This window comes from Treponema zioleckii (assembly GCF_014737315.1).
In the GTDB taxonomy this organism is placed as follows: Bacteria; Spirochaetota; Spirochaetia; order Treponematales; family Treponemataceae; genus Treponema_D; species Treponema_D zioleckii.
The window spans coordinates 1-56,050 of record NZ_JPUF01000011.1; the positions used below are offsets into that span (position 1 = coordinate 1).

The window sequence follows — 56,050 nt, forward strand, 5'->3', positions numbered from 1 at the left end:
GCTCAGCCTCAGTTGTGAAGATTTCCCCAAGGAAGAAAAAATGAAAGTAAAAAAAATACTGGATAATTATTTTAAGTCTGTACATAATTTTTTCATTAAGAATTAAAGTGATGGAAAATGATGATGTTTATTTAAGAATAGTGCCCGCTGAAAAAATAAAATATTTGTTCATTCCGTCAAAGTTAAAAAGTGAATACAACGATTTTGTTCAAAATGAAGGCTTTTGCAAAAAATTAGCTTTTTCCAATAAAAGAATTTTGTTTTCTAAAAACGGGATTCTTTATGAAACGATTCTGAATGAAGATAAAGCAGAAACTAAAATTTTTATTCCAGAGTATTCTTATACCGTCACTGACGATTTTAATCTTGAGTTAAGTAAAGATGACTCAAAATTTTATCAAATGGTTTGTTTTAGCATTACGGAAAATGACGAAGAATTATTCGCTGCGTATTTTACTGTTTGTAATACTCATGGAATTGTATTTAAAGAATATACCCAGAAAAAGATTTATGAACTATTATGCAGTCATAAAGATGCTGTATTTAAAATAACAGAATGCCGTGAGTAAAATCCAATAGCATATAATGAATGTGCTGTCGGTTTTGACACAGATGAACACGGATAAACAGTGATGGGACACAGATAAACGGAAACGCTTCAAGTTGGCTTTGAGAATTTAAATTTATTTGTGCGTTTATGGAAACGCTGCAAGTTGGATTTGATAATTTAACTTTATTTGTGCGTTTCCCGCAAGTTTTCTAGCGAAAACTCGCGCTTTGGTTGGCGGGATTGCGGTGGTTGAGCGTAGTCGAAAACACAACCACTATAAGGCGAAGCTCAAAGTGACTCTTGCCGTTCCACCGTCATTGCGAGCAACGCGAAGCAATCGACACTACCGGGTGCCACAAGTAAGTTCTAAAACTGGCAGCCCCGTTCTTTGCCCCACAACCAACAGTACCTGAAAAATCGTTAGATTTTTCGAATCCGTGTGGCAATTTAAAAATCCCCAGCTGAAAGACCTGCGTAAATCCGCAAAGATTTCAGCCGGGGCGTGTAAGAACTATTCAGATTTCACTGAAATTACTTCACTTACAGTTTCAAGCGTAGTTTTACGACTCGTACCTTTTCCAAGATAACTTGTGCGTAGAACAATCTTGTATTTTTCTTCTGTAAGGAAATCCGGAACAAAGAAGTTCAGCTCGGTCGGCTTGTTGCGGAACAGGTTTGATTCATTCACCTTTGTCCACTGGCTTTCGTCAGGATTCATTTTTCCGTCCGAATCGACAGGAGCAAAGTAGATTCCCCAGGTCTCTCCTCCAAGCTTTAAGCGGCTTCCTGAGATTCTGCACGGTTTTCCTTTTGTGATGGAGCCATTTGCTTCTGCATTTGACAAGTCTGCAATTGTGGTGATTTCAGGGCTTCCGTCGGCATAGACGATTTTATCCACGCTTAAAGAAGATATCGCCTCATTTGTAAGATTTGTTGGCGTGAACTTGATGTAGAAATTGCCGCTTTCTGAAACATCGCTTTTTCCTTTGGCATTGCACTTCATTGCGATGTACATTGTTCCGAGGTCAAGGACGTTTACGGCTTTTCCCTGCTCAAGCATCTTGAGGATTTTCTTTTGAATCAGGATTGCGGCGAACTGGAGCATGAAAGGATCCATGCCTTTGTTGTCCTCTGCAATCTCGGAAAGGATGTTTTTGAATGTGGCTGTATTACGGCTGACCGTGGCGTAATAAGTTCCGTCTTTTGTGAAGTTGTTTTCGTGCAAAGTCACGCTTAAAATCGAAGAGCTGTTTTTCAGCGTTGAAATATTTTCCATAATAATATCCTACTGTCTTTTTTGCGGGCGACAGTCCCCCAAGCGATTTTTAGAATTTCCATACGAAATCTGTAATTTTTCCTGGCGGTCATTTCGGCATGCTCAATAACCGCGAATATTGACAAAAAATTGTCGTTTTGCGTATGCGGCAGTTGCAAAAAATCACAATAGGAAGTAGGATAAATCTTATGAACGTGAGCAGATTTTCCTGCTTTCTACTGTTAGATGGCTTAAAACTATTGGCGTAGTTTAAGCCATTTTTTTTGCTGCCGCCAAAACAATCATACGGCACATCTTTCTTCCTCCTAAAAAGTCGCTTCGTAATGTAATGAGAAGCGGCATAAAATATAAAAGTTTGCAACGCAAACTTTGGAAGACAAAAACTGACGATGTTTTAGGCAGTTTTTGTCTCTTCCTCCTTCTGCGTAAAATATTTCGTGTCATTAAGAGCCTCAATCAGGCTTTTTCCGGCCTGCTTGATAAATCCAAAAATAAGCTGGATTAGCGGCGAAATAAAATACTTTTGTAAAATCTCTTCGTCGGTTTTGCCTTCAATAAGTCTGTTCGGACTTAATACAAGGGCTGTGATTTTGTCAGTCTGAAGTTCATGCTGCCGCATTTCTGAAGAATCCGTGCCGCACAAGGCGGTCTTGAATTCAACGCACTGCATGGCATACAAAAGTCGCAAGATAATTGACTGAATGCAATGCACAACCTCATGTGCGATAGTAATTACATCCAGCACACTGCCAGCAATGGCTCGTTCGTAAACATCGCTGCGGATTACGATTTTGTTTGCCTCAGGAGTGTAATAGGCCTGAAGAAACTTGCCTTTCTTCCATGCATTCGCTTCAACAATCTCGTAGTTGAACGATTTGTCAAAAAGCGGAATTATGTTCTCCATCACATAGATTGGTTCAAATCTTCCGTTTGTGCCGCAACCACATAAGAGCCGCGTCCAGAATGCCGCAAGGTGCATCCCGTCATCTGTAAGAACGAGAGCTTCTGCCTTTTGTTCTTTTATAGCTGTCTCAATCTGCGCTTCATTCTGACACACTTCCATTCTGTTATACCCCCGAACTTTCAAATTGCTTCAAAAGTTCTTTAAGCTGGCTTACCTGTTCGGCTGTGAGCCGTGAAAAATCTTTTGCAAACATTACTGCGGTTTCCACATAGTTTGCATCTGTTTTTTGCTCCGTAAAATCTACGTTTACGGCTCCCTTAACCTTTGCCTTGGCTTCTGCAAGCTCGTTTTTCTGAGCTTCGCTCAAACCGTATTCTGCAACAATTCTTTCGATAAAATCTTCCGGTATTTCTCGTCCGCCGTTCTCAATGGAAGAAAGGTATGCGGGGCTAACCTTAAGCCGCTTTGCCATTGCTCCCAAAACCTCCGAACAGTCAATCCTCATCTTCCTTAAGATTTTTCCGAATGCTGTAACTTCTGCCATAGTAATTCCATCCTTAACTCCCTATTTGTTCGTAGAAAACCTGACAGGTTTTCGTCTAATGCCTGATGGCTTTTTTAGCATCTGAATATAATATAATTTCAGTTAGTAAAATTGTCAATAGATATTGAATATAATTATTCACAAAATTGTAAAAAAATAATTCATAGAGTTGTATGAAATTTTTCGTGTACTTACTTGTGATGAATCGTGTAATGACAGTACACGATTTGTGGAGTGTCGTCTGACGATTCGTGTACCGTCATCTGATGAATCGTGGAGTAATAGTACATGATTCATCAGATGACATAAAACGTTTTGTGGGGTAATAGGAAACGGAACATGGAGTGTACAGAGAAGTGGTTAAGAAAAATATTTTGTGAAAGCGTGATTTTTTTCCCCCTTAAAATCTGAGCTCATAGTATAATCTTCCATACTATGCAGGTTGATTACAGTAAACTTTGGGCTCGTTATAAAGGAATGGGGCACAAGAATAAAACAGACCTTATCGAGATGGCTGGAATTTCAACAAATATCCTGGCCAAACTGAATAAAGGTGAATATGTTTCCATGGACAGTCTTGCTAAAATTTGCAGGGCTCTCAATTGTGATATTGGGGATATTTGCGTAATAAATCCTGCGGAACAAAAATAATTTTCACAGTGTCGTTTTCTGGCACTATAATATGATAGTATAAAAGTCTGGAGTAACTGGACTGCTTGTAAATTTTGGCGAGAGTTCATTGAAATGGGAAAGACTAACCTTATTGAAAAATAAGGAAAAATAACAAACGGATTTGCTCGCATCTAACGATGCTCTCATTAAAAAGTGAAGGTCGTTAGACCTGAACAAATCCGGTTGTTGATAAAAAGAGGTTTGAAGTGGAAAAGAATCCATACGAAATAGATTTTGAAGAATACATCCGCCATACAGATGCAAGCAAAAAAGACAAAACTTTTGCTTGGTCTACCGCCATTGGTTTGCAGCAGGTTGATGGTCTTAAGCCTTCTTCATATCTATATGAAACCGCTAAAAAGAATATAGAAGGTGAGCTTTCTTTTGATGAAGCAAAAAATCTGATTGATTCATATTATGAAAGCCGCACAGCCCGAAATCAGGATGATGAAAGAACCGAAGAAGCCGATAAAGTTTCCAGCCGTATCGCACAGATTCTTAGTGAGCCATCTTTTAATTTTAGTCCTTCTCATCTGATTGCAATTCACAAAAGACTTTTTGAAGGCATCTTTAAGTTTGCTGGTAAAATCCGCGACTACGATATTACAAAAAAAGAATGGGTATTAAATGGCGATACAGTAATGTACGGAGCTTCGTTTGAACTTAAGGCCGCTCTTGATTACGATTTTGAAATGGAACGTAATTTTAAGTACAAAGGCCTTTCTACAGATGAAATCATAAAGCATATTACTTTCTTTGTTTCAAGGCTCTGGCAGATTCACGCATTCGGAGAAGGAAACACCAGAACAACTGCCGTTTTTACAATCAAGTATCTTCGTTCAATGGGCTACAAAGTATATAATGATATTTTTGCCCAGAACAGCTGGTATTTTAGAAATGCCCTTGTACGTGCCAATTACAAAAATATAAAAGCAGGAATAGAAGAAAATCCTGTCTATCTGGAACGCTTCTTCCGAAACCTTATTTTAGGTAAAAACAACGAGCTTAAAAACCGCTACACTCATGTTGATTATGATGAATACATCAAAAAGTTCGGAGAAAACGATAAAAGTTCGGAGAAAAATCAGTCAATAAACGATACTGCAAAGATTACTCAAAAGATAACTGTAAAGATTACTGTAAATCAACAGAAAATAATTGATGTGATTAAAGAAAATCCATTTATTACACAAGAAGAATTATCAAGTATTGTTGGAATTGCACGTCTTAACATAAATAAAAACATGAAAAAATTGCAGGAGCAAGGAATCATCAAACGAGTTGGTGCAGACAAAAACGGCCATTGGGAGGTGATTGAATGACAGAAAATACCCAGAAAAAACTGTTTGAGAAAGAATTCCCAAATATAAAAGTAACTCGCATTGAAATACAAAAAGGAGGAAATAAATGAACTTTATAAGTGATTTAATAACAAAACTTGAGCAGAAAGATATTTGTATGAACAGTTGTACAGAAGTCCAATTATCTAAATTAAATTCTATCATAAAAACAGGAAAACTTCCAAAGGCATATCTTGAGTTTATGTCAGCTATTGGAAATGGTACCGAAGGATGCTATATGGGTGGAGATTCTTGTTTTATGGATGAAATATATGACTTGAGACAAGGTGCAGTTGAGCTTTTGAATGAAAATGAATCAGAAAATAAATTAACTGACAATGATTTTGTGTTCTGGATGAGTCAAGGTTGTATGTTTTGTTTCTTTAAGTTGTCCGAAGGTGATAATCCTCCTGTGTATTTTTATAATGAAAGCGGTGAAGATAGGTTTATAAAGATAGCAAATTCCCTTGTTGATTTTCTGATAAATCGACTAGAAATGAACAAAGAACTTTTCAAAGAAAAAGTTTAAAAATAACTCAGATTATTTCCTGCACTATTCGGGAAAGGCGGTCTTTGACGAGATAGTCGGGAATCCGTTCGGGTTCGCCCTATCCGTGATAATCGGAATCCTTGTGGCGAAAGCTGGCGCCGTGGCCGCAGCTATAGCCGCTCTGACAGGAGCCGGGTTCTCCGCCGTGAACCTGCTGCAGGGATGGGAAATGATGCAGAAAGCCCGGAGCTTGAGAAAATTATCGCGCCCAAATTCCATAAGGCCGTGAACCAGCTGATAGTCGATTTCAAGACACTCGGAGACAAGGCAATATTCGAAAAATACAACCTTGTTCAGATTTGGGGAGACTTTGAGTCTTACGAAGAATATGACAAAGAGAATGTGCTCGGCTTTTTAATCCTGAATATCCTTGTCAGGGAGCAATATGTCATGCAGCTTGACTGGAAGGAAAACATAAGGGATTTCAAGCAGTACATGAAGTCATACTGGGGAAAGACAAAAACAAAGCTCGTTTCGTTCAAAGTGGACAACGACCAGCAGTATTTTGCTTTCGTCCCAAAAGACTGCGATGTCAAGAATCTCTATGAGATTGAGATAAAATAATCGGCAAAGCCGAAACCACCACACATAGTGTTGTTTGCTATAAAGTTTTATTTTTCCACATGGCACACTTCTGTGATTAAGCATAAAGTTGACAAAAGCCATAACGCAATGTATATTAAAACAAACGGGGACGCAATGCAGACTAGCGACCGCCTCCGTTAGCTATTATTACAAGCCCGCTGGAGTTGGTTACTTACAGGCGGGCTTTTTCTATGCTCTAAGTCCTATTTAAGTAGGAAGGTGAGCAGGTCTATAACTAAAGCAATAATTGCAATGACAAGCATCGCGATTTCATACCCTGTCACAGACGGCCTCCTTCATTCGTGAGAAATCGGAGGCAAGCCGCCGCAATCCGTAAAACGTCCCCTGTAAGACGTATAGTACAGCAAAATCACAAAAACAGCAATCAGATTCTCAGAAGCACTCCGCGTAACGGTGTAAAGCCTGCTTTTAAGTTTTGCATCCTGCAAAACTTAAAAGCGCCCAAAAGCAATAAAAAAAAGTTAGAAATACAACTATTCATTCCCAAAATTACAAACAAGAAATTCGGGACTACAAAACAAGCGTAAATGCCAGCGGATCCAATGCGGCAATCATATCAATCTCCTACAAGGGATTTGGAGAAACCTACATACTGCCGCGCATCATAGAGCCGAAGGTAAGCGTGGACTTCGGGAATACCGGAGAATACTATAAATGCGGACAGGACTATGATCCCGGGAAAATCCAGCGACCGGCAAGTACGAGGAAGCCGTCTCTACGATGGACGAAGTGCGCTCTCTTGTGGATTTTGACACATGGGACAGAAGCTTCCATGTTGAAGAGCAGGGGCGGTACAAGGTAACGGCGACAATCTTCAGCCACTCGCTCGGTACGGGCACGCGGCCTGACATAGTGGATGTGAGCGAGCTTTATTTTGAGGCAAGGGACGACAGCGATGCAGAAATCGTGAAGCTCAGTACATTTGAAAAATGCGCTATGGCAATTTCCTATGCAGATTTTAGAGAGGCATTCAAAAACCTGGGGCTGGACATTGCGACAGTGGCGGTGACAGTTGTCGCACTCGTGGGAATCGGAGTGATACTCAAAAAGATTCCTGCGGGAAGAGTGAAGCCGCTCCTGATGAAGCTTGCAAGGAAGCTGAAACTGTCCAAACTCCTTACATTCTTGGGAACGGCTGGAGATGCATTTGACGTAGTAGCCCTGATAGAATCCATTTGCAGCTTCTACGAGCAGGCATCGAACGCGCGAAACAGAGAACACCTCAAGGCTGCCGGAAAGACATTCGAAAGAATAGTTAAAGCTCTCGGCCTCTTTGCCGTGTTTGATTTCATGACCTCCGTCGGCACTGGAATGAAAAAGGCAGATGTCGAGAATGAAATAAAAGCCCTTGATGACGTGCCGAAAAAGAATGTTGAATCTTCCGTGGAAGATGCAAGAGCTCATTCGTACTACCAGGACAAGGAAGGAAGATGGCACAGGCCGAATGACGGTTCCAAAGGCAAAGGATTTGCATCCTATGACGAGCTGGAAGAGTTCGGGTTGCCTGTTCCGAAAACAAATAAAAAAGTGTATACTAAAACAGATTATGCAGCCGGTACTCCGGAGCACAAGGCTGTTCGCTGGAAAGATTATCAGGAAAACGGAGGAGAGCTGAGCTATGAAAAGTGGAGCGAGAAATACGAAACTGCCATAAAGAACCAAAAGGCAGGAGCAAAATTTGAGAAAGACAGTTTTGAAAAGTTCTGTGAGAAATACCATGATGCTCAGACACAGGTAGAAGTTGAGTTTACGCTTGAAAGTGGCAAAAAAGTAACTCTAAAGCTTGATGCCGTCGGGCTAGATGACAGTGGGAATATCGTTATTCAGGAATATAAATCATCATTGTCTGCTGGATTTACGGAAAATCAAACTGCTATATATGATGGGTACGATGAAAACCCTAAATTGTTATTTGATGGAGTAATAACAAATGTAAAAGGAAAATGGGGAACTAAAATAAAAAAAATACCCAAAGGAACTAAAGTAAATGTTATACGGCCGGGAGATGAAATATGACAAGAGAAGAAAAGCAGCAGATTAAAGCAAAAGAAAAGGAATGTAAAGAATTAATTAAAAAGGTGGGGAGAAAATATGGGATGAAAAATAAGCTGTGTGTTTTATTTTTTACTCATGAAAATTGTTTCATTTCTATTATTTACGACCTTAATCCGTTAAATAATTTGTTAATGTATAGGGTTGGAATAAAATCTCTTGATTATGATGATATCTATTGGGATGTTATAGATATGCCTGAAATAAAAAAACAGCCGCTATCATTCAGAGCACTAGGTGTAACTGCTATTGCTAGCATTCCTGTGATAGAAAACACAGTAAGACCTTTGGGTAATAATCCTGAAGAAACTATAAATAGTATATTGGATGAAATTACAGAGAAAGTAAAAAAAATTACCAAAGATATAGATTTAAAATTTCTTGAATATATTGGTGATAATAAAATGGAGAATGTAAAAAGACTTTTTACTGTGTATATTCATATGCAAAGGTATGACGAAGCTAGAAAACTAATTGAAGAATGTATGAAAGATGGATATGAAGATCATTTTAGAAGTCATGGAAAAACAATCTTAGAACTTGCCTTAGACTACCTTAACAAAAACAATCTGTAGAAGGAGCAGAAAATGTCTGTAGAAAATACAAAAACAATAGACGGTCTCGCGTATGATGAAGAAAACAAAAGAATCTGCCTCATGTTGGCAGACAATCTTGACTGGAGCAATGAGTATGGACATTTAAAATTGTTGCAGGACAAACTTAATACCTATGCATATTACATCCAGAGCGGGCAGTATAAAAAGCAGTATTCTGACAAAGAAATAACATCTGCATTAATAGAAATTTATTTCAAATATGACATTTCTAAAACCGTAGAAAAATTCCTGCAGACCGCTCAGGACAGCTTTGGTCAAGCCGGAATCCTGATAGAATGCCATATTGAAGGCTAGGTAGGCTAGATTTTTTTCGCTGATAAAAAAATTTCTCATCTCAATTACGCGCAAAGGATTGTAGCCGCGCGACAGCGTTCCGAAACGAAGTGCAGGAATGGAGCGCGGTTAGCGCGTAACGGCGTAAAGCCTGGTTTTAAGTTTTGCATCCTGCAAAACTTAAAATGCGCCCAGAATAAAAAAACAAAATTAAAAAATCATTAATTCACGAAAAAAAACAGGGCCTCCCCCAAAAAATGAACCGGGTTTGACGGAGTGGCAGGACATGGAGCCTTCCGCAGACAGGGGCTGGGGTAGCGACAGGATGCACCAGCTCGACAGCGTAACCATCGGCGAGTTCAACAGGAAAAATGACGCAGACCTGGAAAGGGTAAGGATAATCTACGGCCCTGGCGCGAATGAGTACACAAGAAGCCTTCACGCACTGGCCGTTGCGGCTGCGGACACAATCTTCTTCCGTAGCGGGGCCTACAGCCCTGAGACCGAGGAAGGGCAGAAAATCCTTGCACATGAGCTGACGCATGTCGCACAGAACAAAAAACGCCATGAGCTCGTCAATGCAACACGGGACGAGCTTGAGGCAGAAGCCGAAGAAAACGAGAAGAATGTAGACAGTAAGGGAGATGCCACCATGACAGTTAGATACCGCGGAAAATACGTAACTTTGAAAAAATCCCAGGCGGCAAAATTCGCAGACGGAATTGCCCGGGAAATCCTTGTGGAGGTAAGCGGCAGAAAGACGTGGATGGCGGAAAGCGACTACCTCAAGTACCTTATGGACTTCTATTCAAGGGTAAACGGCGGGGAGGCATCATGGCTCAGCTAGGAAGGAGGGATGCCGAGAAGCTTATTGCGCAAGTCCTCACGGAGTATGCGAAAAAAATAATGAGGGCAAAGAAGAAAGACTATGCCGCAGAGGTGCAGCCGCTTTTTACGGCAGACACGGTTGCATTGACACAAGTTAATCTTGCAGTAAAAAATTCACTCGTAGTGCTTTAACTTCGCGAGTTTTCCCCAGAAAACTTGCGGGGAGCACACAAGTGGAATCTTACATAAAAAAATTCACTTGTAGTGCTCCCTTTTATTCATTATTATTATCATGTGTTATTTCGCTATTCTAGAGACAAACGAGGTAAGCCTGTCCGTAAGGCTATAGTTTATACAAAAGATGAACATAAAATTCCACGGGAGAAAATAGACAGGGACGCTTTTTATATCGTTGAACATTTGCGTAACTGTGGTTGTGATGCTTACATTGTAGGCGGAGCTGTAAGGGATCTTATAGTTGGAAAAAGTCCAAAAGATTTTGATATTGTTACAGACGCAACGCCTTCAAGAATCAAAAAACTCTTCCGTAATTCAAGAATAATTGGAAAAAGATTCCGCTTGGTTCATGTTTTTTTTGGAGAAAAAATTTTTGAGGTTTCTACATTCCGTTCAATCTGTGAAGGTTCTGTAGGAAATTCGTTCGGAACGATGGACGAGGACGTTCAGCGAAGGGATTTTACGCTCAACGCGCTCTATTACGATCCTATCAAAGAATACGTAATTGATTACGTTGGCGGCGTGGAGGACATCCGTAAAAAAGTCGTAAAGCCAGTTATTCCGCTGGACAGGATTTTTGTTGATGACCCGGTTCGTATGCTTCGTGCAGTAAAATTCGCTTCGACTCTCGGATTCAAAATGCCTCACGCATTAAAACACAAAATCCGAAAGTGCAGCCCGTTGCTTTCGCCAATTTCGCCATCGCGGCTAACAGAAGAAATGCTCAAAATCATAAACAGCGGTCACTCTTACGAGATTATCGCTGAGGCAATGGAAATGGACTTGTACATGTATTTGCAGCCTATTGCCAGCCAAATGATTTTTGACGACAAAAAATTCGAAGCAAGCTACATGGAGCATCTCAAGGAACTTGATGCCTTGGTTCGGGAACATAAAGATGCCCGGCTCGGAAAGAAACTTGCTTTTTTGATTTATGATTTTATTACGACTCTTACTGACTGGAAACAGGAAGTTCTTACAAAAAGTGCCGCAGGTGAGCTTTACACAAAGACTTGGAGCGAATGCAGGCATTTTGTACTTCCAATAAATCCTCAGCGCACGGAACTTGAATATGCAATAAAGGACGTGCTTCTAAAACTTGGGGTTGGAGTTCGTATTCCAAAAAAAATTACTAAAAACGCTGTTGCAACTAAGCCAGGATTCAATAAAAATCCACAAAAAGCTGCGCAGTAAGATTGAAGGGCAGCCACTTCTGATTTTTCGGGACTGGCTGTTTTTTTATGCCGGCTTTGAAGACGGACTGTTTGTTGGTGACGGCGGAAGGATTTTATCGATGACAATAAAAATGTCTTCGATGAGAATTCCCGATTCTTTTTCTACCATTTTTATTTCGTAATCTTTTATTTTTTGCGTAATTTCAGCAAGATTGCTTCCGAACGGAAGGTCAATCGTCATCGTAAAGCTGTATCCTGCGTTCCCGGTTTTTATCGAAAGTTTTTTGATTCTGATTTCTTTATTGAATTCTGCCATGTACGTTACGGACAAGTTTGCGAGAATCGCATGAGAAATATTTTTCCGTGCAGGAATTGCAAATGCCGGACGAACAACCGACTTTTCGAACAGCTTTGAGTTTGCTGTTGGGGCTGCTGGGGAGTCATTCTTGTTATTTTTGTTAAAAAATTTGGAAAACCATTTTCGTCTAGCAAGCGCAACACGAATCGTATTTACGAAAATCTTGGAATAATTTTTGTCCTTCATTTCGTAAGCTCGAACAGGAATAACATGTTTTCCTTCAATCTGGCGGCTTCTTCTGGCTTCTTCCATTTGTTCCGGAGTCGCCACATCCTCAATGCGAATATATTTTTCTGGCAGCGGAAGCTGAAGGCGCAATGCAATCTTGTTCACCATTTTTTCTGACGTGCCAAGAATCAGGATTTTTTTTATTCTGTGCCGAAGGATAGCTTTTGCAACGTCGTCACGATGGGCCTTGTCGTCAAAAAGTGCAACGCGGACAGCACCCATGTAGCTGTTTTCAAGTTTTGCAGAACGGCCAGCAAGAATTTGATCATCCTGAATTAAAAGTCCGTCGTCGATTATGACTTTTATTCCTTGCTTTTGCGCGATGAGCTTTGCTCTGAAACTTTTTCCAGTTCCGCTTGGACCGAAAAAAGCGAAAACAGACATTTTCTTTTCTTCAAATCCAAATAAACTTAAAAACTTTGTAAAAATCATATTTTAAAATATAAGACGCTCAGGTGCGTTTATCAAGCAAGCCCCCAAAAAATCACAAAATTTTTTTGGAAGGGGAGCCTCAATTTTTTCCGGGATTTCCAGCGGATTGTCGCTCGGAAAAACAAGTTTTACGGCATGAAGATAAAAATCGTGTCCGACAGATTTTAAGATTTTCTCACCGCCATACGCAGTGTCTCCCAAAAGCGGAAAACCGTGCGCCTGAGACTGGGAACGGATTTGATGAGTTCGCCCCGTGCCAATTTCAAACTTTACCAAAGTGATTTTTTTGTTGTTGTACTCGCCGTAAGCAAGCGGAGTTGCCGTAGTTTCGGCATTTTTTGCGTCCTCAAAAATCTCTTCGCCAGCCACCCCGCCAGATTTTGAGACCAAAACTGTATGAAAGGCAGTTTTTTCGGAAGATTCCTCACGCTTTATTTTATCAGTCCAGATTTGCTTTTCTGGTAAAAAACCGCACGCAATCCCAACGTATATTTTTTTTACAAGATGATTTTTTATCACATCCGAAAACCACTGAGCGCCCTTCAAGCTTTGCGAAATCACAAGCGCGCCAGTAGTTTTTCTGTCGAGCCTGTGGAGCGGGGCAGGCTTAAACGAAAGCGAAGATGAAGCTGATTTTTTGAATTCCGCCAATACCATCTCGCTTATTGACTCTCCTTTTTTGGAGTTTGCGTTTGGCTGAACAGGAATGTCATACGGCTTATTTAAAATAAGCAAATGCTGATTCCGGAACAAAATATCTTCATCTTTGATTTTTATGCAGCAGCAATCTTCTGTGGCTGGTTTTTCAGCATTCAAGAGAAAGTCGGCAATCAAAATTTCATCATTCTCGCTGACTTTAAAATTTCCGTCCTGTTTTTTTCCGTTGACTTTTATGAGTCCTTTTCGTAATGATTTGTAAAGGGAAGAAAGATTTTCTTCCGGCAAGAGTTTTTTTAGGATTCTGTCGAGTCTTCTTCCGTCATCATCTAGGCTTGCGGTAAAATGAATAAAATTCATAAGCCATTATAAAAAGAAAAATATTTTTTATCTATCGGATTTTATTCTTTTCCACTAGACAAAAACTTTCAGACTGTTAAAATATTTTTTATGTTAGCTGATGTAGGTGTTCAATTCCATTCATTATTAATTAGCCCCACTTTTTTAGCCTGCATTTTCAGCTGGTTTAGTGCTCAATTTATAAAGACTATAATTAAGCTTTTTGCAGGCCAGATTCACAGTTTTACGGAACTTGTGGAGCTTCTTTTTTGGCGGACGGGCAGTATGCCGTCTTCGCATTCAGCAATTGTTGCTTGTATAACAACTTCGGTTGGAATTAATTCAGGTCTCGGCTCTGATATTTTTATACTTTCATTGTGTTTTTATCTCGTAACAGTTCGGGATGCGCTCGGCGTTCGGCGGGCAAACGGGCTTCAGGCAAAAAAACTCAATGAGGTTGGAAAAATGCTTGAGAAAAAAGGTCTGTACAATGAATTTAAAAAAATAAAGGAAGTAAATGGGCATACGCCAATGGAAGTCGTCGTTGGAAGTCTCTTGGGACTTTTTAATGGCATTGCATTTGCCGTCCTTTAAAAATAGAATTGAAAAAATGAAGATACGCATTAAAATCTTGTTTCCTGCAATAATATGTTTTCTCACTTTTTTCCTGCTCACTTCGTTTAGGGAGCTTCCCGTGAGTCGTATTTGGAACGGCTATCAGGTTCTTTATGTAATGTCTCAGGAACTTGACGAGCATTCAATTCTCGCGCTTCTCGAAAAAAACAATTGCAAAAATGTAATCAGTCGCGGAAACCAGCGTATTCCTCTTCTAAAAACTGATTTTGAGCTTCTTCCGCCTCAATCACGGGATTCATATATTTTTACCCGGAATGCTTTTTTTTCTGATGAAAGCAAAACCGCTTATGTTTTTTATATTCCTGACGGTCAGGACAAGAATCTTGAATATTCTATAAAAGAACTTTCGGCGTTTCAAAATACGTCGGCGGGAACGGATGGTTCTTCATCTTTTCCGTGGATTGCTTTGATTATCACTTGTTTTTTCTGTCTCGTAACGATTTTATTCACGAAACAAAAAAAGATTTTTACGGCATCAGCATTCTTTTTGCTTCTTTTGGCTTATTCGAGGCCGCTGTACACAGTCGCTGCGGCAAGTTGTCTTTGCCAGCTCGGAATCTTTTTGCTGATACGGCTTTTGAACCGTCGGGACTATTTTAAAACAATGGCTTCGTCGGTTTATATAATCGCATTGATAACTTTTCCAGTTCTCGTGCTTTTTATAGCATCTCCGCTGAACGCATTCTTTTATGTAATGTCTGTTCTCTCGGCTCTTTCGATGGTTTATATTTTGAATTCATGTGAGAATTTAAAATATTCTCGTTACGTGTTCAACCCTGTTTACATTCGCGGGGCCAAAACAATTTCTATTATGGAACGACGCGGTTTTAGGTTGCTTTGCATTCTTACGGTCGTCGTTGCTGTTATTGGAATTTGTCTTTTCTTTTCCAACAGACTCAGCCGATTTGAGTCGTCGTCCACTCGGCCGGCTTTGCCAGCTCCTATAACAGAGGGTGAGAAAACTCTTCCGAATCTTGACGATTATATTCACTGGAATTGGAATGTGCTCACTTTCCCGTTCAAAAAGCTTGATTCTTCGAAACTTGTTACAGAACCAATTGAAAACGAAGTCGTTTCCGTGACAGACTATAAAGATGTTGATGGAAAAATCGTTCCGACAGAAACTCCGGTTTATATTTTCAACAACGATTTTAAGCAAATTTCTTACGATTCTATTGAAAAACTAAAATACCCTGCGCTGGAAAAAATGCTTCTGCAACAGGGAAAAAATACTAACTATGGATTTACAAAAAGCATTGGTGTCACAATCGAAAGATTTGGTGTCATTAGTCTTTTGATTTTTATATTAATACCAACGGTCTTGGCCGGATATTATATTTTGGGAAGAAAAAAATATGGTCTCAGTGTCTGAGTTTATTTCAGAAGAAAAATATTTGTTTGACTCTGTTGCGAATGGATATATGTCCAAGTACTTTTTTGTACCCGTCGGTTCCGAAAAAGATGGCTTAAAAGAGCTTTTGGTTCAGAAAGGGGACGAAGTAAAAGAGGGGCAGGTTATTGCAAAAGGTCGTTTTGAAAACGTCCACTCGCCGGTTCCGGGAATTGTTTCTGACATTTTTGTCGGTGATTACGGAGACGGCAAGCAAGGATTGATTATAAAAATCATGCTTTCTGGGGCCTTTTCAATTACTGGCAAAAAGCACGATAAGATTGACTGGAAAATCTATGATTCGTCCTCATTAGCTTTTATGCTTCGTGATGCAGGAATTGAGAACACCTTTAAAAAGGCAGAGCCAATTTATAAGCAGATAAAAGAAATCTCAGAAAAAGAAAGTAAAGTTCTCGTTATCCGTTTGTTTGACGAAGATCCTGAGCGATGTACAGACAGTTTTGTTACGAGAAAATTTTCTCAGAAGATTTACGGCGGAGCTGCGATTCTTGCAAGGGCAATCGAAGCGACTGCAGTTGTTTTTGCGTATGAAAAATCTTTTAAGCCCGACGAATCTGTTTTAGGCGAATATTTTGACTCTGACGCGAAACTTTTCTTTGTTCCAATTGATGTAAAAAAATATCCGTTCGGAACGATGCATGATTTGGTTTCTTCTATAAAAAAGCATAAATCTTGCAGAAACCCAATTTTTGAGAAACTCGGTGCAAAAGACTTTTTTGTTGATTCTGTAACACTTGCATCTATCTACGATGCTATTGTTTTTGAAAAACCGCTGATTGACCGATATATTCATGTAAATGGAGCTTCCCTCAACGTTACAGGAATCCTAAATTTAAAAATCGGCACGCTGATTAGCTCTGTAGTCGAACAGTTTGGCGGATTCAAAGAACCGCCTGCAAGAATCATTATAAACGGAATTGTTACGGGACTTGCCGCAACCGGGCTTAACGTTCCGATTTCAAAGAATGTAAAGTCCATAACATTCCTTCCACAGGAACAAGTCGCTCCTCAGCATACTGAGATTTGTATTCGTTGTGGTCGGTGTAGAAAAATCTGTCCTGTTAATTTGTGGCCAGGAAATATTTATAGGGCAGCTCATTCCGAAAACGAGGAACCTGATGTTTTAAAGATTTCGCTTTTATGCAGCGAATGCGGATTGTGCAATGCCGTCTGTCCGTCAAGAATTCCTTTGTGTCAGACAATTGCATTGGTAAAGGAAAAAATAAAAGAGTAGGTTGATTGATACAAATGAAAAACAATGAGAATTTACTAAAATCGGTTAGTTTAAAACCATTCAAATACTTAACGCCATCTGTCAGAACTGAGGCATATTGCATACTGGCACTTCTTTTGCCTCATGTTTTGATGTTGCTACTGACAAAAAGTTTTGCATCAATTGCAATCATCATTTCTTCGTTGCTTGCTTCTTTGTTTGTTGACATTACTGATCATGCGGCAAACCGAAAAGATGCTTTTATGATAACGGTTTCTATTATCCGTGGTCTCGCGATAGGATTGATGATTCCGTCAGCTTTTTCTCCGTTTACAGTTTTTTTCATAACACTTTCGGTTCTTTTACTTAATCGCTATGTTCTTGGCGGATTCGCAAATTCCTGGGTTAATCCTGTGGCGGTAACTGTTGCAATTTGTTGGATTATCGGTATGCAGTTTTTTCCGCAACTTTCAATTTCGCTTTCGGATTTGCAAGTTCGAAATCCAGCTCTTACTCTGATTCAGAATGGCTCAATACCAGTTTTATCGGTTGACCCGAAAATAACCGGATTTTTGAATGAAAAACTTTTCTCCATGTTTGGAGTTGCAATTCCAGACGGATATATTTCATTCCTTTGGGATACACATTCGATAATCCCAGCATTCAGATTCAATTTGCTCACGCTGGTTTCTTCGATTTATCTTTTTGCGTTTAATCTTTTAAGCCCGATAATTCCTTGTGTGTTCCTTATAACATACGGGGGGCTTGTCCGTCTTGTGGCACCATTCTTATACAACGGTCCACTTTTTAACGGTGACGTAATTCTTGCGTTTCTGAGCAGCGGTGTTCTTTTTTCCACGATTTTTCTTCTGCAGTGGCATGGAACTACGCCACTCACAAACCGTGGAAAATTTTTCTATGGACTTTTTGCAGGAATTCTCGCGTTCTTGATTATTGGCGTTGGCATGTCATCTTCGGGATATGTGTTCACAATCCTCATAATAAATGTTATTTCGCCTTTGATTCAGTCAATCGAAAATCATTATCTCAAAAAAGATATAAGTACTTCTCTTGTTGAGAAGGCAATTTCTGTATCGGAGGGCGAACATGCTTGACCCGAAAACAAAAAAAACTTTAGTGACATATTCTAGTTTTTTTGCAATCTTGGTGTTCATGACATCAATTTTGGTATTAGTTGTCATAAAAGCCCAGGATTCTTGGAAAGAAGAACTTGGGAAAGAAATGCAGGCTGTATTGGATAAATATCCGTCAGAATCATATATTGTTGATAAATATATTCCATTGAATTCAACGATTTCCACAAGCGCTGCTGCGTATTCGCTTTTGAAAGTGGGCGCGGCGCCAAATGAAAAATATTACGGCGTGATTGTTCGCATTCCGTCATTGATTGGGCCTGTTCCGGCTGTTTTTTTATGTCACGGAAAAAATTGCGAAAAAGTTGATTTTGCAGGATTCGCCGTAGACCTTGGAAAAGCAGTTTCTCCTGCTGATTCAAAAATTTCTGCAGGAAGCATAAACTATTGGAAGCAGAACGTAACTAATATCATAAAAAAGACTCGAAAAGTTAACAAAGCCCCCTTAAAAGGAATTGATGATGAGTAATAACAACAAGACTTATTTTTATATTGCCGCAAATCTTGCAATGTTCGTTCCGGTACCAGGACGAATGGCATACGGAATTATATTGATTCTACTTTTTAATATTCAGATGCTTTTTGTGACGTTGCTCCTGCATGCACTTAGGCACATGAATCTTACGAATCTCAGAAACACGTTAGTTGCTGTCGAGATTATTGCATTCACAATTTTGTACAAGCAGCTTTTGATTATATTTTGTCCAGTAATTGCCCTTACATTGGGATTTGCAATTTATTTGCCGACTCTTTCATCGCTTGCTTTTGAATTCTTTTTCTTAAAAGAATTTGGTCACTTAAAAGCGCATTTTATTGAAATTTTAAAAATGTGCGGAATCATAACTTTAAACACACTCGTTTACTTTTTGCTAAGAGACTTGATTGGTTTTGGCACTTTGACTTTGCCCGCATGGAAGCGAATGCTCGTATTAAATTTGCCATACAGTCTTGAAACTACATCTGCTGGTGTATTCTTTGCAACTGTACCTGGAAGTTTGTGTTTGGTTTCAATTTTGCTTGTTTTCCTTGCTTACATACGGACAAAATTCTCTATTTTAAAAAACTTGCCTAAAACGTTTCGGTCTGGAAATAAAAGTTTGAGTGACGCTTCTGAAGAAAGCGACGCATTTTGGAACGAGGAGGAACAAAAATGATAATGCTGCACACAATTCTCTATTACATATTGGCATCCTCGGCCGTGCTTTTTTATGGAATTGGAATTCATCGTATTGCATCAATAAAAGGCAACGATTCAGAAATCGTGCTTTCCGCAGTAAAAGCTCTCTCAACTACAGCCTCAACTACTTCCCTAAGCTATCTTTTAGTTGACTGGCTTTTAATTCCAGCACAGCTTACAGAACTTTTTCCGCTCGTAACTATTCTGGTCTTTCTTGTGATTTCGCTTATAATCGAAATTTTTTTGGGTGTAGGTTTGCAAAAATCACCGCTTGAATTTTCTGTACCATTTTTGAGCACGCTTTTAGGTATGGGAGAAGGAATCTCATTGGCTCATGCGGTCGTAATTTCATGCTCATGCATTCTTTCATTCTATCTTTTGATAATTATTTTCCACTCCGTAAAAGAGCGAGTAAGTTTTTACGCGCCTAAAACTGGTTTAAAATCTTATAGCGTAATTTTACTCAGCCTTGCGGTTGTTATTCTTGCAGTTTGCGGATGGAATACTTCTTGGTTTAATTTTGTATTTGCGGGAGGCTCAAATTGATTTTTTCATTAGTCTTTCTTTTCCTTTTTATATTTTTGATTTCAGGAATACTTTACTTCTTTTTTTACTCATTTATTCCTGCCCTAAAAATCAGATATGAAGGAATTAACGAGCTTCTTTCATCGGAAGAATTTTCTAACGATGATGAAACGCTCGTAAAGCATTTAGCAAACCCAAATGTTCGTGCATTCGTAGACGATTCAGAAGATAAAAGTAAACTCGAAAAACGCTTGAATTACCTTGGCGAAAAAAACTGTCTCTTATTCGCATCAGAGTATGGTTCTGCATACAGAAATAGCAAATGCTGCATTGGATATGGCGACTGTCTTAAAAAATGTCCCCAGCAGGCAATTATAATCAAAAAAAATGTTGCCGTTGTAACTGATGTTTGTAACGGATGTGGACTTTGCCTAGACGCCTGTCCAATCAATCTTATTTCTATGATTCCAATTTCTGACGAACGACCTGTAGAAAAACGTAAAGGCTTTGATTTTTGGTTTGAATGCTATAAAATATTTTGCAGGAATCGTTAAAAATTACTAAAAAATGGAAAAATTAAATCTCTGCCTCTTTTTATCATTAGATCAAGTTCATCTCAATGCGCCTGACGAACTGGCTCAGAAATATCAGGGTGTCTACAAGAATATTTTGTCTTTTTATTTTAAGAATCCTGACAGCAAGTTGAGCCTTTTTCTTTCCGGTCCGATACTTTCATGGATTTCAAAATATCATCCTGAAGCGACGACTCTTATCTCAAAACTTTTAAAGACTCAAATTGAAATTGTCGGCGGGGGATATTACAATCCTGCTTTTCCGCTGATTTTTCCTGCTGACAGAACTGGTCAAATTGAATTTCTAACGACGGACCTACGCCAAGAATTTGGTAAACGCCCGCGCGGAATCACACTTTTTAAGTCGATTTGGGACAGTTCTCTTATAACAAGTTTTCAGTCCTGCGGAATGGAATACGTTTTCCTTGACAGTGACGTAGCTTCGGAATACAAAAATTATTATCTTCCGTTGGTGATGAGCGAGCAAGGCAAAGCCTTAAAATCACTTTTGTATTATGACGATTTTGTTCCAGATGCAAATGTTTCTCCAAAAGATTTTTTGAACAATCTTTACGAAACTGTAAAATCGCGAACAGAAAACGACGAATTCTCTGACAAAACATCTGCTGAATGTGACGAAAGATTTTTGGCAATCAAATTAGATGATAAAACATTTTCTTCTCTTTTTAGCTCAGGCTGGTTGGAAAACTTTTATGCGACCGTAAAAAATGATTTTTCTGACAAAATCGCTTTGACGTTGCCTTTGGAATTTTTGCGAAAATCGCCAGATTTTTATTCAGCTTATGTTCATTCTGGAATAAAATCCGCAAAAAAATATACGACTATCCAAGACTTTCTTATAAAAAACCCAAAGAACAAGCAACTCTACGAACGAATGCTCTACATAGAAATTCTTCTTTCGCAATGCAAAGGCGACAAAGCCCGACAAAAATATGGCAAAAGAACTCTTATGGGCTGCACAAAACGGGGAATCATATTTTTATGATGATGAAAATCACTTCTTTAACAGTGAAGTGCGGCATTTTGCATATAAATATTTGGCAGAAGCTGAAAAAGTTATTCGTGGCGTAGGAGATTTTGACGAAGCTGTGACCACTTTTGACTATGACAATGACGGTCACAACGAGTATATTTGTGCAATGTCCAGCTACAATGCGTGCATCTCTCTTGCTTCTGGACAAATTACGCATTTGGACGTTATTCATAATTGTTCGAACTATGCGGTAGCATCGCGCTTGCCTGAAGATAAATACAATCGAGGTTTTTTTGTTGATCACCTTCTTTCAGATGAAGAATTTGAGCAGTACATGCTGACAGGTTCCGTTTATACGGGCGTGTTCTCCACAAAAAAATTCAGGCAAATTGATTTTTCAAGTGCGAAGCATGAAATAAAATTGAGGTGCGATGCCGAGTATTCAACAATGAATCTTCCAGTTTCACTTCGGAAAAATTATATTGCGAATTCTGACGGCTTTACAGTTCAGCTTATCCTAAAAAATGAAAGTCCGATTGCGTTAAAGGCAAACTTGATTATTGAGTCAAATTTCGCCCAGATGAATTTTAAAAATCCTCGTTTGAATTCTTATAATCTTGAAGTGGTTAGCAATGAGGAAAAGAAATTTTTTGAGCGACCTCGGCAGTGTGTTTGTCTCGAAAATATTTCAGGCTTGCAAATTACGGACTCAACGAACGACATTTCGTTTATCTATGGTCCGAATGAAGATTGCAATATCATCGCAATGCCTGTTTTTAGTGACAAAGGTACGGTTTTTATCACTTCTCTTTATTGGAAAATTGACCTTGCCGCAAACAGGGAAATTGAAAAATTCATAACTTTTTCGATTGCTCCGCCAAAGAAAAAACGACACTCCTGAAAAGTGATGTCTGACTGCAAGCGGTGTATGAATCCATAAAACTGCGAACAGTCAGAATCATTTTTCCCCGCTGAATCAGATAAATTTTCAGTCAATTTTTCATAGCGCAGAATTTCTGACACATTTTGTTTTTTTATGCCCCCCTGTAAAAACCGTGATATAATAGTATAAAAAATGGGAAATAAAAAAATGAAAAAAATAATTCTCTCACTTTTATCTTTTTTTGCACTTTCTTCCATTTTATTTGCTGACGAAATCAAGAAAATTTCGCTTCCAAAAGGTGTCATTACGATTCAACACAAAGTTTTTGACACAGCTCGCTTTTTTTGCAACAGGATTTGCCCAAGAGAGAAGGGTGGGCAGGTCTTTATTTTCCGGAAAAAGGAAAAAAAGTGAATGCAATCTACATGAAAGATTTATTTAGGTAACAACATTTTTTTGCCTCTTGGCAGAAGATGTAAAAATAAAAGGAGTGACTATGACATTCAAAGACTTAAAAGTTGCCGTTTATGCTGACGGCGCAGACATTGAAGGCATGAAGGCGATGTATGCCTCAGGTTATGTAAAGGGCTTTACCACAAACCCAAGCCTTATGAAAAAAGCCGGCGTAAAAGATTATGTTTCTTTTGCAAAAGACGTTGTTAAGGCAATTCCAGACTTGCCGCTTTCGTTCGAAGTTTTTAGCGACGACTTTGACACGATGGAAAAAGAGGCGAAAGTGATTGCAGCTCTCGGAAAGAACGTTTTCGTAAAAATCCCGATTATGCTCACTGACATGACAAGCACAGCTCCGCTCATCAAAAAACTTTCTGCGCAGGGCATCCAGCTTAACGTAACTGCAATCTTTACGTCTGAACAGGTTCAGGAAGCTGTTGACGCATTTGCACCGGGAACAAAAAATATCGTTTCTGTATTTGCCGGACGACTCGCCGACACAGGAAACGACCCGATTCCAGTAATCAAAGACACTGTTAGAATCTGCAAATCAAAACCCGGAACAATGAGTTTGTGGGCAAGTACCCGCGAAGTTTACAACGTAATGCAGGCTGACGAACTCGGCTGTGACATTATCACAACACCGAACAGTGTTATCGAAAAACTCGGCGGAATGGGAAAGTCTCCGATTCAGGGAAGCCAGGACACGGTTCTTACATTCGCAAAAGATATTAAATCTCTCGGATTCTCTATTCTCTCGTAGACAAACTGCTTTCTCATTATGAGCAAGAGGAGTAAAAATCTGTTAGCCGGCAAAAAAGGCAACGTTTCGCAAATGCCAAAAAATGCTTCTGAGCGGTGAGACAAAAATGAAACGCTAGTTTTTCTAAAACTGGCGGGGGCACACAAGTTTACTCTTGTGACAGAATTCGCTTATTGTGCTCCCTTGGTCAGCCATCATTTTTTTTGAAACGCTGCACCGGACGACCAACAGATTTTTACCATTACAAGTTTATACTGCGGAAGTCCTATTCGCATAACGTAATTGAGCAAACCTTTCAAAACATCTATAATTCTTTTTTATGAAGAATATAAAGACTAAAAGATTAATTACATCAGCTTTGCCTTATGTAAACAATATTCCGCATCTTGGAAATCTTATCCAGATGCTCAGTGCGGACGTTTTTGCCCGCTTCTGCCGTTCTCGCGGATATGAAACAATGTATGTCTGCGGAACCGACGAATACGGAACTGCCACGGAAACAAAGGCCTTGCAAGAAAACAAAACGCCTAGAGAACTTTGCGACTATTACTACGCAATTCACAAGGATATCTACGAGTGGTTCGACATCGCCTTTGATAAATTCGGTCGCACCTCAAACGAAGAGTGTACCGAAATCACACAGTTCATTTTTAATGAGCTTGACAAAAACGGATTCATAAAAGAGCACTCGTCAAAACAGCTCTTCTGTACAAAATGCAACATGTTCCTTGCCGACCGATATGTAGACGGAACTTGCCCAAAATGCGGAGCTACGGATGCACGCGGTGACCAGTGTGACTCATGCGGAACTCTTCTTGATCCGACTCAGCTTCTTGAACCACGTTGCCACACCTGTGGTTCAACACCGGAAGTTCGGGAAACAAAACATCTTTACATTGACCTTCCTTCAATCGCTCCAAAACTTGAAGATTGGATGGGAAAAACCAGCAAAGAAGGAAAATGGGCTGCAAACGCAATCCAGATGACAAAAGCATGGATTCGTGACGGTTTGAACGAACGCGCAATTACCCGCGACCTAAAGTGGGGAATCCCGGTTCCAAAGGCAGGATACGAAAACAAAGTTTTCTACGTTTGGTTCAATGCGCCAATCGGCTACATGTCGATTACAAAACAGCTTGCAGATGAAATGGCAGCGAACGGAAAACAGACTTTTGACTGGCGCAAGTGGTGGCTTCCATCTGAAAGCACAGAAAAATTCGAAGACGATGCAGATTTAAAACTCTTCCAGTTCATCGGAAAAGACAATATTCCGTTCCATACGGTAGTTTTCCCGTGTTCAGAAATCGGAACAGGAAAAGATTGGACAAAACTTTTCCACATGTCTTCCACAGAATTCTTGAATTACGAAGACGGAAAATTCTCAAAATCAAAGGGAATCGGAGTATTCGGTTCTGACGCAAAAGAATCTGGAATTCCTAGCGACGCATGGCGATTCTACATTTATTTTAACCGCCCGGAAAAACAGGATTACCAGTTCACATGGAAGGATTTTCAGGAAAAATACAATAAAGAGCTTATCGGAAACCTCGGAAATCTTGTTAACCGCGCGTTGACGTTCACAAACAAAAACTACGGCGGAAAGATTCCTGCTGGAAAGAAAGACGAAGCTCTTTGGGCGCAGATTATCGAAAAAGAAAAGAAAGTAACAGAACTTCTTGAGTGGGCCGAGTTAAAAGACGCTCTCCACGAGATTTTCGAAATTTCTGACATTTGTAACAAGGCTTTCCAGGACGCAGCTCCTTGGAAGGCAATCAAAGAAAACAAAGAAGTTGCCGACAATATTCTCTACAATCTTGCCTATGCAATCAAAGATTTGATGATTATGATTCAGCCGTATCTTCCAAAATACTCGCAGACAGTTGCAAGCTACTTTGGAAAATCAATCTACACAAGCACTTACGGAAATCCTGGCAAGGAAGACGCTTTAACCTGGGATGACCTTGGAAAACTTGAAGGATTGGATTCAATTTCGGCTACAGAAATTTACTTTAGGCCGATTGACGACAAGCAGACCGCCGAGTATCGCGCACGCTATGCCGGAAAGCAGGACGCACGAACCGAGAACGCGGAATCTGCCGACAAGAAAAAGAAAGAAAAGAAAGCCAAAAAAGAGAAAAAAGAACCTGTGGTTCTTCCTGTTGAAGAGCAGGCAGATTTCTTTAATTCCAACATCGAACTTTTGGTCGCAAAAATCGTTGACGTAAAACCAAATCCGGAGGGTGAAAAACTTTACATTGAAACTCTCGATGACGGAAGCGGAACTCCTCGAACGATTCAGTCGGGCTTAAGAATGTACTTGAAGGAAGAAGAACTTTTAGGCAAACACGTTGTGATTGCGGCAAATCTTGCTCCAAGAACAATGCGAGGTGTTGAGAGCCGAGGAATGCTTCTTGCAGGGGACTACAAAGACGGCGACAAAGACTGCGTTGAAGTTCTCGATGTAAGCTGGGCTAAGCCTGGAACAAGAATCGTTCTTGAAGGTGCAGATGCAAATGCACAGAAAAAGGCTGAAATCACGGGCGATGAATTCTTTAGCGTAGCTATCAATGCCGTTAACGGTTCTGTCCAGATTGCAGGAAAAAAACTCCTTGCCGACGGAAAAGAGATTAAAACCGTAAAAGCTTTGAACAGCGAAATTGGCTAAAAACAATCGGGGCTGTCAGTTTTGGCAGCCCTAATCTGTATTCACAGTTTTCGAATCAGCTTCGGAACAATTTTTTTATTATCATTCATTCTACTAGTCGAATTTTTATAATTTTAGTATCTTTATGATATGTCAAAACGATTTCAACAGACAAATTTCTGGTGCGATTTTAAAAGCGCACACGGATGGAAAAAAATATCACAAGACGGAATAAATATTCTCGTACGCAGTTTTGGTCGGGCACCATTGCGTTTTTCAATTGCCTATGTGCCATTAGCTCCTGAATATCCTGAAAACAAAAATTACATGGAAGATTCTCAGAATGTTTTGCAGGATGAATGCGAATATCTTGCAAAAGTTGGGGAATTCTCAAAAAAAATAAAATCTGTGCTTCCAAAAGGCACTCTTTGTGTTCGCTACGATTTACCTTTGGACTTTGATACGGTAGAGAAACGTGACGCTTTTATAAAAGATTTTAAAGAAAAGAGAGAATTTAAAGAATCATTCTCAAAGAATAAATTCACGATTTTAAAAAACAAAGTTGATATTCAGCCGCCGGACAGCACTTATCTTGAACTTTCAAAGTCAGAAGACGACTTGCTTTCTTCCATGAAGTCAAAATGGCGATACAACGTGCGCTATGCCTCAAAGCATGAAGTAAAAGTACGTGCGGTTCATGCAGGCGACGAGAATTTTGAAAAAGATTTGAATTCTTTCTATTCGCTCTACAAAACAACCGCCGAACGCGACGGAATCGGAATGCATTCGATTTCTTACTATAAAGATTTGATGGAACGTTCTGATGAAAAATCAAAAGTCACTTTGTATATCGCAAGTCACGAAGGGCAGGACTTGGCGGCAATCGTAACGCTTTTTCAGGAAGACGAGGCAATTTACCTTTACGGATGCAGCGGAAACGAAAAGCGAAACCTTATGCCGGCATATTTGGTTCAGTGGACGGCGATTTGCGATGCAAAAAAATTCGGCTCGAAGATTTATGATTTTTATGGGATTCCGCCGACGGGAGACGAAAATCACCCTATGCACGGACTTTATCTTTTTAAAACCGGTTTTGGCGGAAAAGAAGTGCACAGACCCGGAAGTTTTGATATTCCGCTCTCGCCATTATACAAGCTTTACACTTGTGCCGAAAATCTACGGGCGTGGTATCATAAAATATTCTTAAAGAAAATTAGGGGACGATAAAATGAAAATTACGAATTCAAAATTTTTAATAAAATCATTCTGCATCGCCATGATGCTGTTTTCGACAGGCTGTGCTTCATCCTATTCAACAGGAGGAATAAAAACCGTAAAGCGTGATGCAAACGGAAACGTTATAAAAGAAGAGACTACTAATCAAGAAATTGTTGAAGAACCAAAATCAGAACCTGTTCCAATTCCTGCGCCTGAACCTGTTGCAGAAGAAAAAACAGATGATTCTGATGCAGAATACAATCGCTCGGTCGGAACACTTGATGTTTCAAAAGACACTTTTGAGAACGACAAAAAACTTGTTTTGAGCACGATTGACGAGCTTGCAAAAGTTATGCGAGACCGGAACTTTCGGCTTTGGTGTGCGTATATAGACCAGGAATCGATTGATTATTGGAGCCAACCTGTAAATTTGCGAAAAGCACAGAAAAAACTTCCAATCAAAGGGCTGCAGTTAAAATCATTGGAAGACTATTTTAAATTCGTTTTCATTCCGTCACGAAAGGAATCTGTTGTTGAAGAAATCCGATACGTCTCAAAGAATTATGTAAAAGCAATTGCCGTAAAAGACGAGCAAGAAGTTGTTTACTATTATTTTAACAAAATCGATGACAAGTGGATGGTTCATCTTCCAAAGATTGAAGACTAATCGACGACTAACATTGTTTTTATTGATTTTTACAGTATAATATAGTTGAATAAAAATAGGTTGTGAATTTTCAAAGTGTTTTTGAATTACATTCACAACTTTTTTTTCTAAAATCAAATGGAGGAAATCTATGAAATTGTCTAAAAAAATAATTTTGGCTTTTGCAGCACTGACTTTTTCTTCAAGCATTTATGCTTTGGACGGAAGCGATTTTTCAAGTCTGACTAGCAATCCAAACTATTTTGCTGACACAATCAATGATGGGCTTGATGATTTTACGACTCAGCTTGCAAATGCCATTCCACAGGCAGCTACACAGCAGAACGTATGGGCCGACGCTTACATCGGCAAGTTGTTTCCGTCAGTTCCGTTCCACTTGGGAGGCGGTTTTAACGTTGCGTTGACGCACATTGACACAAGCGGAATCGCAAAAGCTGCTTCTGCACTCGAAATCGACGGAATCAAAGACAGCTATTATTATCCAGTATTTACAGCAGACCTTCGCATCGGCGGAATTCTCTTTCCGTTCGACTGCGACATTGCCGTTATGAAAACTGGAACTCTTTCAACAAGTGCAATGGGTTGTGACCTTGACGTTGACTTCTTGACGGTCGGCTTTGACTTCCGTTACGCACTTTTGGAAGGCGGACTTGTATTGCCAAAACTTTCTGTTGGTGTAGGATATTTCTATAATCAGGGTTCGTTCGGAGCTGGAAACAGCGATGCAGAATTGAACGTTGATTACAAAATACACACAATGTATGCTCAGGCACAGGTTTCAAAATCATTCTTGATTTTTACTCCATTCGTTGGTCTTAGAGGACTCGTTTCAAAATGTGACAACTCATACGACTGGAAAGTTAAAAATACCCAATTCTTGACTGCTGCAGATGCTGCAAAACAATTAGGAACAACAGTTGCTACAAACGGTTCTGGAAACTACAAAACAGACAGCTTTGATTTTGGTGCAATTCAGCCACAGATTTATGCTGGTGTTGGTTTGAACTTCCTTGTTCTTCAGACAACATTGAGCATTTCTGCAGACCTCCGAAACATTTGGGACGATGGTTTGTGGAGCGGTGCTTTCAGTTTCAGAGTTAAGCTTTAATAAAGTAATTTGCTTAAGACCGGATTTTTCCGGTCTTTTTTATTGTGCATACTTCCCAAGTGTGTCATAATGACACGTATGAAAACCAAAAATGACAACAAATTGACGTTCGTTTTCGCTGGCGGCGGAACGGGCGGACACATCTATCCGGGGCTTGCCGTTGCGGACGAGCTTCGTTCACTTGCAAAATCAAATCAAAAAGAAATTCAGATTTTCTGGATTGGAAATAATAAGGGCATGGACAGAGAACTTGTTGAAAAGTCCGGCTCAATCGATAAATTCATTGGCGTTCCGAGCGGAAAACTCCGCCGCTATTTTTCGCTGCAAAACTTTCTCGATGTTTTTAAAATTTTTGCGGGACTCGTAAAGTCTTATTTTACTCTTCTAAAACTAAAACCGGACCTTGTATTCTCAAAAGGCGGTTTCGTCAGCGTAACTCCGTGCATGGCAGCTTCTTTGCTGAAAATTCCTGTTTTGACGCACGAGTGCGACTTTACGCCAGGGCTTGCCACAAGAATAAATTCTCGGTTCGCAAAAAAAGTTCTTGTTTCTTACGAGGAGACTAAAAAATATCTTCGAGCGGATAAGCGTGAGCGTGCACTTGTAACAGGGAACCCAGTCCGCCCGATTTTTTATGAACCAAATCCGCAGAACGGAAAGAAATTTCTTTTTGCAAACAGAAGCGACTACAATCCGCTAAAACCGATTCTTATGATTTTGGGCGGAAGTCTTGGCGCGCACCAAATTAACGAGCTTGTTGCCGAAAATCTTGATTGGCTTTGCGAGCGATTCAACGTGGTTCATCAGTGCGGAGCTAAAGACGCAGACGCAATGCCTAAAAATCACGACGGCTACTTTTTACATCCTTTCATCTACAAAGAAATGTGCGATGTAATTTCGTGCGCAGACGTTGTTTTGGCTCGTGCGGGGGCAAACTCGATTTGGGAATGCTCAGTTCTTGGTAAGCCAATGGTTTTGATTCCGCTTTGCGGTTCAGGAACGCGTGGAGATCAAGTTGACAATGCTAAATTCTTTGTTGAAAAAGGGGCGGCCGACATGCTTCTGGGCGATGACGTTAATTTTGAGAATCTAAAATCATCACTCGAAAAAATGCTCGATTCCACAAAACGAATAAACGCGGCGGCGGCTTCAAAGGCGCTTTCTGCTGGAAAACGACCTGCTAAAAAGATTGCAGAGATTATACTCGAAGAAATTTCTGCAGAATAATTTCATGGAGGAAAAATGAATATCGTAGACGCACTTCTTCTTTGTTTTATTTTTTTTGTCGCAATGATTTGTGCCTTTAGAGGTTTCGTAGACGTTGTGTTCGGCAAGTTCGCTTTTATTGCCAGTTTGCTCGCAGCATTCTATTTTTGTCCAATGGTAGCTCCGCTTTTAACAAAAATTACAACGAACAAAGTTATCGATTTGGTTTTGGCTTTTTTCATCATTTTTGTCGTGGTTTTTATGTTCCTAAAATTATGCCAGTTGATTATAAACGCAATTTTTAGCGGTGTAGTCATGGGGAGCTTAAATCATGCTTTGGGATTTTTTTTTGGCGTTATTGAAGGCTGTCTGTTTGTCTGCCTTCTTTTTATTTTTATAAAAGCCCAGCCGTGGTTTCAAGTTTCGCCAATTTTGAACGAAAGTTTTTTGTATAATCTTTTTTTGCCAGTTTTGCAAAAACCCGTTAACAGAGTTTCAGGAATTTTAGTCTGATGTTTGACAATCTGCTTTATCAAAACGCGGCTTCCCTTTTAAAGGCGGACATTTTAAGCAACAAACTTCCTGGCGCAATCTTGCTCTCAGGACCAGCTTCCAGCGGAAAACTCACTTGCGCCCTTGAAATCGCGCGAATTCTTTCTTGTAGCGGGCGGGGAACTCAGGCATTGCCTCGCGGGCACTGGCTTTGCGACTGTCCGTCTTGCAAAAAAAACAAGGAGCTTACAAACGCCGACATTCTTCTTGCAGGACCGCGCGACTGTTCGCTAGAAATTCTTGCCGCAAAAAAAGCTTTTCTTTCGGCGGCGCTAAATAATTCAAGTCACCTTATGGCATCAAGATATTTTTTTATCCGAGCCGTAAGAAAACTTACAATGCGTTTCAGCCAGATTTTATGGGAGAGCGATGAAAAAGTTTCAAAAATCTCACCTGTAATTCAGACAATCGACGAGCAAATGGAAACTTTTAATCCAGACAAGGATTTGCCAGAAAACGATAAACTCGAAAAGATTTTGACCAAAATCATTGAACAGTGCGACAAACTGGAATCTTCATTCATGTACGACTCGCTCCCGATTAATCAGATCCGAAATGCTTCGAATTGGGCTAGGCTAAAATCCAACGGCGGAAAAAAAGTGCTTATAATTGAAAACGCTGAAAGAATGCTCGAAGCCACAAGAAATGCACTTTTAAAAATCCTTGAAGAACCTCCGAGTGACACGGTTTTTATTCTTACGACAAGCCGGCGCGGAGCTGTAATGCAGACAATTCTTTCTAGAGTAAGGACTTACAGTTTTTCTGAACGCACAATCGAGCAGCAGTCAGAAGTTATTGACCGAGTTTTTCATGCCGCCGAAGAAAATCACAAGCATCAGGATTCTCTTAGAATCGACGATTATTTGCAGACTTTTCTTCCAGTGAGCATTTTTGATGTGAATCAGATTGCAAAAAATTATTACGAGACCATAAAACGGAATCAAATTCCGCCTGCCGACAAAATCGTAAAATCGTGCGCAGGCTTTGAACCACGTTTTTTGTTCAAAATTTTTCTTGCGGGAATTTTAAATTCCTCAAAAGATTTTATGCAGTCCGCCCAAAACTGTGATTTGTGGTCAAAAAATCTTTCGGTAATCGGCGACTGCTACAACAACGTTACGATTTACAATCAAAGTCCTGTAGCGGCAATCGAAAAACTTACGCGGGATTTGACGGTAAACCGGGCGCAGCTTTTTAGGTAGGTTAGGCAACAAGCGTCAAAAGGAAGGTGTGAGAATGCAGGAATTTTCTAAACGTGTAACTCAAAAACTTTCAAAACTTTCAAATGCACAGATTCAGTCATTGGTTTCGGATATTTCGAACAAAAACGAAATGTTCGACTCAATTTTTCAGTCCCTTGCCACGGGATTGATGATTGTGGACACTGACTTTCATCTCATAAAAATCAACAAGGCGGCAGAGCGTTATTTGCAGTTTTCAAAAAATCCTGAGGATTCCGATGTGGAAAATCTTGCGGTTTGGGAGTTGATTTTAGAGGATGAAGTTTCGGATTTTCTAAAAAAGAATTTTCAGAACGAGAATACGAACGTGAGCGATGAATTCACTCTTACCACCACAGGAGGCTCAACACGGTTCATCGACATTTTTATTTCGCCGCTCGTTCAAAAGTCAAATCTTATCGGCTCAATCGTAAGAATCGAGGACGTTACAGAAAAACGAAATCAGGAAATTCTCCTGCACCGCATGGAAACGCTTGCAAGCCTTACGAACATTGCGGCGAGCGTGGCTCACGAAATTAAAAATCCGCTCGGCGCAATCAGCATTCACATTCAGCTTATTCAAAAGGCAATCCGAAAAAAGCGTGATTCTGACGGGCAACTTCCTGAACCAAAATTCTTGGAGAATCATCTTGACGTTGTGAATCAGGAAATTGACAGGCTCAACAAAATCGTCGTTGACTTTTTGATGGCGGTGAGACCGATTTCTGCGAATCTGGAACTTGTGGAGCCAAATAAACTGCTCGAAGAATTCATTGCGTTTTTTATGCCAGAATTCAACGAAAAAAACGTTATTGTTGAATCAAAACTTTGCAAAGATTGTCCGCGGCTGCTTTTGGACAAAAAACTTTTTAGGGAAGTCATCGTAAATCTTGCCCAAAATGCCCTTGCGGCAATCATCAAACGAATTGAAGAACTTAACAACCCGATGAACGGAGCGTTAAGAATCAAAACCGAAGTGAAGGATGATAAATTCTATCTGTATTTTTGCGATAACGGTTGCGGAATGGATGACCAGACGGCGAGCCGCGTTTTTGAGCCATATTTTACGACAAAAGCGAACGGAACCGGGCTTGGAATGGCAATGGCTTACAAAATCATCAAAGAATTTTCCGGTGACATTTCGGTAAAATCAGTTTTGGGCGAGGGAACGCTTTTTACGATAGTGCTCCCGATTCCTCAAAAAGACAAACGACTTCTTACAGTAAAAAACTAGGTGACTATGAAATTTACGATTCTTATTATTGATGACGAAAAAAATATTCGAGAGGGACTTGCCGCAGATTTTGAAATGGACGGCTACAACGTAAAAGTCGCTGAAAACGGCAAACAAGGATTGGAATTTATTTCGAAAGGCGACATTGACCTTGTTATTACAGATTTGAGAATGCCGGGTGGCGTTAGCGGAGAGGACGTTTTGCGTCACGTTACGGCTGAGACTCCAGGAATTCCTGTGATTGTGCTTACAGGACACGGCTCGATTGATGCGGCGGTACAAGCAATGCACGACGGGGCTTATGATTTTTTGACCAAGCCATTGAACCTTGAGCAGCTTGAAATGATTGTAAAACGGGCTTTGCAGGGGCGCGAGCTTAGTTTGCAGCATCAGCAGCTTTTGAAAGAAGTTGATTCAAACCATCAGGTTGATGAAATTATTGGAAAAAGTGCTGCGATGCAAAAAGTCATTACGCTCGTAAAAAAAGTTGCGGACGCAAAAATCAGCGTTCTGGTGACTGGCGAGAGCGGTGTAGGAAAAGAAGTTGTTGCGGACGCTTTGCACAAACTTTCTAGCAGACGAAACAACTCGTTCATAAAAGTTCACTGTGCGGCTTTGAGCGAAACTCTTCTTGAAAGCGAGCTTTTTGGTCACGAAAAAGGTTCATTTACAGGCGCGGAGTCTCTTCACAAAGGAAAATTCGAGCAGGCTCACGGCGGAACGATTTTTCTTGACGAGATTGGCGAAATAAATCAGACCGTGCAAGTAAAACTTTTGCGCGTTTTGCAGGAAAAGAAATTTGAGCGAGTTGGCGGAGAGCAGACGCTTGAAGTTGATGTGCGCGTAATTGCAGCCACGAACAGGAATCTTGAAGAAGAGGTGAAGGCAGGCCGCTTCCGCGAAGATTTGTACTTTCGTCTGAACGGAATCCACATTGAAGTTCCGCCGTTACGCGAAAGGAAGGACGATATTCCGCTTTTGATGAATGCGTTCCTGGAAAAATACAATGCCGAAAACAACAAAAACGTAAAGGGCTTTGACAGCCGGGCTAGGGCGGCGATTTACAAATACGACTGGCCGGGAAATATCCGTGAGCTTCAGCACTGCGTGGAAAGTTCCGTTGTAATGGCGAGCGGGGACGAAATCACACTCGACGATTTGCCGCCAACAGTGAGTCATCAGTCAAAAAGCGAGAACATCGCAATTCCAGTGGGAATTTCTCTTGACGAAGCCGAAAAGATTTTGATTCAGCAGAATCTTGCAGCAAATAAAGGAAATAAATCGAAAACTGCCGATATTTTGGGCATTGGCCGAAAAACATTGCACCGAAAATTGCAGGAATACGGACTCGAAAACGACGACGAGGAAACTTCTCAGGAATAGCTTGAACGTGGGCAGAACAAAGAGCCTGAATCCCCGAGACAAGCGCGATTCCGCCCGTTACAGCCATAAAAATACCGCCCGAAGTGCGTCTCCGTCCCATGGTACTCCCATTTTTCCTCCTCCTTAAAACTCAAATCTTTTGCCATGAATCGCGCGCTTCCATCCGTCAGAAAGCTGCTCTTCTTCAAGCCAAGTGCCCGTTTCTGGTCGCTGCCCGTCCTCGTCCACAGACGTTTCGCCGTAATCGTAGGAATATTCGTCGTTTGTGTAATTGAAATAAAGCGTACCTTTTAGCTCGTAGCTGCTGCCATTAAACTCGTGGATTTTGTAAATCAAAATGCCGTGAGTTGTGTTTTCCATTGAATAAATCAGCCGCTTTTCGCTGTCCAAAGCAAGATAAGTCGGCGAAAAATCTTCCCAAAACGGCGGATTCAGCTCGTGGCAGCCTTTTTCGATGTTCCAGAAATACACGTCATAGTAAGGCTGTGCGCCGCGCATTGTGTAGCCCGCCAGAATCACGATGTCGTCATAGCCGTCAAAGTTCAGGTCAGCCATCTCAAAATATTTTTTGTTCACGGCGGTAAAACCGTTTTCGGTCTTGATTTCGTAATTAAGAACCTCTGAAAGCTCACCGTCTTTTTTGACTTCGAGGTGCATTGTCCTGTCCTGAACTTCTTTGCCAAAATCGCTGTCCGGGCAATTCACCGTGATTTTGTAAAAATCTCCGCGCCCAAGCAGAAACATAATCCGCTCCGTGGTAAGCTCGCTTGCTTTTACGGGCGTTTTGAGCGTGCGGGTTTCGCTCTCGGTTTCGTATTCGTAATTATCGCCCGTCGGGGTTGTGCAGTCTGATTTGATTTTGTAAAGACAATATTCATCGCCGATTTCTTTAAAGAAAAATGTCTCATACCAAAGATAATTTCCGCCGCCCCAGTCAAACGAAAGCGCAAATCCGTCGTCTGTTTCTTGAAAATCACCGAAACCAAAGTTTTTCGCCTCAAAGTCTGACATGGGAAGTCTGAAATTGCAGTCTCCGCCCTGCCATTTGACATAAGCCCAACGGCGCGGGTGCTGATGTTCTCTGTCCCCAGCTTCTGCAAGACGCTCAATAAAAAGCCGCTGAACATAGCAGGTGTAATGCAGGGCAAAATAATATTCTCGCCCGAAGCCGTCATACCACGTGGAATTTTCAAAATCATAATGGCTTCCATGGACGTATAAATGGTTGCCTTCAAACTTAAATTTTTTCTCAAACGATATTTCTTCGGTTTTGCTTGAATAAAAAAGAAGTTCAGTAGCGAGCGGGTCAAACGTAAAGGCATCATCAACGCAAAGCGCGTAGTGTGCATTTCCTTCAAGATGAGAAAAATCGCCAATCCAATACAAAACAGTTTCGTTGCCGAATTCCTTTTTGTGAAAATTGAGCGGGATTTTCTGCGTTGTTTTGTAAGAGCAATTGAGAATCTGCTTTTCTTTTGTGCCGTAAGTCAGGCAAAGATAATAAGTGTTAGGTTCGGCATCCACACTTATCATAAGTTCGTAATTCAGAAAATAAATGCCATTGCCAAGTGAAAGTGCGTTTTTTAGCTTGTAGTATTTTCCGCGAACATTTTGGTAAATATTTTGCCAGCTCACTTTTTCTTTTGCCTGGTTTTCGCAATATTCAACAATCAGCTTTTGCATTTCCGCCGATTCAAAGAACGCTTTTTCAGAGCCAGAACATTGCATTTCTGCTTTTTCAATGACATCTCTGTGTTTTTGCAGAAAATCTTTTTCGCTTTGTGCATTTTGCGCAAAAAGAGCAGAAATCGTGATTAGAGAAAGGAGTATTGTTAGAAAGAATGTTTGTACAAATCTTTTTTTATTCATTTTGAAACGTCCTTAACTTTTTGCCACTATTTGCTGATTTTTGCTTTTTGGCTTTTCAGAGATTGTGTATTTCAGTTTTCCTTCCTCAATAAGCGGAATTATGTAATTCTTCACAAATTATATTCTCAAATTTCGGCTCAAACAATCCTGCTTTTTTCATTTCCACATAAATGGTCGGGATACCAGAATATCGATTTTCTGTAGTATTCAGAATTTCAAGGGCGGTGGCAATAAAAGGATAATGAATGTTGTTCGCAACGCACTGTCGGGTAAAACCTTCAGGCAAAAGTCCGTCAAAAAATATTTTTGTCGATTCCGAATCGAATTCTTTATGAGAAAGAGGAAAGCTCAAGGAAATTGCCCTTGCGTTCGGGGCTGAAAGAAATGAGTCCGCGTAGGAAAAAACTGCGTCGCGGGAACTTGTACCAGAAATCTGTCCTGCAAGAACAAAACGCCCGTTAATTTCAATCAGGACTTTCAGACAGAACTTTTTCATCTAGCTCCGAGCCTCCACATTCAAATCAAGCCCAAGAAGATTTATGAGGCTGAGCGTTTTTCCGATTTCGCAGGTGGGCTTTCCGTTCTCAAGGTCGGACAAAAAACTCACGCTGAATCCCGTGATTTCAGAAATGTACTGCTGAGTGTATTTCAATTCTTTTCGGCGCTCGCGAATTGCGTTCCCCAGCTCTTTTGAATCGCTGATTTTCATAAGGCTCCCTGATTTAGCCGAACGGCTAATTTTTGCTAAAAAAAAACACAAACTTAGCCGTTCGGCTTTATTCTTACTTTTTAAGTATAATTTAGCCGTTCGGCGTTGTCAATGAGACTACTCCATGCTGTTGGCATCATTTAGTCATCCAATTCAAGCAATTCCAGCCATTCTACTTCAACCAAAGCAACTTGTGAAACATGAGGAAAGAACGAGAAAAGACCGTATTGCGATGATTGTGAATGCAATTTGCTTGGCAAGCGATTTCATTTTCTGCTACTCCACGCCGTTGGCCTTTTTCCATGCGGTGATGAAATGGTCCTCTGAAATGATTGCTATTTCTGATTCAATGTCATGTTCTGTCCAGTCAAGATAGTTATTAAACTTGCTCAAATCAAGCCAAACAAGTTTAGCATTTTTCTCCACCCTGTGAACTGGTTTATTAAAATCTTCATTATTTTCATTTGTGTAAACATTCTTTTCATATTTATCCAAATAAAAAATAAGGGTCGGATTATATTCAGGCTCAAGAGCTGAATACAATTTTTTTACCATAGGCAAGACTATAGGTGCATAATATTTTCTGTTATTTTCAATTCCTATTTTTTCTTGTTTAGGCAGCTTAATGTAAATCCAAGTCTCAAAATCATTTGTTTTCTTGTATTCCTCATAAGTTGAGTTTTTGGACCATTTGCTTACATTTCTGCTCATCCCACGGAATTCTAGAATGTCATACTTCATTCCGATGTCGTCAAGGATTTTCTCAACATCAGCTTTGAGTTGCTTCTCAAATATACGGACATGTGCCTGAGTCTCAAAATATACAGTATCAGCGACAGTGTAGTCGGTATAGATATTGAAATTCTTATAGGCTTCTGGAATATCGGCAGGACGCAAATAACCATAAAATCCATAATCCCAGCCTAAAGCCATTGTTGCATTACTTCCACTAAGAGCAGGAGTAATCTCAAACTGCATTCCATATTGCTCGCTTACCGCGTTCACAATATCCTGCTGTAACTCTTCTTTTGTGTTGTATTCTCTTTTCAATTTTCTTCCTCCAAAACAGCCAGCGAAATTGAGCAAAACCACCGCAATCAAAACGATTTTTCCAAAATTCATCTTCTTCTACTCCACAACTATGCCGACTTCAACGCTTCTGTTGAAATTCTCAAAAGTGATAACACCATCTTTGCAAGAAAAGCAAACGTCAAACTGGTTGTTTACAGCTTCTTCCCACATATCGATGTAAAAATGCGTATCGTCTTCCATGCAAAACAAGCCCACGTCATATCCCAGCTCTGGGTATTCTTTTTCGGTGTAATCGCGGACTGTTTTCAAAATCGCGAGGAACTTTTTTGCAATCAAAAGGATTGTCGGCTTGACTCTCTCAAAACTCACTTCGTCGACAACATAAATATAGACTGAGTCGTCGTCGCAAACGTGCGGTTTTGTGATTCTGCAACAAAAATCACCATCTTTTTCTTTTTGGAGCACCAAATCTTCGATTTTGTCAAAAAAATAATTTTCTGAATAACTCTGCATAATTTTCTCCTTTTGCGTAAAATCTTTCTCTTAATTTACCTTTTTATTTTTGTTTTTTAGCCGTTTTCTCTCCAAAATAGGCTTTAAACAAATGTTGTTTCAACACTTTTTCAAGAAAACGGCTCGACAACAAATTATTCCTCGTTGCAAAATCTCCTGCGGCTCACTCCATGCCGTTGGTATCATTCAGTCATCAAGTTCCAGCAATTCCACATACATCGTATCTATAACCTTTCCGTTTTCATAAAACCGGCTTTTGTCCGCAAATGCAATTCCTGCGGCAAAAATGAACGCAAAGAACAGTGCAATTTTTCTCATTTTTATCTCCTCATTTTTTAATCCATTTTAGTTTTGCGCCGGATTTATTTATGCTTATCATTTCGTAATCGGTCAAAGCCGACGTTAAGTGACTGCATAAAAAATCAAAATCAAAAATCTGCTCGGATGGAACACTGACCGTTATGAATTTTGTCCTGTAAAAAATCCTAATTGTCGGCGGCGCGGGAACGACGGATTCTTCTCCGATTCTTACTTTCCGCTTTTGATACCAGACTTCCGTGGAATCGGTCAGTTCGCCGTTTTCATAATGCCCTTCGCTGATGAATATTCTTGGATATGAATCCTGATTGTATTTGTTTTTCTCAAGCTTTTTCGACTTGATGATTATCTCGGTATCGCCCGGCAAAACCTCATAGTTTTTATACGCGTCACAGGACAATATAATAGAAGAAACTTGCTCTTTTGTGACTTCGTTTTTGAAGTCGCCCGGATTTTCGTTTGAAAAAGCTTGCGCCAAACCTGCAAAAAGAAAAAATGCCGATAAAATTCTTTTCATTTTTTACTTCCGTTTAACATTCCGCTCTGGAAATTTTTTGTATTCTTCCGCACATTACTAAATGCAATCATAAATGCTGCTCCGTTTTTTTTGCCGTGAATAGCCTTGCTGCGTTCAGAAAGAATTGCTTCAAGTCCTGCACGGATAATTCCATTGAATTTTTCGCGCGGAAATCGGACTGAATTCAGATTCCTTATTTTACCGCGTCTTGAATCATAAAATCCCAGAAGCTTTACAATTTTTGAATTGCAGAAAACTAAAATATTTGAACCGTCATCAAAATGAGCTTCGCTGTTGCTTGAATTTCCCATATCAAAAAACAAACTGGGCATGTCTTTTCCGCAAACACCAAGATATTTTATGCGGTCGGTTGTTGAAACCCAGTCTCCGTCAATAAAGCGGCACGAACCGCGACGAAACTTAATGTAATTTTCTGCAATCGTTCTGTCGGAATACTCGTTAAAAAATCTGTCGTATTTAAAATCCGGCTCAAGGATTTTTTCAAAGGCAGGAACGACCAGACAAAACCATGAATGCGGAGATTTTTTTTCCGTAACAGCGGCCATTTAAATATATGCGGTAGGTTCCCCACGCAATAAATTCATCGTCAAAAAACTCGTCAAAATCAAATTCAAGCGCAAATTCCCTTTTGTCGCCGATTACGATTTTTTCTCCGCAATAAGGAAACTCTCCAAATTCCGGAGCCGGCACAAATACATCCTGTTCATCATCGTCTGTGTTTTCTTCACTCATTTTTTACTTCCTTCCATAATTCATTCTCCCTTAAAAATCATAAAAACCTTTGTGTTCCCACTAATTTGCTTAGCTTCATAACCTAAGTCATTTTCCATGAATGCCAGAATCCAGCCCGAAGGCAAAACAACGCACCACGCCCAGCCGCGCAAGTAAAAACGCAAGCCTAAAAAAATATTTCAAATCCATTTTACAAATCCCCAGGATTTTTCCGTATGACTTATTGCTTCGGCAAGCGTTTCAAAAAATCCGCCTGACGCGCAAACTTCACCGACCGACAAAAAATTCTCAAAGCAAACTTCAAAGCATTCACACTGCCTGTCGTTTGAAACTTCCATTTCGTCTTCTGCGTCGCCTGACCCCGGAAAAAAATCCCTCCGACAGATGAACGCCTTATATTCCCGCACGCCCGCGTAAGAAAAAACTGCGGTTCTAACGATTTGATTTTGAAAGTCGATTTTCATCTTCGCTCCCAATAGCCAAATTTCTCTTTGTCCCACGGTTCTTTATAATGAAAGAAACAGATAAAACGCTCAAAAAAGTTTAATTTTGCATAATAGCCGCGGTCAAGAACCGGGCAGAACGCAAAATAATCAAAACCGCTCACCACAAAAATATCAAAGCCAAGTCTGTACGCACCGTTTGCCGACTCAAAGCATCCAAGGTTCACTAATTTCTGGGCAAAACGAAGCGATTCTGATTTTTCACAACAACGACGGAGCAACTCTTTCTGGCTGAACAAATCTTCCTGCCCGCATTTTATTCCGCCGTCATCCGTGCACAAATCAAGAAATCCGTCTCCGTCCTCCCACGTCAACAAATACACCGTTGCATTTTTGTTTTCCGGCAGCACAGAATCCAGAGTTTCCATAAAATCGCGCGCGGAAAGTTTTGTAATTGTTTTCATTTTATCTCCGAATTTTCTCACACATAGCAAGTAAAATAATCCATCGAAAAATAAAGCTTTGTTTTTTTTCAGGATTTCTGCAACTTCGCTCAGCCGGAATTTTCTGTATTCATGGATTTCTCCGTGCTCGTCTGCAAAACTGTTGCTTATGACTTCCTGAACATCGCAAAAATCAAAATCTTCAGGCACTTCAAAAAAACAGGTTGAAAAATGCGTACCAAAGTTAAAAAGTTTTCCGTCGCGCATTTTAAGAACAAAGCCTGTAAAAGACGGAAGCGTTTCGCCGCGCACCTTTCGGAGTGTTTCAAGCGGAATTGCGTTCCGGCTTTTTTCGATTTTTTCGATTGACGAAAAATCTATCGTGTTTCGCTTCAAAAGGAATAATTCCAGCATTTGACGCGGTTCAGAATCCTTGAGGCGTTTTTCGGCAAGGTCAATCAGTTTTTCCGCAGAAGAAAACACCACGCACGGCAAAAATATTCCGCCATCCAGCGTAACAGCCGCCCTGTAACTTTTCCCGTAAATTTCATCCTCAATCGGCTCAATATTTTCCGAAAGAAAATCCATGATTTCATCTTTCTTCATTTTTATTCTGTCTCCGTTTTTTCGGTTCTGCGTTTCTTGAATTTCAGCCTGCGGATTCGGAGTTCCTCGCCGTTTTCAAGATATTCAAAATCGCTTTTGTCAAAATATTTTATGTGAGCCGGGCGGATTTCGCATAGTTTTCCGTTCCGGTATTCAAGGCAAATCAAAATGTTTCCGGCCACAAGCTCTTCAAGAAAATCGAGGTAGCCGAGCTGAATGCCCACGCCGTTTTCGTCAAAAAAGTAAAAGTCGCCGTGGCAGTGCCAGTCCCAGTCCGAACAAAAAGCACAGCGCACATCGATTGGATCTTCGGCATTGTAAAAGCGAATGCAGATGTCGTCCGCCAAAAATGCCGAAAGCACGTTTTCTTCGACTTCGACTTTTACGCCGTACTCCGAAAGAAAATCTTTTATCAGCGCAAAATCGTAGTGAAAGGCAAAAACCGCATTTGAAAGCATGGATTTGAGAACGTTAAGCATATCGCGCTTGACCGATTCAATCTGCTCCAGTTCCTCCGCGTCAAAAGCCGGCGTGTAGATTTTGCCGGAAGTGTTCAGTGCGGGAAGGTTCGAGCCGCGGACGAACTTTGAGTAAAGCGGCGTAAAATCGTCGCCGTTCCCGATAAAATCGCGCGAAACCGACTTTGCCAAATCGTCGATGATGTTCCATTTGTCAAGAAAATCCGAGCAGTCGGAAAAATCAAGGGCATCAAAATCGAAGACCGTCGTGCATTTGTCCGCCTTCCTGTTTTTTGAACGGAGATAATCGTCGGCGGATTTTTTGTCGCGGAATGCGACGACGCGCGAGGAATAGTTTTCAAAATAATCGTCGCCCTCGTCCGGCGAACACCAGATTAAAAAGTATTTTTCCGATTCAAGAACGAACCCGACGATTTCACAAAAGTTTTCGCTCACTTTCATTTCCCTTCGTATTCAAAAAGCTCATATTCCACGCCAGTCTCAATCTCACAGCCGTCAATCGTGGAATAAGTAACGCCCTCGGCAATCAGCGGCAAAAAGACTTTGTTTATCGCGTCCACGCTCGCCTGAGAATTTTCCAGCGTCAAAAGGCCTTCCGCCGCATACATTCTGCCGCTCGGACTGTCGCCTTTCAAAAGATTCAGGAACACATTTTTGTCATTTAGCTCAAGCAGTTTTTCAAGTGCAATTGTTCCCGTTGTTTTCTGCGCTGCCTCGCCGCCAATATATCCGTATTCGTCAGAAGAATCCGCAGAAAAAAGAAAATCGAAATATTTCTGATATTCGCCCGGAATCGAAATATTTTTTATTTCGCCTACAATCGATTTTTTATGTTCCGCAAATTTTTCGTAATTCGCACTGAAATCGCGCTCAAAGCGATACTCGCTGTATGAAAAATCGCCGGCGTTATTTGTTTTCAATTCAAACAGATTCTGAAAATCCTTGCGCGTTTTTTTGACAAGGCTCGCTTTAATTTTACCAAAAGCTTCTTCGCCAACAGAAAAAATCAGTTTGCACGGTTTATCATCGTAATAGATATAAGTCACGTTCAGAGTCATATATCCGCCGTAAAAATTTCTGACCGATTTTTTCAATCCGAATCCACGCAATTCCGTCTCCGGCACCCAGCCATCGCTTTTTCCCGACCGCAGAAAATTTTGTATTTCCGAATCAGAAAAATCATTTTTCTGGATAAAATCTAAGGCGGAATTTAAGATTTTCTCGTCTTTTTTTACCCACCCAGATTTCAGGCTTTCTGCAAAACTCTGAGTGATTCCCAAAAAGATGCAAAGGGCAAAAATCAAAATCAGTTTTTTCATAATTTCGTTCATACCGCGATTCTATCACAATTCAGGGGTTTTCTCATATTGATTTGCCGGGTTCACAATTTTTTAATAAAATCAAAGCATGAATATTCAAGTTGAAAGCCTTTTTGGCGACGTTGACCTAAAATCCGACGCACCAAAAAATCCTGAATTGATTGCCGAAATTACAGACATTTGCTATAAAACGATGAAACTTTTCGGACAGCACGATTCACGAGAGACAATCCTGAAACTGCTGGAGTCAGATTTTGGATTCAAAATTGTGAGCGAGTCCGCTTCGGTCGATTTAATGATTGATACCGACATCAATCATATTTACGAACCCCGCCATTAATTCAGCTTTTTCATTTGCATTTTCTCTTAAAATTCCTGCCGTTTTTGAAACAAATCTTCCAGCAACGCTTGGTTTGAAACACGCCCGGAATACATGTTCAATTATTGCTCGGCTAAATGTGGATTTTTCATCGCGTCTGCTTTTTTCTGATGCTCGGCCATAATCGGATTCCAGTAGTCGTGATACTGCGCTTCGTAATCAGAGCCTTCCGCGCTGACTCCGGCTTTAATCAGTTCAATCAGCAGTTCGCTTTCAAACCAGTTTTTTTGATATTCATATTCGCAATTGTAAAGCGTTCTTCCGTAGTCGTTGTACAAATATTTCTGCTTGAAAAAATCTTCCTCGTACATCGGGGAAAAATATCCGGAGAATGTCGCGCCGTTGTGATAGTCAAAAACGGAATCGCTTGCGACGAAACTGTATTCGTTGATTACCGAGATGTTCAAGCCGCCTGAACGGTCAGGCGATTCTCCAAATCCGTCAAAAATTGCGCTGATATAGACGCTGTTCTTTCCTGTAGCGGAATACGAGCCTTTTGTGATTTCGCCTTTTTCGTGCGCGCCACACCAGAATTTTCCGTCCGGCAAAAAATGATAGTGAAAAACAGACGCTTTGCCTGAAGCCCAGCACGGAAATGCGCAAAGATAATTTTTGATTTCTTGAGAATTGCGCGGCGCAACAAATGCCGGTCGTTCCTTTGAAATGTACCCTCCGAACACCCAACCATATTCCGCCTCATCGCCTTTCCACTCGTAGCGCGGAATCAAAATTTCTACCCACGGAGCTGTTATGCCGTCAATCGTTTCTTCTTTCCCGATTGCCACGACTTTAACGGGCAGCCTGTGCTGGAGTCCGCAGAGCCTGTTTGACTTGAGCGAGGGCTTATCCCGAACGCGCAAGCCTTCCTGCGAATCCACATACATCGTGTCGATAACCTTGCCGCCCTCATAGAAGCGACTCGTGTCCGCAAACGCAAGCGACGACAGCACGACCGCCGCCGACAGAATCAGAAATATCTTTTTCATTGTGATTTCCTCCCGATTTTAGCAAAGTTATGCCGAAAAAGTGCGGATTGAATCATACAACACTAAAATTATCCCGGAAACAAACGCCACCCCAGCAGAAAAAATCAACGTAAAAATCAAAGTCAGTTTTTTCATTTATTCCCCCGTGTCATCTTTTAGAACAATCGCCAGTTGATAGTCAAAATTGCAGACGACTTCTGCCTTTATGCCTTTTGGAACTATTGCCCTGTTGAATTCGTAGCCTACGTTTTTCGTGTAGAAAGAGCCGCCCATATACTCTTTGCCGTCAAACTCCGTTTCGTTATGATGGTCTGCAAGGTCTATCTTGTATTTCACATACATTTTCTTGAACTCCAAAAGAACTTTGGGATTTTTAACCGACGATTCATTTTTGATACTGCATGTCCATTTACAATCCCATGATGGAAGAATATGTTGCGCTTCAAAAGTCATATAATGAAAGCCTGCATACAAAAGACCAAGCGTGAGAAAAAGAGTAATAAAGCCAGTCTTTTTTCCCTTTTTCTTGAATGTGCGTATCACCGTCCGAACAAGCAAGACTGGAATGCCAATAAAAACAGCCAATATGAACAGTATATACACCAATAAAATCATAAAATTTCCTTTCATTTATGACCAATAATAAAAGCTGCCCGTAAAATGATATAAAAATCCGTAGAATCCAAAATATCCGAAAAAAAGCAGATTTATAATCATAACAAAATACATGAACTTTTCTTTTGGGGCGGCCTTTGCCTTAAAAAGTTTTCGGGCTGAGGCAATAAGAGCCAGCAGCGAAATGATGAATACCGGAATTATTATTGGCATGGGGTACTTGATGTACAAAACAAAACAGAAAGGCAAAGGCACAATCTCAATGATTTCTGAAAGAGCATTGCACGCGTATTTTTTGATCAAGGCGGTAATTCCAAAAGCAGAGAGCACAAACACCAAAATTGAGCCTATTGTATAGAAGATTTCCGCAATATTATCCCACACCCGCGGCGACCATTTTTGATAATGAAAAAACATTTCAAGCTGCACGGCTTCGGAAGGCGGAAAAATAAATCCGTGAAGAATACTCACTGCAACAATCAGAAAAATCAGAATCTCTGAGGCAAGAAAAAATTTGACAGGAGTTGAAAGCGTGTTCTTCATAAAATCTCCGGGTAAAATTATTTTCCGTTGTTGATGTAGAAGATAAAACAAGTGTCGTAAGGCAATCCTTTAACGTAAAGCCAGCCGTCTTTATTTGTCTTTGCGCGGATCCTGCCGATTTTATCGCTCGTTTCAAGTTCTTCTTTTGTATATTTTTGTAGCCTTTGCATACCTTCATCCCAGTCATCATCTTCGCTTGCCAGCCGTTCCTCAAACAAAACATAAATCGTGCAGTCGCAGTTCTTAACGGGCTTTTTGTTGTCATCCAAAATTATATCTTTACAGAAATTTTCGCCGTCGAGCGTGATGTTTTCAAGCGAAATAATCCGGCTTTCTTTTACGCTGTTCCATTCTTTGGAAGATATTACCGAGTAGTCCCGTGGTTTTGAGGCACAGGAAATCAGCGAAAACGAAAAAGGAATCAAAATCGGAATCAGAGAGAAAAACTTTTTCATATATTTAAATATAGCATATTCGCTCAAATTCTCACAATAAATTATGCGAGTTTTGGCGCAAGCATTTTTTTCGATTATTGAAGTTAGTCAAAAACTAAACTAGGATAAAGACATGTTATTTTTTAAGAAGAAAACACAGTATGAAAATACAGGGAAATTTGCTTGCAAAAATTGAAAGGAACGGCAAAACTTGTTATGGCGTAAAAAAGATATTATATAAAATCGAGGGAAATTATGAATATTAAAAAAAAGCTTTTTTTACTTGCATTCATTGTGCTGTCTTCAAGTTCGTTTGCACAGCGCTTAAAAGACAGAAGCTACTATGTTGAAAACTATCAGTATAGCGGAGCGGCGGGAAATAATGTCGGACTTATTTACAGCAATGACCGTGAATTCATGGCCGCTATTGAAAATGGCTTTATCGATGTAAACTATAAATACGAACGCGGAAGGACTTTATTATATAAGGCACTTCTCGAATACCAGTATAAACCGGAAATTTTTATACGGATTGCGGACTTCCTTGTAAAAAACGGTGCAGACGTCAACATAGCGGATGATGACGGTGATACGCCTCTTCTGTCTGCCGTTGATAATTACAATGACTATCATACCGATGGCAAACTTGATACCCGAATCATAGATTTTCTTTTAAAAAACAAGGCCGATGTAAAAGTTAAGAACAATATGGGTATAACAATTTTGTTTTATCTGTGCAAAGCGAAAAAACCGGAAATTGATTTAGTAAAAAGGTTAATAAAACTCGGCGCTCCGTTAAATACTCCTTCGGACTATTCTTATTCGCCTTTAACCTATGCACTTGAGAACAAAAATATAGAGCTTGCCCGTATTTTGATTGAGAGTGGGGCAGACGTAAACCTTAAGGACAACAGAGAAAACTATCCGTTAAATTCAGCATGTCATATCGGTGATTTAAATTTTGTAAAATTCATGATTTCTAAAGGTGCAGATGTAAATGTCAAAGGCCGTGACGATTACACTCCGCTGCATTATGCAGTTGACTCTGGTTCCAAAGACAGTCTTGAGCTTGTAAAGCTTCTGGTTGACAACGGTGCGGATGTCAACGCTGCAACAAAAAACGGGTATACTCCCCTCATATTTGCGGGCTGGGAGAAAAACTCTTTTGAACTCATCAAATATCTTGTAAGTAAAAAAGCCGATGTCAATGCAAAAACTTACGACGGTTACAATGTCGGAATGTCATGTGCAAGACAGCTTGATCTTGAGTGCTATAAATTCCTTGAAAAAAACAAATTTGATTTTAAATCAGTGGATAAAAACGGCGATACAGTCCTGCAATATTTTACGTCAGTTGTTACTTGCGAAAACAGGGAACAGCTTTTGTATTATTCAAAAGTTATGGAAAAAGAAGCGGAAATTGCAGAAATCATTGCTTTTCTTGCAAAAAAATGCGGTATTAACCGTAAAAATAAATATAACACAACACCTTTGCATACAGCCTGCCGTTCTATCATTGATTATACCAAAATTATTGAGCCGCTTATTAAAAACGGTGCAGATGTTAATGCAAAAACAGATTCTGGCTGGACTCCGATTTTTTCCTGCGGCGAGAGTCCAAAAATGGTTCAGCTTCTTGTTGATTCCGGTGCAGATTTGTCTGTAAAAGACAAGTACGGAAAAACTTATCTTGACCGATGTGAAGAAGCGTTAAAAAACAACCCGAATATGTCGGAAGTTGTTGAAATTTTAAAGGCAAATTCCAAAACCAAAAGAAATACAGTTTTGTTCAGCTTTGCGAATACAATTATACCGACAAAGCACTTGAAATGCTCAAAAAAGGCAATGTAAAAGACTTTGATGATTATGATGAAAACGGCTATACGCCGCTTTATTATGCGGTAATAAACAAAAATCTTGAGCTTACCAAAATACTTCTGGACAAAGGATGTGACATAAACAGGCTCCATCAGAAAAAAGAAACGACTGTTTTGTGGTATGCAGTTGATACGGGAAACGTGGAAATGGTAAAGCTTCTGCTCAAATACAACCCGGATTTAAGCATTAAGAGTAAGGATAATTTTTACACTCGAAAATCTTACATACTTGGAACAGGTATAGACGCAAGTACAAATAATGGAAGAAAACAAAAATACGAAATTGTAAAGCTTCTCCTCGAAGCCGGCTGTAATCCTAATGCCACTATTGAAAGTGATAATAAAAATTATACAATAACCGCATCCTGTTGCAGGAATGGTGACGAAGATTTAATTGAACTTTTAATTGAATACGGCGGAAATCCTTTTGCAGTCTGGGAAGCCTGGCTTTGGAACCACAAATACAGTTTTTCAATCATAAGAAAAGACATTTATAATGAAGGCATCGACTATGATAAAAAGAATGCGGTTTACCGTGGGCTTGTAAAGTATTATAAAAACAAATTCCTCGTTGCAACCGACAATCTCAGGATAAGAAACGGATACAGCCGTTCAGACGGAACCATTACTGCAATAAAAAAAGGCACGAAGGTAAAAGTGCTTAATGCCGACAACATGGAAATCATAGATGACATTCATTCATGCTGGGTGGAGGTGGAAGTGCTTCCCGGCAGTGTTGACTCAAATGGCAAGGCAATTCCTAAAGGAACTAAAGGCTGGTGTTTTTTAGGCTACCTTGCTTCCGAATAGTCAAAATTCAAAAATTAAACTAGGATAAAGACATGTTATTTTTTAAGAAGAAAACACAAAAAGAAAAAATTGATTTTGTTTTAAACGGACAGATAATTACAAAAACCGTAAGACTTATTAAGACAGTCGAATTCAACGAAAAAGGCCTGGAAGTCCATTCAAAAATTGAAGGCGGACTTGAAACCTGGAACGAATACGATTCGGACGGAAATTTAACTTCCCGCAAAAATTCAGAAGGTTATTCGGAAATCCACGAGTATGATTCAAACGAAAATGAAATCCACATGAAGGATTCCAAAGATTACGAAGAATTTTTAGAATATGATTCTCATGGCAACGTCATTCATTATAAAAATTCGCTCCGCCGTGACGAAAAAAATGAATATGATTCTGACGACAATCTCATCAAAAAAATTGTCAATGACAAAGAAATCATCGTTTATGAATATGACGCTTTCGGCAATTTAAAACACAGCGTTTCTTCAACCGGCGAAGAATGGAATTACGAACGCACCGAAGACGGAAAGGTTTTAAAAGCCACAAAAAATAAAGATTACGGCGAGTGGTACACTTATGATGAAAATGGAAACATGCTCAGCCAGGATTCATCAACCGGTGTAAAATCTCAATATGAGTATGATTCAAAAAACAACATGATTCATTCGCTCGACGAAAACGGCTATGAAGAATGGTTTTCCTATGACGAGCACGGAAACAAAATCCACTTTAAGGACGGTACGGGTCTTGAAGAATGGTGGGACTACGATGAAAAAAACAACGTAATCCGCACCCGCTATGCCGACGGCGATGAAGAGTGGATTTTAAACACCTACTATGCTGACGGTACTTTAAAATCCGCAAAAACCTACGTTCCGGCGTAAAACACGTAGTTTTCCGACAGACCTAATATTGAGCCCATTTTGAATACGTGATAGATTCTATTCATGGCAGCAAGTATTTTTGACACAATTGCCCCGAAAATGCTGGAAAGAATCAGAGCCTTAAGATTGATTGACGACGATTTTATGACGGCTGTTTTCGGTGGAAACAATAAGTTAACCGAGTTTTTGCTAAAAATTCTTCTTTCCCGCGATGATATAATCGTAAAAAGTTGTATGACGCAAAAAGACATCCGTAATTTATTCGGTCGTTCAGTAAAACTGGACATAATTGCAGAGGACGCAAACGGCAAGATGTTCAATGTGGAAATCCAGCGGGCAGATAAAGGAGCTTCAGCAAAGCGGGTTCGCTACAATCTTTCAATGCTCGACAGTCATACGCTGAAAAAACGGTCTGATTTTTCTGATTTACCGGAAACCTATATCATTTTTATTACAGAAAATGATTATCTAGGATTGGGAGAGCCGATTTACAAAGTGCAGAAACATTTTGACTGTAAAGGCAAAAACGGCGAATATTTGCCATTCGACGACGGTTGCAATATAATTTATGTAAACGGTTCATATCGCGGAAATGACGCAATCGGCAAATTGATGCACGACTTTTTTGAAGCCGATGCAAACGCAATGTTTTATAACGAAATCGCCGACAGCGTGCGGTTCCATAAGCAAGACGAAAGGGGGGTGAATTCTATGTGCAGGATTTTTGAAGAATACGGCGACGAGCGTGCAGCTATTGCAACAGCAAAGGCAAGAGCCGAAAGAAATATTGAAATTGCAGAAAAAATGCTCCGGCAAAACAAAATGACAATAGAAGAAATTGCTGATATTGCAGACTTACCTCTAGAGCGCGTAAAAGAACTTGCTGAAAAGCTCGGTGTATGTGCAATGGCATAAGCCTACGAAAGCTGCCGTCTATGAGAGTTTGCATGGACGGCGTTTTTTGTTTTACTGGCTATTCGGTTTTGCTGAATTTTGAAGCACCCCTCAAGATTTTTCCCAGCTGGCTAATAAATAATAAAATGGGAATGTCGCGAAATGGGCAAATCCAAGTTTTAATTTTCTTCTATAATTGATATTACTTTGTGTAATATTTTTATTTTGCCAGTTTAATTTCTATTTGATTAGAGTTATTGTCGTTGTGTCAGTTCTGTTTTGAATGCCGACATTTGCTATGGCTGAGTATGTGTAGGAATTTAGCCAGCCTGATTCAATGTCAAAGGTGGCAGTGGTAAGAAATGAGTATTTTGCATCTTTTAAGGATTCCGCAAAAAAATCGTCAGTTGCAGAAGCAGTTTTATCTTCAGCCGGTCCGAATTTTGAAGCCAAAAGTTTTACCAGTTTTATTATTTCATCGTGTTCTGCATATATTTTTGATTCTATGGTGAGTGAATCTTCAGCCTCAGACACCATTAACTCTGAAGTACCGTGCATTTTATAGTTCAATAATAGCGGCACCGGAATTATCGTTTCATATTTTGTTGGAGTATCTATCGAATATTCATAAGCATAAAACTGATGAATGCGTTGTATATCTTGAGCCGCATACTGTTTAAAAAGTTCTTTATTGACATAAGTTTGTTTTAGCTGCTTGTATACTTCGCTGTTGAATATCTCACTGTCTTTTGGATGTGTTTTTTCAAAAATAGTGAATGATTTTTCTGTTTTTTCAATCAACTGATCGATATTTAATATATCAATAAATGAACCATTCTGGTCTATTTTAAAGATAATTTCCTGCTGAGCCAGCTTCTGAATAAGGAGGGCTGCAATTGGATTTTTTTCACCTGTATGATAGTCATAATATTTCCAGCTTACAGTATATGACTCATCATCCATGTCAAGAACTTCCATTTTTATCCGGCTTTTTATATTTGATATGCGTTCACCACCGTTTCGTTTGTCAATTCTTGATTTTTGATAATTATATTCTTTTACATCACCTTTATTCCAATATGTAAACAATGGTATGTATTCATCATTTGCATGGCACAGACAAAATTGCATTAAAATAAAAAAACATATTACAGCTTTTTTCATCATCGTATTCCTTATATTTGATTTTACATTTTCTGATAACTGACTGTATAAAAATGTAGAGCTGATATTTTTCATCATATTTCAGAATTAAGCAAGGCGTGGCGAAAAGTTACGGGTGGCGGCAATAATGTTTTTTAAATTCAATTTTTATTTGTTCAAGTATTCGTTTACATAATCGGATTTTATAAAATATCGGATAAATAATGTGTCTTTCAGGATGATAAATAAATTCATTGCCACAGTTCTTAACGAATTGTTTATTAATGACATAATTATTGTTGCGGAGCTTGCTAAAATGCAAAATCCCATTAATCCAATGAATGTTTTTTTTGCGATTTTCTTTTTTTGAATTATTAAAACAAAATTTGCAATGCAGAGGACTGATATCAGCCAAAATAAAATGGCAGGTAATATTCCAAAATTTCTAAGTGCAATCGAACCGCATAAAAGATAAATAACGGATTCTATAAACATCAGAATTGTAACAACAAATAAGAATCCATGAACTTTAGATGCTTTCCGTTTACTCAGATTTTCATCTGCCAGTGTATATTTCTTTTTTATATTTTCTATTTCTTCCGAAGTGTATTTTTCTATTTTCGATTTCAGTATCAAAAATTTCAATTACTTCTGGTAAATATTCATTCTGCTTTAGAATTCCTTCTAATATTAATTTTTCATTGGAATAAGTTTTTTATATTTTCTTCAATTTCTTTTAAATTCATTTTTTCCTCTATATTATCAATTTATCTCGTACAAAGTATTGAAAATGTAGTATTCATTATACTGTTTGTTTATAAAATCCTCAAAGTTGATTTTTCCATTGAGCTGGCCTTCTATTTGAATGTTATTGTAAAAATCTGTCTGGATATCGGTGTAAAAAAGGCATTTGTTGACAGGTGAATATTTTAGGGCAAGTTTTAGGATTTTTTTGATTGAATCAAACATTGCACTCTCAAACCTAAATGGAGGAAAGTCGTTCCGCAAGTTTTTTTCATCATTTTTTTTATCAATTGAAGCCTTATTTTCAATATCAAAGTCCCAGTCAATCAGTTCGCTTCCATAAAAGAACCAAGTTCGTCCAAATTCTTTGTTACCTAAATGCAGGATGGTTCCAGTTTCCTTATCCAAATATTTCTGAAACAAGCCCCTGTGACTGATTAGTTTTGTATTTTGCCGCACAAAAAATGGAAGCCTGCTATTTTTTATTGGCAGCAATCTGTTGCATCCAAGAGAAACAATCTCAATTGTCGGCATTTTTAATCTCCGTTTCCTCCGAACAGTTTACCACTTAGTGCAATCATAGTTCAATCTCCGGTCATAGAGCGGCATGGTTGTTTTACGAAATCAATGCAGGGATTTAAGAAATGGGGCGGAATCCCTGCACACGACATTCATTGCCCCTACACCTTAAACTGGTCTACCTGGGTGCCGATTTCTTCGATGGAAGTTTTTACTTTGCCGGAAATTGCGCCGAGGGTATTTCCGGTTTCGCTGATTTTTCGGGCACCGTTAGCCATTTCATCCATGCTTTCTTTCATCGCCATTGTTGAATTCTGCAGCTGCTGGACTTCGGAGAGAATAATTTTGTTTCCCTGTTCCATTTCTGTGGAAGCGGTTCTTACTTCAATTCATAGTGTGGAGAAAGTCAATAATCTGCTTTGAACCTTCGTTCTGTTCTTCCATTGCGGCTTTTATCTGAATTACGAGCGCGTCCGTTTCTTCAAGCCGTCCTGAAACACTTGCAAAGGTTGAACTTGCTTCCCCGGAGGCTTTTCCGGCAGAGGTTATTTATTCTCTAATTCTTTACAGAACGCCTCAAACATATCATCAGACAAATCTTTTTCATTGATAAAAATGTATTTGCCATTCTTAAATTCAAAAACATGCAACCTGTCTTCCTTGAAATATTTTATGTAATCCTGAATTGGATATTTTACAATTTTTTCAAATGATTCTATTTCCACAAAGCCGTTTTCGGTTTTTATTTTGATGTTTGTTGGTTCAAGAAAATTATGATTATACTGTTTGCTGATTATTTTATAATTTCGTAAAACAGCCTTTTTATAGGAACGCACGTTTAGTTTATCTGCAAAAATTATATTCACACACGAAACAAAAACCATGATTACTGGAATAATCATACCAATTATGACTCGCGTACGAAATGCAAAAATAGAGAACGCTAAAAAGACAACAAGGAAAAAAATATACACAATTCTTCTTCTCCTGTCATTCTGTTTTGATATGTTGCTTAATTTTCGCATAATAACTGCTGAATCTATTGAATCTTGCAGAGTCAGTTTAAAATTTAATTCCATTGTTTTCTCCTTGCACCCATGTGATTACGTCCCTGCGCTCACGCCAGTTTTCATACTTATGGCTGAATTATGTCCAGATTTCCAAATCCAAAGATTATCTCATCTTGGTTTATGACGCAAGCGCAGTCAAATTTTGTTATGAGGAGGAATCGGATTTTGCCGTTATCGGTTTTCCATTCGGATTTTTTCTTCAACTGCTTTTTGAGTTGCTTGAACTCGGCTTTTGAAATTCCGACTTTGTAACAAACTGGAAGTTGCGTTACAGTAACGGGGATTCCGCCTGAATAGTCGTTTTTTATGGCTTCGATATTTTGGTCTTCAAGCGGGATTTCTGTTTCTTTTGTAAAGAGCCATTTTATAAAATCGATGTCGTCAGAGTCAGTTTTTGAGAGCGTTTTTTGTGAATAATATTTTTCGTAAAAATCAGAGTGTTCTTTAATCTGTTTTAGAAGGCGCAGTTCATTTAAAATATGGCAGCGGAAGAACTTTTTTGATTTTGATTCATACAGCCAAAAATCATTTTGAACCGAATATTTTCTGCCGTCATCCAAGTATTCGATTGTGTAAACGCCCTCGTCAATGCAGGCTTTTTCTGCTTTTCCGAGCGGGATTTCTTTTGCGGCCTTGATTTTTTTGTCGATTGATTTTAATGCATCCGCATATTCGGTGTTTATCGGGGCTGAAACATCATCTGGCTCTGGAATCCGAGTTTTGGCAATTTCCAAACAGGATTTTCCGTTTTCAAGTAAAATTACGACATTTGCCTTTGGTTCATCGTGGGCAAAAATGTTCTGTAAAAAAACAGCTGACAATGCAAAAATCATCGTAAAAATCAAAATAAGTTTTTTCATTTTTCAACACCTTCCACAAGATTGATTGAATCAAAATCCTTAAAATTCAAAGAAATCATATAGATAAAAGTCTTCGGAAGTTTTCATAATTTCTTTTTTGGATTCTTCACTGATATCTGCTATAAAACTGTCTTTTATTTTGTTCCAGCTGTCTTGATATTTGGCAGATTTACAAAACGACTCGAATGCTTTGAGTTTTTTTTCTTTATAATCTTGCAGGCTGTATTCGCCTTGATTTATTTTCTTTCCATCAGTGATTTTTATTAAAATGTATTTTTCATACTCGGACAAATAACCGCCATGAACATACGATACCATTTTTCCCTGGGGAACAATCAACATTCCTGAATAAGAATCGCATAAAACCGGTTTGTCGGTTTCAAACAGCTCTGAAAAAATTGAAATCGTTTTTGGTTTGAAGTTCTTGGTTTCATCCGGATTTTCAGCAATTTCTATTGTCGTATCAACGATATACAGTGAAGAATCGATGATTTTAAATTTGGCAACATATCCGCGCCAACATGCGGTGGAAACCATTAAAACATATTTTTTTCCGATGTCATCAAATTTTTGTTTGAGTTCCGGATTTTTGAAAAACAATGATTGCAACGGATTTGCGTACAATTTTTTTTCATCATCATTC

The 56,050-nt window shown here is 39.6% G+C and carries 65 protein-coding genes (1 of these 65 cut by a window edge); 36 read left to right on the forward strand and 29 right to left on the reverse strand.

From position 1 onward, the window contains the following. Positions 1-110 precede the first annotated feature (110 nt). Positions 111-569 (forward strand): hypothetical protein, encoded by a 459-nt coding sequence (locus JI65_RS04265; protein WP_191014145.1) that lies wholly within the window; start codon positions 111-113, stop codon positions 567-569. A gap of 492 nt (positions 570-1,061) precedes the next feature. On the opposite strand, the gene JI65_RS04270 is transcribed toward JI65_RS04265, so the two are convergent. From JI65_RS04270 to JI65_RS04280, 3 genes are all read right to left on the reverse strand, one after another. Then, positions 1,062-1,826 carry a DUF4469 domain-containing protein gene (locus tag JI65_RS04270; RefSeq protein WP_191014146.1) on the reverse strand — a complete coding sequence of 255 codons (765 nt, stop codon included), beginning with the start codon at positions 1,824-1,826 and terminating at the stop codon, positions 1,062-1,064. Positions 1,827-2,220: 394 nt separating this feature from the next. After that, complete coding sequence (locus JI65_RS04275; protein WP_191014147.1) at positions 2,221-2,889, reverse strand: hypothetical protein; 669 nt, start codon at positions 2,887-2,889, stop codon at positions 2,221-2,223. A 4-nt stretch (positions 2,890-2,893) separates the two neighbouring features. Next, a complete protein-coding gene (locus JI65_RS04280; RefSeq protein ID WP_191014148.1) occupies positions 2,894-3,274 on the reverse strand; it encodes a helix-turn-helix domain-containing protein in 381 nt (126 codons plus the stop codon). Between the two features lie 435 nt (positions 3,275-3,709). On the opposite strand from JI65_RS04280, the gene JI65_RS04285 reads away from it, so the two are divergent. From JI65_RS04285 to pcnB, 10 genes are all read left to right on the forward strand, one after another. Beyond that, positions 3,710-3,925, forward strand: a complete 216-nt coding sequence (locus JI65_RS04285) for a helix-turn-helix domain-containing protein (RefSeq protein ID WP_191014149.1) — start codon at positions 3,710-3,712, stop codon at positions 3,923-3,925. A gap of 227 nt (positions 3,926-4,152) precedes the next feature. Further along, positions 4,153-5,268: a Fic family protein gene (locus JI65_RS04290; RefSeq protein ID WP_191014150.1), complete on the forward strand. Its 1,116-nt coding sequence runs from the start codon at positions 4,153-4,155 to the stop codon at positions 5,266-5,268. Between the two features lie 85 nt (positions 5,269-5,353). Then, on the forward strand, positions 5,354-5,815 hold the full coding sequence (locus JI65_RS04295) for an SMI1/KNR4 family protein (protein ID WP_191014151.1): 462 nt from the start codon (positions 5,354-5,356) through the stop codon (positions 5,813-5,815). A 183-nt stretch (positions 5,816-5,998) separates the two neighbouring features. Next, a complete protein-coding gene (locus tag JI65_RS04300; RefSeq protein ID WP_191014152.1) occupies positions 5,999-6,400 on the forward strand; it encodes a hypothetical protein in 402 nt (133 codons plus the stop codon). 762 nt (positions 6,401-7,162) lie between these two features. Next, positions 7,163-8,458, forward strand: a complete 1,296-nt coding sequence (locus tag JI65_RS04305; RefSeq protein WP_191014153.1) for a hypothetical protein — start codon at positions 7,163-7,165, stop codon at positions 8,456-8,458. Continuing rightward, positions 8,455-9,069, forward strand: coding sequence for a hypothetical protein (locus JI65_RS04310; RefSeq protein ID WP_191014154.1), 615 nt, complete (start codon positions 8,455-8,457; stop codon positions 9,067-9,069). Before JI65_RS04305 ends, JI65_RS04310 begins: the two co-directional genes overlap by 4 nt. Positions 9,070-9,081: 12 nt before the next feature. Continuing rightward, on the forward strand, positions 9,082-9,405 hold the full coding sequence (locus tag JI65_RS04315) for a DUF6572 domain-containing protein (RefSeq protein ID WP_191014155.1): 324 nt from the start codon (positions 9,082-9,084) through the stop codon (positions 9,403-9,405). Between the two features lie 265 nt (positions 9,406-9,670). Next, positions 9,671-10,231 carry an eCIS core domain-containing protein gene (locus tag JI65_RS04320; RefSeq protein WP_191014156.1) on the forward strand — a complete coding sequence of 187 codons (561 nt, stop codon included), beginning with the start codon at positions 9,671-9,673 and terminating at the stop codon, positions 10,229-10,231. Then, complete coding sequence (locus JI65_RS04325) at positions 10,219-10,404, forward strand: hypothetical protein (RefSeq protein WP_191014157.1); 186 nt, start codon at positions 10,219-10,221, stop codon at positions 10,402-10,404. Before JI65_RS04320 ends, JI65_RS04325 begins: the two co-directional genes overlap by 13 nt. A 102-nt stretch (positions 10,405-10,506) precedes the next feature. Continuing rightward, entirely contained in the window at positions 10,507-11,643 is a 1,137-nt protein-coding gene (pcnB, locus tag JI65_RS04330) for a polynucleotide adenylyltransferase PcnB (RefSeq protein WP_191014158.1), read from the forward strand. A gap of 45 nt (positions 11,644-11,688) precedes the next feature. On the opposite strand, the gene JI65_RS04335 is transcribed toward pcnB, so the two are convergent. Together JI65_RS04335 and JI65_RS04340 are read right to left on the reverse strand one after the other, a co-directional pair. Continuing rightward, positions 11,689-12,594 carry an ATP-binding protein gene (locus JI65_RS04335; protein WP_242457159.1) on the reverse strand — a complete coding sequence of 302 codons (906 nt, stop codon included), beginning with the start codon at positions 12,592-12,594 and terminating at the stop codon, positions 11,689-11,691. Between the two features lie 51 nt (positions 12,595-12,645). Then, a complete protein-coding gene (locus tag JI65_RS04340; protein WP_191014160.1) occupies positions 12,646-13,659 on the reverse strand; it encodes a pseudouridine synthase in 1,014 nt (337 codons plus the stop codon). Between the two features lie 90 nt (positions 13,660-13,749). Between JI65_RS04340 and JI65_RS04345 the strand changes: the two genes are divergently transcribed. From JI65_RS04345 to JI65_RS04440, 20 genes are all read left to right on the forward strand, one after another. After that, positions 13,750-14,232 carry a divergent PAP2 family protein gene (locus tag JI65_RS04345; RefSeq protein WP_191014161.1) on the forward strand — a complete coding sequence of 161 codons (483 nt, stop codon included), beginning with the start codon at positions 13,750-13,752 and terminating at the stop codon, positions 14,230-14,232. A gap of 100 nt (positions 14,233-14,332) precedes the next feature. Continuing rightward, the gene (locus tag JI65_RS04350) at positions 14,333-15,646 is read left to right on the forward strand and encodes a hypothetical protein (RefSeq protein WP_191014162.1); all 1,314 of its coding nucleotides are present in this window, start codon (positions 14,333-14,335) and stop codon (positions 15,644-15,646) included. Beyond that, complete coding sequence (locus JI65_RS04355; RefSeq protein WP_191014163.1) at positions 15,630-16,919, forward strand: 4Fe-4S dicluster domain-containing protein; 1,290 nt, start codon at positions 15,630-15,632, stop codon at positions 16,917-16,919. The genes JI65_RS04350 and JI65_RS04355 overlap by 17 nt, the downstream gene beginning before the upstream one ends. 14 nt (positions 16,920-16,933) lie before the next feature. Beyond that, positions 16,934-18,013, forward strand: a complete 1,080-nt coding sequence (locus tag JI65_RS04360) for an RnfABCDGE type electron transport complex subunit D (protein ID WP_191014164.1) — start codon at positions 16,934-16,936, stop codon at positions 18,011-18,013. After that, positions 18,006-18,521 (forward strand): hypothetical protein, encoded by a 516-nt coding sequence (locus JI65_RS04365; RefSeq protein ID WP_191014165.1) that lies wholly within the window; start codon positions 18,006-18,008, stop codon positions 18,519-18,521. Before JI65_RS04360 ends, JI65_RS04365 begins: the two co-directional genes overlap by 8 nt. Continuing rightward, positions 18,514-19,206: a hypothetical protein gene (locus JI65_RS04370; RefSeq protein ID WP_191014166.1), complete on the forward strand. Its 693-nt coding sequence runs from the start codon at positions 18,514-18,516 to the stop codon at positions 19,204-19,206. Before JI65_RS04365 ends, JI65_RS04370 begins: the two co-directional genes overlap by 8 nt. After that, a complete protein-coding gene (locus tag JI65_RS04375; RefSeq protein WP_191014167.1) occupies positions 19,203-19,775 on the forward strand; it encodes a hypothetical protein in 573 nt (190 codons plus the stop codon). The genes JI65_RS04370 and JI65_RS04375 overlap by 4 nt, the downstream gene beginning before the upstream one ends. Next, positions 19,772-20,308: a 4Fe-4S dicluster-binding protein gene (locus JI65_RS04380; protein ID WP_191014168.1), complete on the forward strand. Its 537-nt coding sequence runs from the start codon at positions 19,772-19,774 to the stop codon at positions 20,306-20,308. The genes JI65_RS04375 and JI65_RS04380 overlap by 4 nt, the downstream gene beginning before the upstream one ends. 13 nt (positions 20,309-20,321) lie before the next feature. Continuing rightward, positions 20,322-21,332 carry a polysaccharide deacetylase family protein gene (locus JI65_RS04385; protein WP_191014169.1) on the forward strand — a complete coding sequence of 337 codons (1,011 nt, stop codon included), beginning with the start codon at positions 20,322-20,324 and terminating at the stop codon, positions 21,330-21,332. Next, complete coding sequence (locus tag JI65_RS04390) at positions 21,280-22,221, forward strand: alpha-amylase/4-alpha-glucanotransferase domain-containing protein (RefSeq protein ID WP_191014170.1); 942 nt, start codon at positions 21,280-21,282, stop codon at positions 22,219-22,221. Before JI65_RS04385 ends, JI65_RS04390 begins: the two co-directional genes overlap by 53 nt. 478 nt (positions 22,222-22,699) lie before the next feature. Continuing rightward, the gene (locus JI65_RS04395) at positions 22,700-23,419 is read left to right on the forward strand and encodes a transaldolase (RefSeq protein WP_191014171.1); all 720 of its coding nucleotides are present in this window, start codon (positions 22,700-22,702) and stop codon (positions 23,417-23,419) included. Between the two features lie 319 nt (positions 23,420-23,738). Then, a complete protein-coding gene (gene metG, locus JI65_RS04400) occupies positions 23,739-26,084 on the forward strand; it encodes a methionine--tRNA ligase (RefSeq protein WP_191014172.1) in 2,346 nt (781 codons plus the stop codon). Between the two features lie 129 nt (positions 26,085-26,213). After that, positions 26,214-27,290: a lipid II:glycine glycyltransferase FemX gene (locus tag JI65_RS04405; RefSeq protein WP_191014173.1), complete on the forward strand. Its 1,077-nt coding sequence runs from the start codon at positions 26,214-26,216 to the stop codon at positions 27,288-27,290. 1 nt (position 27,291) lies between these two features. Then, complete coding sequence (locus JI65_RS04410; RefSeq protein ID WP_191014174.1) at positions 27,292-27,948, forward strand: hypothetical protein; 657 nt, start codon at positions 27,292-27,294, stop codon at positions 27,946-27,948. Between the two features lie 130 nt (positions 27,949-28,078). Continuing rightward, a complete protein-coding gene (locus tag JI65_RS04415; RefSeq protein ID WP_191014175.1) occupies positions 28,079-29,056 on the forward strand; it encodes a hypothetical protein in 978 nt (325 codons plus the stop codon). A gap of 78 nt (positions 29,057-29,134) precedes the next feature. After that, a complete protein-coding gene (murG, locus tag JI65_RS04420) occupies positions 29,135-30,283 on the forward strand; it encodes an undecaprenyldiphospho-muramoylpentapeptide beta-N-acetylglucosaminyltransferase (RefSeq protein WP_191014176.1) in 1,149 nt (382 codons plus the stop codon). Between the two features lie 15 nt (positions 30,284-30,298). Further along, positions 30,299-30,775 (forward strand): CvpA family protein, encoded by a 477-nt coding sequence (locus JI65_RS04425; RefSeq protein ID WP_191014177.1) that lies wholly within the window; start codon positions 30,299-30,301, stop codon positions 30,773-30,775. Continuing rightward, positions 30,775-32,016 carry a DNA polymerase III gene (locus JI65_RS04430; RefSeq protein WP_191014178.1) on the forward strand — a complete coding sequence of 414 codons (1,242 nt, stop codon included), beginning with the start codon at positions 30,775-30,777 and terminating at the stop codon, positions 32,014-32,016. The genes JI65_RS04425 and JI65_RS04430 overlap by 1 nt, the downstream gene beginning before the upstream one ends. Positions 32,017-32,050: 34 nt before the next feature. Continuing rightward, complete coding sequence (locus JI65_RS04435; RefSeq protein WP_191014179.1) at positions 32,051-33,268, forward strand: two-component system sensor histidine kinase NtrB; 1,218 nt, start codon at positions 32,051-32,053, stop codon at positions 33,266-33,268. Between the two features lie 6 nt (positions 33,269-33,274). Beyond that, positions 33,275-34,651, forward strand: a complete 1,377-nt coding sequence (locus JI65_RS04440) for a sigma-54-dependent transcriptional regulator (RefSeq protein ID WP_191014180.1) — start codon at positions 33,275-33,277, stop codon at positions 34,649-34,651. 123 nt (positions 34,652-34,774) lie between these two features. Here the strand turns inward: JI65_RS04440 and JI65_RS04445 are convergent, their stop codons facing one another. The 13 genes from JI65_RS04445 to JI65_RS04500 form a co-directional block, all read right to left on the reverse strand. Beyond that, positions 34,775-36,520: an XAC2610-related protein gene (locus JI65_RS04445; RefSeq protein ID WP_191014181.1), complete on the reverse strand. Its 1,746-nt coding sequence runs from the start codon at positions 36,518-36,520 to the stop codon at positions 34,775-34,777. A gap of 85 nt (positions 36,521-36,605) precedes the next feature. Then, complete coding sequence (locus tag JI65_RS04450; protein ID WP_197971898.1) at positions 36,606-37,016, reverse strand: HipA N-terminal domain-containing protein; 411 nt, start codon at positions 37,014-37,016, stop codon at positions 36,606-36,608. After that, the gene (locus JI65_RS04455) at positions 37,017-37,229 is read right to left on the reverse strand and encodes a helix-turn-helix domain-containing protein (protein WP_002702244.1); all 213 of its coding nucleotides are present in this window, start codon (positions 37,227-37,229) and stop codon (positions 37,017-37,019) included. Between the two features lie 276 nt (positions 37,230-37,505). Continuing rightward, positions 37,506-38,351, reverse strand: a complete 846-nt coding sequence (locus tag JI65_RS04460) for a hypothetical protein (RefSeq protein WP_191014182.1) — start codon at positions 38,349-38,351, stop codon at positions 37,506-37,508. Positions 38,352-38,357: 6 nt separating this feature from the next. After that, complete coding sequence (locus JI65_RS04465) at positions 38,358-38,774, reverse strand: hypothetical protein (RefSeq protein ID WP_191014183.1); 417 nt, start codon at positions 38,772-38,774, stop codon at positions 38,358-38,360. A gap of 186 nt (positions 38,775-38,960) precedes the next feature. Further along, on the reverse strand, positions 38,961-39,092 hold the full coding sequence (locus JI65_RS17515) for a hypothetical protein (RefSeq protein ID WP_277950583.1): 132 nt from the start codon (positions 39,090-39,092) through the stop codon (positions 38,961-38,963). 10 nt (positions 39,093-39,102) lie between these two features. Beyond that, entirely contained in the window at positions 39,103-39,609 is a 507-nt protein-coding gene (locus JI65_RS04470) for a hypothetical protein (protein ID WP_191014184.1), read from the reverse strand. Next, positions 39,606-40,175 carry a hypothetical protein gene (locus JI65_RS04475; RefSeq protein ID WP_191014185.1) on the reverse strand — a complete coding sequence of 190 codons (570 nt, stop codon included), beginning with the start codon at positions 40,173-40,175 and terminating at the stop codon, positions 39,606-39,608. Before JI65_RS04475 ends, JI65_RS04470 begins: the two co-directional genes overlap by 4 nt. Next, positions 40,111-40,362: a hypothetical protein gene (locus JI65_RS04480; RefSeq protein ID WP_191014186.1), complete on the reverse strand. Its 252-nt coding sequence runs from the start codon at positions 40,360-40,362 to the stop codon at positions 40,111-40,113. Before JI65_RS04480 ends, JI65_RS04475 begins: the two co-directional genes overlap by 65 nt. Before the next feature lie 179 nt (positions 40,363-40,541). After that, positions 40,542-40,826, reverse strand: a complete 285-nt coding sequence (locus JI65_RS04485; RefSeq protein WP_191014187.1) for a hypothetical protein — start codon at positions 40,824-40,826, stop codon at positions 40,542-40,544. Further along, entirely contained in the window at positions 40,823-41,854 is a 1,032-nt protein-coding gene (locus tag JI65_RS04490; protein WP_191014188.1) for a hypothetical protein, read from the reverse strand. The genes JI65_RS04485 and JI65_RS04490 overlap by 4 nt, the downstream gene beginning before the upstream one ends. Positions 41,855-41,856: 2 nt before the next feature. Continuing rightward, positions 41,857-42,768: a hypothetical protein gene (locus JI65_RS04495; RefSeq protein WP_191014189.1), complete on the reverse strand. Its 912-nt coding sequence runs from the start codon at positions 42,766-42,768 to the stop codon at positions 41,857-41,859. A 2-nt stretch (positions 42,769-42,770) separates the two neighbouring features. Continuing rightward, entirely contained in the window at positions 42,771-43,652 is an 882-nt protein-coding gene (locus tag JI65_RS04500; protein WP_191014190.1) for a hypothetical protein, read from the reverse strand. Positions 43,653-43,740: 88 nt separating this feature from the next. Between JI65_RS04500 and JI65_RS04505 the strand changes: the two genes are divergently transcribed. Next, positions 43,741-43,992 carry a hypothetical protein gene (locus JI65_RS04505; RefSeq protein ID WP_191014191.1) on the forward strand — a complete coding sequence of 84 codons (252 nt, stop codon included), beginning with the start codon at positions 43,741-43,743 and terminating at the stop codon, positions 43,990-43,992. Positions 43,993-44,093: 101 nt separating this feature from the next. Here the strand turns inward: JI65_RS04505 and JI65_RS04510 are convergent, their stop codons facing one another. The 4 genes from JI65_RS04510 to JI65_RS04525 form a co-directional block, all read right to left on the reverse strand. After that, the gene (locus tag JI65_RS04510) at positions 44,094-45,017 is read right to left on the reverse strand and encodes an SH3 domain-containing protein (protein WP_191014192.1); all 924 of its coding nucleotides are present in this window, start codon (positions 45,015-45,017) and stop codon (positions 44,094-44,096) included. 135 nt (positions 45,018-45,152) lie between these two features. After that, complete coding sequence (locus JI65_RS04515; RefSeq protein ID WP_191014193.1) at positions 45,153-45,632, reverse strand: hypothetical protein; 480 nt, start codon at positions 45,630-45,632, stop codon at positions 45,153-45,155. 15 nt (positions 45,633-45,647) lie between these two features. Continuing rightward, the gene (locus tag JI65_RS04520; protein WP_191014194.1) at positions 45,648-46,175 is read right to left on the reverse strand and encodes a hypothetical protein; all 528 of its coding nucleotides are present in this window, start codon (positions 46,173-46,175) and stop codon (positions 45,648-45,650) included. 17 nt (positions 46,176-46,192) lie between these two features. Beyond that, positions 46,193-46,630, reverse strand: a complete 438-nt coding sequence (locus tag JI65_RS04525) for a hypothetical protein (RefSeq protein ID WP_191014195.1) — start codon at positions 46,628-46,630, stop codon at positions 46,193-46,195. Between the two features lie 234 nt (positions 46,631-46,864). Between JI65_RS04525 and JI65_RS04530 the strand changes: the two genes are divergently transcribed. From JI65_RS04530 to JI65_RS04545, 4 genes are all read left to right on the forward strand, one after another. Further along, positions 46,865-48,460, forward strand: a complete 1,596-nt coding sequence (locus JI65_RS04530; protein ID WP_191014196.1) for an ankyrin repeat domain-containing protein — start codon at positions 46,865-46,867, stop codon at positions 48,458-48,460. Further along, positions 48,439-49,296, forward strand: a complete 858-nt coding sequence (locus tag JI65_RS04535) for an ankyrin repeat domain-containing protein (protein WP_191014197.1) — start codon at positions 48,439-48,441, stop codon at positions 49,294-49,296. The genes JI65_RS04530 and JI65_RS04535 overlap by 22 nt, the downstream gene beginning before the upstream one ends. A gap of 32 nt (positions 49,297-49,328) precedes the next feature. Then, positions 49,329-50,177: an RHS repeat protein gene (locus JI65_RS04540; RefSeq protein ID WP_191014198.1), complete on the forward strand. Its 849-nt coding sequence runs from the start codon at positions 49,329-49,331 to the stop codon at positions 50,175-50,177. 63 nt (positions 50,178-50,240) lie between these two features. Continuing rightward, positions 50,241-51,092 carry a PD-(D/E)XK nuclease family transposase gene (locus JI65_RS04545; RefSeq protein ID WP_191014199.1) on the forward strand — a complete coding sequence of 284 codons (852 nt, stop codon included), beginning with the start codon at positions 50,241-50,243 and terminating at the stop codon, positions 51,090-51,092. 219 nt (positions 51,093-51,311) lie between these two features. Here the strand turns inward: JI65_RS04545 and JI65_RS04550 are convergent, their stop codons facing one another. From JI65_RS04550 to JI65_RS04580, 7 genes are all read right to left on the reverse strand, one after another. Continuing rightward, a complete protein-coding gene (locus JI65_RS04550) occupies positions 51,312-52,235 on the reverse strand; it encodes a hypothetical protein (RefSeq protein WP_191014200.1) in 924 nt (307 codons plus the stop codon). Between the two features lie 147 nt (positions 52,236-52,382). Next, entirely contained in the window at positions 52,383-52,859 is a 477-nt protein-coding gene (locus JI65_RS04555; RefSeq protein WP_191014201.1) for a hypothetical protein, read from the reverse strand. A gap of 117 nt (positions 52,860-52,976) precedes the next feature. Continuing rightward, positions 52,977-53,492, reverse strand: coding sequence for a hypothetical protein (locus JI65_RS04560; protein WP_191014202.1), 516 nt, complete (start codon positions 53,490-53,492; stop codon positions 52,977-52,979). A 146-nt stretch (positions 53,493-53,638) separates the two neighbouring features. After that, positions 53,639-53,839, reverse strand: coding sequence for a hypothetical protein (locus tag JI65_RS17640; RefSeq protein WP_191014203.1), 201 nt, complete (start codon positions 53,837-53,839; stop codon positions 53,639-53,641). Between the two features lie 183 nt (positions 53,840-54,022). Beyond that, positions 54,023-54,556 (reverse strand): hypothetical protein, encoded by a 534-nt coding sequence (locus tag JI65_RS04570; RefSeq protein ID WP_191014204.1) that lies wholly within the window; start codon positions 54,554-54,556, stop codon positions 54,023-54,025. A gap of 56 nt (positions 54,557-54,612) precedes the next feature. Continuing rightward, positions 54,613-55,407: a hypothetical protein gene (locus tag JI65_RS04575; protein WP_191014205.1), complete on the reverse strand. Its 795-nt coding sequence runs from the start codon at positions 55,405-55,407 to the stop codon at positions 54,613-54,615. A gap of 39 nt (positions 55,408-55,446) precedes the next feature. Beyond that, on the reverse strand, positions 55,447-56,050 hold the 3' portion of the coding sequence (locus JI65_RS04580) for a hypothetical protein (RefSeq protein ID WP_191014206.1). 98 nt of this gene lie beyond the right edge of the window; 604 of the gene's 702 nt are visible here — the last part of the coding sequence; its start codon lies off the right edge, out of view — the gene reads right to left on this strand; its stop codon occupies positions 55,447-55,449.

Coding starts and splice junctions, on each gene's coding strand:
- JI65_RS04265 (WP_191014145.1), top strand. CDS start 111: ATGGAAAATGATGATGTTTATTTAAGAATAGTGCCCGCTGAAAAAATA.
- JI65_RS04270 (WP_191014146.1), bottom strand. CDS start 1,826: ATGGAAAATATTTCAACGCTGAAAAACAGCTCTTCGATTTTAAGCGTG.
- JI65_RS04275 (WP_191014147.1), bottom strand. CDS start 2,889: ATGGAAGTGTGTCAGAATGAAGCGCAGATTGAGACAGCTATAAAAGAA.
- JI65_RS04280 (WP_191014148.1), bottom strand. CDS start 3,274: ATGGCAGAAGTTACAGCATTCGGAAAAATCTTAAGGAAGATGAGGATT.
- JI65_RS04285 (WP_191014149.1), top strand. CDS start 3,710: ATGCAGGTTGATTACAGTAAACTTTGGGCTCGTTATAAAGGAATGGGG.
- JI65_RS04295 (WP_191014151.1), top strand. CDS start 5,354: ATGAACTTTATAAGTGATTTAATAACAAAACTTGAGCAGAAAGATATT.
- JI65_RS04300 (WP_191014152.1), top strand. CDS start 5,999: ATGGGAAATGATGCAGAAAGCCCGGAGCTTGAGAAAATTATCGCGCCC.
- JI65_RS04305 (WP_191014153.1), top strand. CDS start 7,163: ATGGACGAAGTGCGCTCTCTTGTGGATTTTGACACATGGGACAGAAGC.
- JI65_RS04310 (WP_191014154.1), top strand. CDS start 8,455: ATGACAAGAGAAGAAAAGCAGCAGATTAAAGCAAAAGAAAAGGAATGT.
- JI65_RS04315 (WP_191014155.1), top strand. CDS start 9,082: ATGTCTGTAGAAAATACAAAAACAATAGACGGTCTCGCGTATGATGAA.
- JI65_RS04320 (WP_191014156.1), top strand. CDS start 9,671: ATGGAGCCTTCCGCAGACAGGGGCTGGGGTAGCGACAGGATGCACCAG.
- JI65_RS04325 (WP_191014157.1), top strand. CDS start 10,219: ATGGCTCAGCTAGGAAGGAGGGATGCCGAGAAGCTTATTGCGCAAGTC.
- JI65_RS04335 (WP_242457159.1), bottom strand. CDS start 12,594: ATGTCTGTTTTCGCTTTTTTCGGTCCAAGCGGAACTGGAAAAAGTTTC.
- JI65_RS04340 (WP_191014160.1), bottom strand. CDS start 13,659: ATGAATTTTATTCATTTTACCGCAAGCCTAGATGATGACGGAAGAAGA.
- JI65_RS04345 (WP_191014161.1), top strand. CDS start 13,750: ATGTTAGCTGATGTAGGTGTTCAATTCCATTCATTATTAATTAGCCCC.
- JI65_RS04355 (WP_191014163.1), top strand. CDS start 15,630: ATGGTCTCAGTGTCTGAGTTTATTTCAGAAGAAAAATATTTGTTTGAC.
- JI65_RS04360 (WP_191014164.1), top strand. CDS start 16,934: ATGAAAAACAATGAGAATTTACTAAAATCGGTTAGTTTAAAACCATTC.
- JI65_RS04365 (WP_191014165.1), top strand. CDS start 18,006: ATGCTTGACCCGAAAACAAAAAAAACTTTAGTGACATATTCTAGTTTT.
- JI65_RS04370 (WP_191014166.1), top strand. CDS start 18,514: ATGAGTAATAACAACAAGACTTATTTTTATATTGCCGCAAATCTTGCA.
- JI65_RS04375 (WP_191014167.1), top strand. CDS start 19,203: ATGATAATGCTGCACACAATTCTCTATTACATATTGGCATCCTCGGCC.
- JI65_RS04385 (WP_191014169.1), top strand. CDS start 20,322: ATGGAAAAATTAAATCTCTGCCTCTTTTTATCATTAGATCAAGTTCAT.
- JI65_RS04390 (WP_191014170.1), top strand. CDS start 21,280: ATGGCAAAAGAACTCTTATGGGCTGCACAAAACGGGGAATCATATTTT.
- JI65_RS04395 (WP_191014171.1), top strand. CDS start 22,700: ATGACATTCAAAGACTTAAAAGTTGCCGTTTATGCTGACGGCGCAGAC.
- metG (WP_191014172.1), top strand. CDS start 23,739: ATGAAGAATATAAAGACTAAAAGATTAATTACATCAGCTTTGCCTTAT.
- JI65_RS04405 (WP_191014173.1), top strand. CDS start 26,214: ATGTCAAAACGATTTCAACAGACAAATTTCTGGTGCGATTTTAAAAGC.
- JI65_RS04410 (WP_191014174.1), top strand. CDS start 27,292: ATGAAAATTACGAATTCAAAATTTTTAATAAAATCATTCTGCATCGCC.
- JI65_RS04415 (WP_191014175.1), top strand. CDS start 28,079: ATGAAATTGTCTAAAAAAATAATTTTGGCTTTTGCAGCACTGACTTTT.
- murG (WP_191014176.1), top strand. CDS start 29,135: ATGAAAACCAAAAATGACAACAAATTGACGTTCGTTTTCGCTGGCGGC.
- JI65_RS04425 (WP_191014177.1), top strand. CDS start 30,299: ATGAATATCGTAGACGCACTTCTTCTTTGTTTTATTTTTTTTGTCGCA.
- JI65_RS04430 (WP_191014178.1), top strand. CDS start 30,775: ATGTTTGACAATCTGCTTTATCAAAACGCGGCTTCCCTTTTAAAGGCG.
- JI65_RS04435 (WP_191014179.1), top strand. CDS start 32,051: ATGCAGGAATTTTCTAAACGTGTAACTCAAAAACTTTCAAAACTTTCA.
- JI65_RS04440 (WP_191014180.1), top strand. CDS start 33,275: ATGAAATTTACGATTCTTATTATTGATGACGAAAAAAATATTCGAGAG.
- JI65_RS04445 (WP_191014181.1), bottom strand. CDS start 36,520: ATGAATAAAAAAAGATTTGTACAAACATTCTTTCTAACAATACTCCTT.
- JI65_RS04450 (WP_197971898.1), bottom strand. CDS start 37,016: ATGAAAAAGTTCTGTCTGAAAGTCCTGATTGAAATTAACGGGCGTTTT.
- JI65_RS04455 (WP_002702244.1), bottom strand. CDS start 37,229: ATGAAAATCAGCGATTCAAAAGAGCTGGGGAACGCAATTCGCGAGCGC.
- JI65_RS04460 (WP_191014182.1), bottom strand. CDS start 38,351: ATGAATTTTGGAAAAATCGTTTTGATTGCGGTGGTTTTGCTCAATTTC.
- JI65_RS04465 (WP_191014183.1), bottom strand. CDS start 38,774: ATGCAGAGTTATTCAGAAAATTATTTTTTTGACAAAATCGAAGATTTG.
- JI65_RS17515 (WP_277950583.1), bottom strand. CDS start 39,092: ATGAGAAAAATTGCACTGTTCTTTGCGTTCATTTTTGCCGCAGGAATT.
- JI65_RS04470 (WP_191014184.1), bottom strand. CDS start 39,609: ATGAAAAGAATTTTATCGGCATTTTTTCTTTTTGCAGGTTTGGCGCAA.
- JI65_RS04475 (WP_191014185.1), bottom strand. CDS start 40,175: ATGGCCGCTGTTACGGAAAAAAAATCTCCGCATTCATGGTTTTGTCTG.
- JI65_RS04480 (WP_191014186.1), bottom strand. CDS start 40,362: ATGAGTGAAGAAAACACAGACGATGATGAACAGGATGTATTTGTGCCG.
- JI65_RS04485 (WP_191014187.1), bottom strand. CDS start 40,826: ATGAAAATCGACTTTCAAAATCAAATCGTTAGAACCGCAGTTTTTTCT.
- JI65_RS04490 (WP_191014188.1), bottom strand. CDS start 41,854: ATGAAGAAAGATGAAATCATGGATTTTCTTTCGGAAAATATTGAGCCG.
- JI65_RS04500 (WP_191014190.1), bottom strand. CDS start 43,652: ATGAAAAAACTGATTTTGATTTTTGCCCTTTGCATCTTTTTGGGAATC.
- JI65_RS04505 (WP_191014191.1), top strand. CDS start 43,741: ATGAATATTCAAGTTGAAAGCCTTTTTGGCGACGTTGACCTAAAATCC.
- JI65_RS04510 (WP_191014192.1), bottom strand. CDS start 45,017: ATGAAAAAGATATTTCTGATTCTGTCGGCGGCGGTCGTGCTGTCGTCG.
- JI65_RS04515 (WP_191014193.1), bottom strand. CDS start 45,632: ATGATTTTATTGGTGTATATACTGTTCATATTGGCTGTTTTTATTGGC.
- JI65_RS04520 (WP_191014194.1), bottom strand. CDS start 46,175: ATGAAGAACACGCTTTCAACTCCTGTCAAATTTTTTCTTGCCTCAGAG.
- JI65_RS04525 (WP_191014195.1), bottom strand. CDS start 46,630: ATGAAAAAGTTTTTCTCTCTGATTCCGATTTTGATTCCTTTTTCGTTT.
- JI65_RS04530 (WP_191014196.1), top strand. CDS start 46,865: ATGAATATTAAAAAAAAGCTTTTTTTACTTGCATTCATTGTGCTGTCT.
- JI65_RS04535 (WP_191014197.1), top strand. CDS start 48,439: ATGCTCAAAAAAGGCAATGTAAAAGACTTTGATGATTATGATGAAAAC.
- JI65_RS04540 (WP_191014198.1), top strand. CDS start 49,329: ATGTTATTTTTTAAGAAGAAAACACAAAAAGAAAAAATTGATTTTGTT.
- JI65_RS04545 (WP_191014199.1), top strand. CDS start 50,241: ATGGCAGCAAGTATTTTTGACACAATTGCCCCGAAAATGCTGGAAAGA.
- JI65_RS04550 (WP_191014200.1), bottom strand. CDS start 52,235: ATGAAAAAAGCTGTAATATGTTTTTTTATTTTAATGCAATTTTGTCTG.
- JI65_RS04560 (WP_191014202.1), bottom strand. CDS start 53,492: ATGCCGACAATTGAGATTGTTTCTCTTGGATGCAACAGATTGCTGCCA.
- JI65_RS17640 (WP_191014203.1), bottom strand. CDS start 53,839: ATGGAACAGGGAAACAAAATTATTCTCTCCGAAGTCCAGCAGCTGCAG.
- JI65_RS04570 (WP_191014204.1), bottom strand. CDS start 54,556: ATGGAATTAAATTTTAAACTGACTCTGCAAGATTCAATAGATTCAGCA.
- JI65_RS04575 (WP_191014205.1), bottom strand. CDS start 55,407: ATGAAAAAACTTATTTTGATTTTTACGATGATTTTTGCATTGTCAGCT.